The organism is Pseudomonas sp. PGPR40, from assembly GCF_022014505.1.
Lineage (GTDB): Bacteria > Pseudomonadota > Gammaproteobacteria > Pseudomonadales > Pseudomonadaceae > Aquipseudomonas.
In genome coordinates this window covers 1-57,671 of record NZ_JAKLSP010000001.1, presented here as the reverse complement: position 1 = coordinate 57,671, position 57,671 = coordinate 1, and the positions used below count along the sequence as shown (strand labels likewise).

The window sequence follows — 57,671 nt, the reverse complement described above, 5'->3', positions numbered from 1 at the left end:
ACGGCAACACATCACGCGGCAAGGCGGCGTCCACCACCACCGAGCCCGGTGCCAGGCGATACGGATCGATCACTCCACCACTGGACGTCGCGGCGACGTAGAAGCGCACCTCGTCGTAGCAGCTGTCGATGTCGGCGGTCATGCGCACCTGGCCGTGCATTTCCGTCGGCAGATACGCCAGGCTTTCGCGGCCTTGTTCGACGCTGCCGCGATGCACCAGGCGCAGACGGCAACCATCCCGGGCCAGCAGCTTGGCAATGACCAGGGCAATCGAACCGGGGTAACCGACCACGGCCACTTCGCTGTCCGCTGGCGGCACCTCCAGGCGGGCCATGGCTTCCAGCACATTCTTGTAGGCGGCATAGGCCGTGAGCGAGTTGCCGGTGGTCACCGGCACGCCGCTGCGGTCCAGGGTCTGCAAACCGCGGTTGCCGACGATCGCGGTAAAACCGCCCAGGCCGACCAGTTGCGCGCCCTGCTCTTTCAGGCTTTGCACGCCTTCGAGTACACGGCCGGCAATGGTTCGCGGCTGGCTGAGCATCTGCTCGGCGGTCAGCGGCAGGTAATGCAGGATGCCTTCACAGGTCGCGCCGGTGGCGCTGACGATGCGCCCGAAATCGGCGAACGGCACCAGGTTGCGCGGCTGCCAGAGTTGGGCCTGATAACCACGATCCTGTTCGGCGAGGGTGCGGTCCAACAGGTCGATGATCTTTACCTGACGTTGCAGGGCGATGGAGGTTGGGTGGGCGATAAAACCGAATTTCATAGGGGGCTGTCCTGGGTTCTGGCTCATTGACGGTTCCAAGCGGTTTCGGAGACCAGGCTCAAGCCATCGCCTTCCGAGTTATGGGCCAGCAACACGTCGAAAATATTCAATTGTCCGGGCCGCGTCAGAGCGCTGCGCAGGTGCGCTTCATCGAAGCTCACCAGACGTTCGCGGTGCAGGCTGATCGGCCCGACTCGCTCCAGCGGTGCCGCCAACGACGCCGCACTGGTCACCGCGACCTGTTGTGCGCCATTGTGGGCGTAGCGTTTGTCGAGGTAGGTCTGAATCAGCGATAACAGGCCATTGGTGAGGTAAAACAGGGTGACGTTACGCTTTGCCGCCCCAAGGTCCTCGGCCAGTCCCTGGACCAGCCGCGCCTCGATATCCGGCACCAGCGCCCGGGCGCCGTCGCCGATAAAGGCCAGAACATTGCCAGTCCCGGTCACGGCGATATAGGGCAAAGCCATCAGCGCATCACCCATCAAGGCGCGCCCGTACCACCCGGAAAAACCCGGATCGGTGCGCGGCACGTTACGCACCGCCGAAATGCCGCAGCGGCCGACGTCATACACGCCGATATAGCGATAGTCCTGCTGCTCGATCAGTTCGCGCACCAGGTTGCCCAAGCGGCGAAAGAAATAGTTGGAGGTCATCGGCAAGGTTTCGATGTGGTCCGCCGCCACGCTCTCGCTGGTGGAGGACAATGCGTTGAGCTTGGCGCGACGCAAGGCGAGGATCTGCGGCTCGACCTGTAAGCCTCGCTCGATGTGATCGAGGAATACATCCAGCGGCACATCCAGCGCCAGGTCGGTAAAGGGCGAAAGATGCCGCGGCTCGTGGTTGACCTGCACCACCCGCAACTGGCGCTTGAGCTTGCCTTCGGAAAACGGCGTGGCGGCCTGGTCGACCTTGCCCTTGAGGAAGAACACGCAGTGGCTCTGCGGCCCGTTCAACTCGTGGTCGGTGTGCACGAACTGATAGACCCGGCGGCTGAAGCCATATAACGACAACGGCCCCAGATAGTGCGGCACCGGCCGCCCTTCGTGGTAAGGACCGACACTGCCGGGCTGGGTGATGCTGTCGGCCAGACCGATGGCGCCGCGTTCGGCCAGGGCGTGGACTCGCTGCCGCTGTCGCTCGCTGAGCTTGCCGCACTGCCAGAGCAGGTGCAGCGGCTGATGGTTGATCAGATCCAGTGCCTGATCCAGCGCCTCGATCTGCGTGCTGTTCAGCAGCGTTGACGGGGCCGTCGGTGGCTCAGGCAAACGCACATCCAACGGCACCAGAGGCCGGGATTCGAGTACCCCTTGGGTGGCCAGGATGAACACCGGTTCGGACCGTTCGGCGAGCATCGCGAAAGCCTGCTCCAGGCAGGCGCCAATCTCCTCGACCTTGCGGATGAACACCTGGCGCAACCCTTTGGCCTCGATCACCCGACGCCCGTCGTTGTCACCGTCATGCGTCCCCTGGAAGGCATACCAGACACTTTCCGGACTGTCGGCGCAGATGATCAGCCCGGGCGCGCCGAGGCGTTTGAGGTTGGCCAGGGTGCCGCGGAATTCATCGATCATGCCCGAGGTCACGGTGATCACATAGGCCCGCTCAAACAACTGCCATCCGGCCATGGCGCTGACCGCCAGGCTGTGTTCGTTGCAACCGCTGAGACAGCGCACGCCGGTGCCGGCGACGTTTTGCTGCATGGACTGGATCAACCCCGCCACCATCGAACCGGTATAGGAATGAAAGTCCCAGCGTTCCTGCCAGCGACTGCGCATAAAACGCGTCACTTCGGTGGCCAGGCTCACCGACAACAACGGGCCGCTGATGGAGCGCGCGAGCAGACGGTTGAAGTGGGCATGTTCCAGGTGATCGAGGACGATCCGCAGCAAATCCGCGCGCCGCGCCCCACGGTCTTCTCCCTTCACTCGCAGATGACGATTGCCACCCATGCGGTTCATCCACCCTGGCAAGGCCGACAAGCTGCAATACAACAACGCCGAATGGGGTGACAGGCGCGCGTTCGGCGCGGCAGCGATCAGTTCGTCGAAGGGGTCTTCAACGCCAGCCTCTGCCTGTTCGCCCAGGTCGAAAATGAACAGCTCGCTCGACAGACGCGGGTCGAGATGGCGCAAACGCGATTGCGCCGCCTCGACCGAATCGAAGGACATCAACCACAGATCGGGCAGCGCAGCGGTATTCGCCGGGCTACCCTGCAGATAATTCCGGGCCTGGACCATCAGGGTTTCCAGTACCGCCTCGCTGCGCGGCCGTGGCCCCAGGGCACGGTGCATTTCTTCGCAGCCTCCGATCGTCAGTGGCCAGTCAGTGGCAGTGGCAGGTGGCTGCAAGCCGGCCTGCAACTGCTCAATGACAAAGGTCACATCCTCGATCAGAGGCTCGGACTGGGTAACCAGACAGATACCTAAGGTTGCCTTCATGGACTCATCCTTACTCAAGTCAGACTTACGATTGAATGGCTCGCTGCTGTGGCCCATGGCCCTCAACTCGAGCCGGACCGGGCGCCAACCGCCATGTCGGCGCCTTCTTGTATAAACCGGCCGTGGCCACGGTGATCGAACGCCGGGCAGCCAGGGCCAGCGCACAGACCACGAACATCGCCAGGGACAGACCGGCCAGCATGCCCACATGGCCGCTGTGGTCGAGGAGCACCCCGGCGGCAATCGGCACCAGCATGCGTGTCAGCACGAACAGGCTGGCTTGCAGTCCGTAGTCGGCGGCTTGCCGATCTTCGCGGGAGAAAAACATCATCAGGGCGAAGACCAGTGTCGACACCGCGCCCATCGCCGTGGCCAACAAGAAAGCCGCGGCCACCAGCCAGGTCATCCCGGCCCGCAACCCCACCGCCGCTGTCAACGCCAGCAGGGCAAACAAGGCCCAGAACATAAATAGGGGTATCGCCCGCCCCGCCCCTAGACGCTGAATCAGACGCCCACCCAGCAGGCTGGCCAGAGCCCCCACCACACCGCCGCCGACGCCAGCAATCAAGGCCACTTGTTGGGCGGCCATGCCTTGGTCCAGCAGCAAGGGTTTGAGGTACAGCCAGGCGGCGCCGACAAAGGGAAAGCTGCTCAGCAATACCCAAGTCCACAGACGCGCACCGGGTTGGCGGAAATAACCCGACCAGTCGGCCAGCGAGGGTTTGTCCGGTGCTGCAGGCTCGGCAAAGCCTTCGCGCAGCCAAGCCAGGGGCAGCAATGCCAGCAGCAGACCTGCGGCCATCAGCAGAAACGGCGCCTGCCAGCCCCAGCGGTTATGCACCAGCAACATCACTCCGGCGCCGACAATGGCGCCGAGAAACAGCGCCACCGAGCGAATGCCGCCAGCACGAATCCGCTCGGACGGCGGCAGCAACTTGATTGCCAGGGCATTGACCGGGATGTCCGCCCAGGTCGTCAGCACCCCGGCGGTGAACGCCAGGCCGAACAGGTACACGCGATTGACCGTGATCGCCTGCTGGCTGACCACCACCAGCAACAGCGCCAGCAACAGGCACAGCCCCAGGGCCCATGTTCGGTAATGCCCGCGTTCACCGCGATAACGCTGCACGGGCAAGGCCAGGAGGAATTTGAACACGGCCGGCAAGCCGGCCAACTGAAACAGACCGATGTCGGTGCCGGACCAACCGTGTTCGCGCATCACCAGAGGCAACCCGAGCAGCAGATAAATGCTCGGCACCGCCAACACGAAACTCAGCCAGCCAAAAAGCAGTTGCAGACGCCAGGCGCCGGCATTGCGCTGGCGATTCATGGAGCACTCCGACGCGCCACCAGTACCGACACCGGGGTCATGGCGAAAGCCACTTCGGGGTAACTGTCGATATTGACGAAACCGGCCTGCTGCAAGGCTTCGCTCATGCCGCCGACGTGGGTCACTTGACGCCCGAGCATCTGCATCGACAGGTAATAAGGCATGACCCGCCGAGCGAGCTCCGGGTCTGCGGGGATTTCCGCATGGGCGCTGACCAGCACGCCGCCCGGGCGTAGCGCGGCATGAATCTTGGCCAGGGCCGCGGCCATGTCCGGGACGAAATGCAGCACCGAGGAACACCAGATCAGGTCGTAGCCTTCACCGATCGGATCGCTCGCCAGATCACCACCGCGTACATCCAGGCGCTGCTCCAGACCGGCCCGACGAATGTTATCCGCGGCCACGTTCACGGTCTGGGCGAAGTCGAACACCTCGCCGGTGAGCATCGGGTTGTCCCGGGCAAGAGCAATGGCCACCAGCCCCGGGCCACCGCCCAGATCGAGCATGCGCCGCGCGGCAGGGAACTCCGGCACCTGAGCCATCAGCCGCAACGCCACCTCCACGGTGACTGCCCGTTGCTCCTGGGCAATTTGCAAGCGCGCCGCCATGGTCCAGTTGTCGATGGTGGTCGCCAGATTCGGCGCCTGGCCGCTGAGCTGACCGGTGCGCACCTGTTCGCCAAGCTGACTGCCGAAATGCCGCAAGCCGCGCAGGCGAAAGGCCCAGGCGTCACCGCAATAATCCGCGGCGTCGGCTCGCAGGTAATCGCTGGCCACTGCGGTGTTGCGGTAATGGGGCGGCTGGTGATCGTCACGCTCCAGCAGTTCCATGCTCCAAAGCACCTCCAGCCAGTAGCCGGTATTGGCTGGGTCGAGCTGTAATTGCCGGGCAATCGCCAAGGCAGAGGTCGGCACTTGCAGCAGGTTGAACAGCTTCCACTCCAGGGCGATGCGCAAGGCATCGGCGCGTACCGCCGCGAGCGTCAGGTCCCAATAAGGTTGCAGGGGATGGGGGGATGCCAGGTTAATTCCGTTCATAGTTCGCCACTCATTGTTTTCATCGTTCACAGTTCGTAGCTGACCCGCAGGCCAATCTCCCGCGGCGGGCTATAGACCCGGGCAGTGCCATTCAGATAGCCGACGGCGTCGTAACGCTTGTCGGCGGCGTTTTTCACGTAAGCGCAAATGCCGTAGTGGCTGAAGTCGTAACCGGCGCTCAGGTCGATCAGGCCGTATCCGCCACGGCTGTACCGGTTGGCCGAATCCAGGTAGGTCTTGCCGACGGCACTGATACCGCCTTGGGCGTACCAACCCGCAGGAGCGTCATAGCGCAGGCTGAAGTGGCCGGTGAAGTCCGGCGCGAAGGGGTTGCGGTTGCCCTGATAGTCGTTGCTGCCTTCCATGAAGCGCTCGAAACGGGTGCGGTTCAGGCCCACGGCACTGACCATCCGCCAGTTGTCTGCGAGCAGGTATTCGGCTTCCAGCTCGAGCCCGGTAGAGCGCGCCGAGGCGGCGTTGGTGATGTACACCACCCCAGGCTGAATGATCTGCTGCACCTGCATGTCTCGGACGTCCATCCAGTACAGCGCCGCTGAGTAACGCAGGCGTTTGTCATCGAGCCAGCCTTTGGCTCCGATCTCGTAGGTTTTGACTTTTTCCGGGTCATAAGCGGGGTAATTGGCGGCGCTGGAAAAGGCGTTGAAACCGCCGGCGCGGAAACCTTCGGCATAACTGCCATACAGAAAGGCGTCGGGCTGCCATTCGTATTGCAGCGCCGCCTTGGGGGTGAAGCGTTGCCATTTGTCGCTCTGGCGGCTACCGACCGCCGGGTCGATATGCACCTTGTCCTGCTCGGCCCGGGCACCGAGCGTCAGCGTCCAGCGATCGGCCAGGGGCATCACCCATTGGCCGAACAGTGCCGTGGTATTGCCACCCAGTTTCACGTCAGTGCGGGTCAGGCGCAGAGGCAGTTTCTGTTCATAGGACAGGTCGTGATCGTCGCGATCGGCATAGGCGCCGAGCAGCCACTGGTTGTCGCGCCACTGACCTTCCAGTCGGAACTCCTGAGACAAGGTGTTCATATGGAAGTCGCGGCCAAGGTGGAACAGGTCCGCCGGCATGAAATCCGTGTCCTGCCGGACCCGGTCGTAGAAGTCATTGCGTGCGGTGATCGAGCGCAGCTTCAGGCCGGAATCAAGTTCATGCTGCACATCCAGGGACACGCTGCGACTGCTGGAGTGATTCCAGCTTGAAGTACCGGAACTCACCTCGCGCCGTGAGGCATTCACCGCGCCCCATTGCGAACCGCCATCACGATAATCCTGGCGGCTGTAGCGCAGATTGACGTCAGTGGCCAAACCCGGGGTCCAGCGCAGAACTGTCCGCGCGCTGTGCCGTTCGCGGTCATCGGCCTGGCCGCCACGCCAGACGTTGTCGATAAAGCCGTCCTGCTCCAGCCATTGCCCGGACACCCCGGCATAGAGAGTGTCCGCCACCAGGGCGGTACTGGCATCGGCGCTCAGGGTGCGCTGGTCGCGACTGCCTCCACCGGCTTCAAAACGCGCATAAGGCTCGGCCCCGGGTTGGCGGGTATAGATGTTCAGGACCCCGGCTTCAGCATTACGGCCGTAAAGGGTCGACTGTGGCCCCCGCAGGATCTCGATGCGTTCCACCCCCAGCAGGTTGTGGTCAAAGCCCTGCCCCATCAGAGTCGGCACGCCGTCCACCAGCATCAGCATCGAAGATGAAAACGCCGTGGGGCTGGAAGTCAGGCCGCGCACCACCGGCAGGTTAGTACCCGATTGTCCGAAAGGCTGAAAGGTGAACCCGGGGGTAATCCGGGCCAGGCGCTCCAGATCATCGATGGCGCCCTTGCGCAGGTCTTCACCGTTGAGCACCGACAGGCTGGCCGGGACCTTCTCCTGTTCCTGCTCGAACTTGTTCGCCGTGACGATCACCGACGGCAGTTCCGTCTGCGCGATCGCAGTCGTCACACCACCCACCCAGCAGCCGACAAACAGCGTATAACCGCTGACGTCCAACACATGCTTGCTCATTGCTTTCCCCATCAATGAATCAGCGCACTGCCCATCTGGAGATGGCAGTTGACTTGGAAACATGCTATTCATTAATGCGAATGCTTATCATGTAAGTTTATATGGATTCTGGATCAATCCATATTCAAGCCGTAGCCCAATCAAGGAGGACAGTAAAAGTGGCGGTCTTACAGAGGATTTCCCAGTCGTATCGAGTCGCGTCAACGAACTCGCTGCAGGTCAGCAACGACACCGGCGGCTGGATGCGCCAGCAATTGCCGGAAGAGTTGGGCGAGTGCTATTCAGAGCGTTTGTGCCTGGATGACGACTTGATGGTGGTGCGCTCGCGCTACCACCCCACGCGTAACCTGATCGAGGAAACCGTCAGCCCGCACAATCGCCATATGCTGGTGATTACCTTCGGCATGCAGGGCGACTCCGGGTACAAGGGCGCCGACGGTTCGGCGGTGTCGTTTCGCGCTGGTTACACCACCATCACCTCGTTCCAGCTGAGCCTCGGCGAGCGCTGTTACGAAGCCGGGGCAACAGTGTCCCAACTGCGGTTGCTGATTGGCGAAAGCATGCTCAGAAAGTACATCGGCGAGCAGCGCACCCGTCAGTTGCTGGGCAATGGCAACGTCCGCCAACTGGCATTCCAGAAAACCTCGGCGGCCAGCGCCAGCCATGCCTGCGCCCTGACCCGCTACCTCAACCAAGGGGTGACTGGCACCCTGGACATGCACATTCACACCCTTAGCCTGCTCTCCGAACAGCTGAAACTGCTGAGCCCTGCGGCCAGCGCCGAATGCCTGCAGTTCAGCGCGGTCGACATCGAGAAACTCGACCGTGCCCGGGACATCATGATCGAGCAGATGGACCAGCCGTTGACCATTCCCTACCTGTGCGCTGCGGTCGGGCTCAATGAGTTCAAACTCAAGGAAGGCCTGCATTACCGCTTCAACTCCACCCCGCACCGCATGCTTCACGAGATTCGCATGCGCAAGGCATACACCCTGCTCGAGAGCGGTTGTCAGGTGGCCCAGGCGGCGTATCAGGTAGGTTACAAGTTCCCCAACAATTTCAGCGCGGCCTTTACCCGGTTTTTCGGCAAGCCACCCAAAACGGTATTTGGCAAGCGGCGCTGAGCAATCAACGGCGCGCTCGAGCAGCCCTGAAGTTTCTCGCTGCGCAGGGCTCTCTTTCCAGCGCCCTTATCGAACCGCGCTTCAACTCCGATCAAAAACTGTTTTAAAACAATCGGTTGAAGCGCCTCGATAGATTATTGGACAAAAGGCTAGATTTTTGACTAGTGACATTTGACAGGCTGCCGGGAGTGGTCGATACCTAACAAGGTTGACGTATAACAAAGACGAAAGTCCGTTAGTGCATATACGCCACCCCTCAGCCTGATCATGATCAAAAAATGCTTGTTTTTCAAAGGGCAGAAAGTTCGGCCCCCTGCGGTAGCTTTGGTCAACGCAAGACCATCACCCTTATAGCGTTAAGTGATGTTTACACTTTTTCATCAAGAAGCCTTGTTGCAGCACAGCACAAATGAATTGTGCGCGCCCGATTACTGACCCGACTTATTCTTATCGTTAGCTGCTGAGATGTTTCATTATTGATACACCCGTTACAACAACTTAACACCTTCGCGATTCCTCGTTCTCAAAGAGCGCCAGAATCGTAACGGTGTCCCGATGCGCGAACAGGCGTGCTTAAAACCCATGCTACGGAGCTTGCCAGTATGTTAACAAGCACCCAAAGCTCTAACTGGTATCTTTTGCAGTGCAAGCCACGTCAGGACGAACGGGCACAAATCAATTTATTGCGACAAAACTACATCATTTTTTGCCCACAAATCATTAGCCAGCGCCTGATTCATGGCAAACCCCAAAACGCCCTTGAACCCCTCTTCCCCGGGTATCTTTTCATTCAGCTAAGCCGTGACGACAGGTGGGCACCTTTGCGCTCAACCCGGGGTGTCAGCCGAGTCGTCGATTTCAATCATGGCCCGGCAGTGGTCCCTGATGACGTCATCGAGCACCTGCGTAATCGATGCTTTAAACCACCAGAAATGCAGGAATCCCAACCGTTCAAGCCCGGAGAAGCACTGCAAATAACCCGAGGGCCGCTGTCGACACTCGAAGGTATTTTCCTGACCATGTTAGGAGACGAACGAGTCATGATTCTGCTTCACTTCCTGAATAGAGAACAACAAGTTCGTGTCCCGCTGACACACATTGAACGATTACGGCCTCAAGTTTAAATCTGCTGACACACTCTCTATAGCAGCGCATTCGGCAATTATTTAATTAATAAACTTTTACCCACAAAGCCCGCCATTACGATTATTTAATTCGCCGTTCTTGAACCAAGTTAATCAACCTGACTTATAAGCCTGTCTCATGAAGCCATTATTGATTTCACCTGGCCGTTCGCCGTTCACATTCACCCCTGTTTTTTCCGGTCTATAGTCATTGGATTCATCCCCAGGAGCAATGACATGACCCTCAAGACCCGCGGCCCTTTCGCACTGCTCATGATTTATTTATATCCCGGAACGGCTTGGTGTCTCGACCCCCAGTCCATTGATATTTATGGATTCGACTTCACGCCCACACTGTTATTTTCAGAAAGTTATGATGACAATTTCCGCGAACTGGAGCGGGGACGCCAATCTTCCATGGTGACTAAAATTGCGCCCTCTTTCGAGCTGAAGGCTGAAGACCGCAACAGTGCCACCCGACTTATCTGGCAGCCTACACAGTACATTTATCATGACGAATCGGATGCCTCGAATACGGCACAACGCGTGCGACTCAACAGCATTATGGAGTTCACCGATCGCCATCGCCTGAAACTTGACGCGGAAGCACGTAAATATGAACGCACGACGTCGACCGCCGTCGATGGCATCAATGACAAGATTCGCAGTAACCGCGTCAATGGCCTCTATACCTATGGCGCCAGAAGCGCTGCCAATCAGATCGATCTGGGCGCCAGTTATGCGCAACTTCGCTACGACAATTCGGGAGGCATCAACGACGACAAAGAGCGCAATACCACCGGCCTGACCACCACCTGGTATCACCGCATCGGCAGCAATACACGTGGATTGCTGGAATACGACCATACCGACTTTGATTACCTGTCCAACAGGCGTCTCAACAGCACCTCCGATGCAGTCCTCGCCGGTGCCGAATGGGACTTCACCGCACGCACCTCCGGCAAAGTCCGCGTGGGTTACGAGCGCAAGAACTTCGATGACAGCAGCGTCGATGACCTCAGCAATCCGACCTGGCAGGTAGACCTGCGATGGAAACCACGCACCTACTCGACTTTTTCGTTTATTGCCCGCCAGGCCATGGCCGAAGGCGACGATGGGGCTGATGCCGTCAAGACCACTTCGGCCCTGGTTGGCTGGCGTCATGGCTGGACCGAACGCATCACCACGGTGGCCGAAGTCGGGCTGTCCCGCTACGAATACGAAGGGCAGGAACGCACTGATGACCTTCGTGACTACAACCTCGCCGTGGAATACGAAATGCGCCGCTGGCTGGATATCGAGCTGGGCTATCGCTACCGCAACGATGACTCCGATGCCGACAATCAGAGTTTTGAACGCAACATTTTCTTGCTCAGCTTCAACGTAAGTCTCTAGGAGGTTTTCCCATGAACTCGCGAATGCTTGGCTTGTTGTTCGTGCCGTGGCTGTTGCCCGTGGCTTTTGCAGCAGACCCCGGCGCCCAGTACAAACTGGCCGCCGGCGATGTGTTACGCATCACGGTATTCGGTGAACGGGATCTGAGCTTCGAGAAAATCCGCCTCAACGATGCCGGAATGTTTTCCTATCCATTTCTGGGTGAAATCGCCGCCAAGGGACTCACGCCCAAACAGGTGGAAAAAGTCATCGTCGACGGGCTCAAGCAAGGTTATCTGGTCGACCCCAAAGTTAGCCTCAACCTGATCGTCTATCGCTCGTTCTACATCAATGGAGAGGTCAAAAAACCCGGCAGCTATCCGTTCGAGCCCGGGCTGACACTGGAGAAAGCCATCGCCCTGGGCGGTGGCCTGACCGAGCGCGCCTCGATCAAACGGGTAACTATCGTGCGCGGCGATGGCTCCCCATCACTGACTGACAAAGTCACGCGCAGCACCGCCATCGCCCCCGGTGACACCATCTCCATTGCACAAGGCTTTTTCTGATCATGGACAACAGCCCTAGCCTCTATGTCGAGCGTCCGCTCCAGCCGCATGTGCCGCAGTATCAGCAGTACAGCGAGGAAAAGGACACCATTGACCTGCTCAAATACTGGAGGGTGATCTGGCGCGCCCATTGGAAAATCGCTTGGTTAGTCGTGCTTGGCTGTGCGCTGGCGCTGGCCACGCTGTCGTTCATTCCCCCGCAGTACATCGGCAGCACCACGCTGCTGATCAAAGAAAAAACGCCCCCGCTGCTGACCTTTCAGCAAGTCACGGATTCAAGCTCCGGTACCGTCGACTATTTGCATACGCAACTGGCACTCTTGCAATCGCGGGACCTGGCTGAACGAGCAGTTAAAAAGCTGAGCCTGACCACTCATCCGGTCACTGATCCACGCCAGCAACCGAAATCATGGTTTGCCCCACGGCGATGGTTGGCTGCGCTTGAACTGGACCAATGGCTGCCAGTACTGGGCCGTTTTATACCCGTACAGGTAATGCCCTCCGAAGCCGATATCTTCAATCAAGTCACGCAGGATCTGATGCGGCATACCCATGTCAAATTCGTCGGCAAGAGCCAACTGATCAAGATAGAAGTGCAATTGCCCGACCCTGGTTTGGCGGCCGCTACCGCCAATGCCATTGCCCAGGGCTTCATTGATAGCCAGTTCGACAACAACCTGAGGTCCTCACAGTCCAATTCCACCTGGATGAATTCACGCCTGATCGAGTTGCGTAATAACCTGCGCACCGCCGAAAACAAACTTCAAGCCTATCGGGAAGCACAAGGCCTGGTTGACGTCGGCGGTGTTGGCGGTGTCGCCACCATCAGCGCCAATGAGCTGGAAATGACCGGCAACCGCATGATCGATGCCCGTCGTAACCTGGCAGAAGCCGAGAGCCGGTTCCGCCAGGTGCAGACCTTGAGCAACGGCAACCTGAGTAAACTGTCCAGTGTGCCGGCCGTCTTGAGCAATCCTCTGGTGCAAAAATTCCAGGCACAGCAGGCCAAGGCTCAAGCCAAGGTCGAAGAACTGTCCGGGCGCTATGGTCCAAAACACCCGACTCTCGCCGCCGCGCGCGCCGAGTTGCGCACGGCCACCGACAGCTTGCGCCTGCAGGTTCGACAGGTGGTGGCCAGCATTGAACAGGATTACCAACTGGCCCGAACCAGTGAAAACTCACTGCGTCAATCATTCAACAGCAACAAGGCACAGATACAGGACATTTCGCGCAAGGAGTTCCAGCTGCGTGAGTTCCAGCGTGAAGTCGACAGCAGCCGCGCGCTGTATGAGACCTTCATCACCCGTTTGAAAGAAACCACGGCCACGGCCGACATGGACGCTACCAAGGCGCGCGTCATCGACCCTGCGATTGTTCCTCAGGAACCGAGCAAGCCTCGTAAAACACTGATTGTGTTGATTGTTGCCGTCGTGGCGGCACTGATCGGTGTCGCGCTGGCATTGCTGTCCGAGACCCTGAACAAAACCTTCAAGACCGACGAAGCGATCGAAAGCACGCTGGATGTACCCTTGCTCAGCGTGGTGCCGCTGGTTACCAAGAGAAGCCGTCGGCAACTCGCGCGACTGTTCGATGACAACGACAATCCGCGTTTTTGCGAGACCATTCGCAACCTGCGCACGTGGCTGATGTTGCACGGCGGCGACATGCCATCTCAGGTAGTACTCGTTGCCTCGACCATGGCTGAAGAGGGTAAAAGCACCATCGCCAACAACCTGGCTTACTCACTCGCCAAGCTGGAGCGTGTGCTTTTGATCGACGCCGACATGCGCAGGCCCAGTCTTTCGCTCAACTTCGACTTCCCGGCAGATAGCCCAGGCCTGGCCAATGTCCTCGCGGGCACTGCACGGCTCGAGAGCTGTATCCGCAGTGTCGGTAATCTCGACATGTTGCCGGCCGGGAAGCTGTCGCCGCCACCGCTGGACCTGCTCAGTTCGTCACGCCTGGCGCCCATGCTCGAGGCGCTGAAATCACGGTACCAACGCATCATCATCGACTCCCCGCCGGCACAGATGGTCAGCGATGCCCTGTTGCTGGCCAAGCATTCGGATGCGGTGATCTACGTGATCAAGGCCGAAAGCACACCCGTCAGCCAAGTGCAGAAATGCCTTGCGGTATTGCAGCAGAGCCACGCACCGGTGTTTGGTGTGGTGCTCAATCAGGTTGATCTGAGCAAGGCGCGTAAGCAGGGCTACAGCCATTCCGATACGTTCCAGAACTACGACTACATGTCCAGGTAGAACCTTGCGCCTCTCGGTGCAGTAGCCTCCTTTCACTATTCTCCAAAGCTGCCTCACCCAGTCGAGCTATACCAGCGTGCGGGAACGAGGGCGCGCAAAATCCGGCGCCGATGTCCAACCCATGCCCGGAGGTTGAGCCGATGACTTCGCTCTATACCGCTCAAATGAAGCACCGTCGTGGCCTGACCTTCTGGGGCCAATGGCTGTGCGCACTCAGCCTGGTCAACCTGCTGCTGGTGATGCTTGTGTACCAGCGAGTCGGCAGCCTGACCAGTGAGTACCGTGTCCTGATGATTCTCACTGTTCTCGGTTCGGTGCCGATTTACAGCGTGATGCAGGTTTACCACAAGCGTCATGAATGGCTGTCAGGGCTGGCGCGGCTGCTGGCCGCCTGGATGATCTTGCTGGCCGTTCTGATCAGTATTGCGTTCGTCACCCAGACCAGCGCGATTTTCTCGCGCCAAGTGATCATCGTCTGGGCCGTATTGGGTTATCTGATCCAGGCGATGAGCTTTTTGCCCTTGCATTACGTGGCCCGACTGCATTCGCACAAACTCTGCAACGAACGTCGTGCGGTGATCATCGGGACGTGTCCGACAGCACAAAAGCTGGCGAGAAAATTGACCCGACCTAACCGCGTACCGTTATTGGGCTTTATCACAACCCCCGACCATACCGGCCCGGCACCGAGCATTCTGCCGCTGCTGGGAAACATCGACGAGGTTCGCGAAATCATCACCCGTCTGCACATACGCCGCGTCTACATCGTTCTGCCCATGGCACAAGCCGCCATTATTGAAGCGTTGTACATCGATCTTCTGGACATGAACGTCGACGTGGTCTGGATCCCTGATTTCGGCAGCATGGTATTGCTCAATCAGTCGATCTCGGAGATAGAGCGCATGCCGGCCATCTACCTCAATGAAAGCCTGATCAGTTCGCACCCCGGTAGCCTGCTCTGCAAAGAGCTGTTCGAACGCAGCCTGGCCGCCGTGGCCATTATTGTGCTCAGCCCTTTGCTGTTGATCGTGGCGGCAGCCATCAAGCTTTCCTCGCCCGGCCCGGTGTTGTTCAAACAAAATCGCTACGGCTGTAACGCTGAAGTGATCAAGGTCTGGAAATTCCGCTCGATGCGTGTGCACGACGACAGCGAAGTCCGCCAGGCCACTCGCGAAGATGAGCGCATTACTCCGCTTGGGCGTTTTTTGCGGCGTAGTTCCATCGATGAGCTCCCGCAACTGTTCAATGTGCTCTTCGGCGAAATGGCCCTGGTCGGCCCGCGCCCCCATGCGGTCACGCACAACATTTACTACACCGGCAAGGTTCGCGCCTATATGGCCCGTCATCGCCTCAAGCCCGGAATCACCGGGTTGGCCCAGATCACCGGGCATCGAGGTGAAACCCAGACGCTGGAAAAAATGCAGCAGCGCGTCGCCCAGGACCTCAACTACATCAATCAATGGTCGCTGTGGCTCGACATCAAGATTCTGCTCAAGACCCCTTTCACGCTGTTCTCCAAAGACACCTATTAGGGTCAGTTGACCCGGGGAGTCAGGCAATGATCGACCTGGAGTTAGTCGGGCACTATGCACCGAATTTACTGGACGCCAACAAGGCCTTTTCTTTCATCAATTTTGCATCCGTCGGCAGTCTGTTCAACCGACGCCCGACTTCCATCGCCTATTTTTGCGACGGCATGCTGATGTCGACGTTCATGTCGCGCATCACCGGCCGCACGATCGGCCGGGTCAGCTTCGACTTCACGTCGATCGCCGACGCTGTGTTCAGTTGCGCCGAGAAACAAGGCAAGCGTCTCTATTTTGTCGGTGCCCGGCAAGCCGAACTGGACCTGTTCATCGATAAGATCAAGGCTCGCTACCCGGCGCTGATTATTGCCGGTCATCACAATGGCTATTTCGATGCAGCGCAGGCTGCGTGCATTCAAGCAGACATTTGCCGCAGCGAAGCGAACATCCTGATCGTAGGCCTGGGCGCCGGGCTGCAGGAGCAGTTCGAGGAGGATGCCCTGCGTGCCGGCTTCACCGGTGTGGCATTCACCTGTGGCGGTTTCATTCGCCAAGAGGCCACGGCCACTCATCATTATTACCCTGAACTGGTCAACCGCCTGCACCTGCGCGCGTTCTATCGGATGTACCGCGAACCGCACACCATCAAACGCTACCTCATCGATTACCCGACCAATTTTGTTCAACTTTTGCTGATGATCATCCGGCGAAAAGTGACCATCAATGTCACTTATCCTGAGCGCCTCGATCAATGCACATTGATCACTGAGCCATAACCATGCACATCCTGTTCATCCTCAAGGATTTCAAGCCCGATGGTGGCCTCGAGCGTGTCCAGCAACGCCTGGCCGGACAGTTTCTCAAGGATGGTCAGCGGGTCAGCTATTTCGTCATGAACGGCGACACGCCGGACGATGAAGGGGCTGCCACGCTCAATGGCGGCGGCAATGGAGTTGTCGGTCTGCTCAGGTCAATTGTGTTGCTGCGCCGGATTATTCGGCGTGAGCGGGTGACGCACCTGATCGCCGCCAAGGAACAAGCCAACCTCTGTACCTGGTTTGCTACCTTGGGTAATCCCTGCAAGGTCATCTATACCCGTCACGCGGCACTCGATTGCAGCGAACAGTGCATCCGCCCCGCTACCCTGCGCCTGCTTTATGCATTGTACCTCTGTGGCAACGGCCGCGTAGTGACGGTATCCAAAAGCCTGCGCCAGTCCCTTTCGGAACTGGTGCCCTGGGGTCGCGAGCGCATCCGTTATTGCCCCACTGCAGTGGTCACCGAACAACTGCTCAGTGCCGCACAGACGCCCATGCACACCGGTTTACCGGCCGAGTTCTGGTTAGCGGTGGGTCGGCTGGTAGAACCGAAAGGTTTCCACGTGTTGCTCGACGCCTACGCCATGGCCTTGCGCAGCGCAGCGCTGCCAGAGCTGGTGATCACCGGCGATGGCCCGCAACTCGCCGCGCTGACCGCACAGGCCAGCCGTCTGGGCATCGAGGACCGTGTGCATTTCACCGGTTTTCTGAGCAATCCCTACCCATTGATCCGACATGCACGGCTGCTGATCCTGAGTTCGTTTCATGAGGGTTTGCCGACGGTGCTGGTCGAGGCTTTGGCGCTGGGCACCCCCGTACTGGCCTGCGATTGCGAAACCGGCCCCAGGGAACTGCTTGATAACGGCCGCCTCGGCGATCTGGTCAAGGTCAATGATGTAGCGGCGCTGGCCGAAGGGATGTTACGCAGCGTGACCGCGCAAGACCCGGCTGCGCCAAGCGGCCAGATTGCCGCTGACGCCGTGCGTCAATTCACCAGTCAATCCGCCGCGCAGGCGTACTACCAGGTATGGAATCAATGAAAAGGCTGCTGATTATTCTGCAGGACCTGGGCGGGGGTGGCGCTGAAAAAATGATGGTGCGCCTCGCCAGTGCGCTGACGGATGCCGGCAACGACGTGACCTTGTTGATGCTTAGCGGCGCAGGTGTGAACTCGACGCACATCGACCCTCGGGTCAAACAGGTGGAATTGCACAGCCCGCGCAGCTCTAGGGCAGTGCCGGCGCTGGCACGCTTTCTTCGCCACAATCACTTTGATGCACAACTGGCCGCTCTCACCCATGTCAACGTGGTGGCCATCGCCGCGGCCGCGCTGTCAGGCACGCTGGCGCGCCTGCATGTCAGTGAGCGCAATGCGTTTTCCCATGACAGACACGTCAACCCCACGTTGACGGTGCGCACCGCGTATCTGTTGGCACCGCTGCTGTACCGGCTCATTCCCAATCCGGTGATCTGCGTCTCGCGCGGCGTCGCCCAGGATCTGGTCGACACCACCATCACCCGTGCACAGGATGTCACCATCGCCGACAACCCGGTGCTCGACAACGATTTTCGCGACAAGGCGCCGGCACGCCCGAGCCATCGCTGGCTGCTGGAAAAGTCCACCCCGGTGATTGTCGCCGTGGGTCGCCTGGCACAGCAGAAAGGCTTTGATGTATTACTCGATGCCTTCGCCCGATTACCCGATACCAATACCCGATTAATCATTTTCGGCGAAGGGCCACTCAGAACCCGGTTGCTCCATTTGGCCGGTACCTTCGGTGTCGCCGACCGATTCGATCTGCCGGGCTATACCCGCGATCCAATGGCGCAAGTGGCAGCGGCCGATTGTTTTGTACTGTCGTCGCGCTTCGAGGGCAGTCCCAACGCGCTGGTCGAAGCCTTGTCCACGGGCACCCCGGTGGTATCGACCCACTGCCCCTATGGCCCGCAAGAAATTCTCGACAATGGCGCAATCGCCCCGCTGGTGCCTGTCGACGACCCCGACGCACTGGCCCGGGCGATCACCCGTCAACTGGTGTTACCGCGCGAAGCAAATCGCCAGACGCGCATCGATGCCGCGGCACGTTTCATCAGTGCCCGCGCTGCAAAAACCTATCTCGATGCCTTGGCAGGACAGTCGTCATGAACAAACTGGAAGTCAGGTACACCACGTTGCGTGACGCCTTCACGTTATTCGGCTTGCTGTTCTATATCCAGGTCATCGGATTTTTTTTCGGGTTGGCTGATGTGTCAAATCTGGGCGCAGCCGAAAAAGACCTCGAAGGCAACGTGGTCAACCAGATCTGCGGCCTGATCACCCTGCTGGTTCCACTGTTCTTCTTCATCCGCAACAAGGTTTTCCTCAGCAAGAGTTTTTACCGGAACAATGCCTTCCTGCTGCTGTTCATGCTCGGTGTAGCCGTTTCGATCAGTTGGTCCCACGACCCGATGTTGAGTTTCAAACGTTTTGTGGCGATGCTCGGCGTGCTGTTCTTTGCCGGCTTCATCGCCTACAACTACAGCCTCGAGAAAATCGCCTTCATGCTTGGCTGCATCATCGGTGCCGCTGCGTTGTTCGGGTTGATACTGGGACTTCTCAGGCCTGACATCGCCTTCATTGACGGCGGTATTCGCGATGGTGCTTTCATGGGGATTTTTCCGGATAAAAATGCCGGCGCCCGGATCAACGCGATCGCGATTCTGTTACTGCTGCCGATGACTCGCCAGCGCAATCCCTGGGCCATCCTCTACTCGATATTTTCGCTGATCGCGATTGCGCTGGCCCAATCTGCCACGGCCTTGGCGCTGATTGTTGCCGGCACGGTGAGCTATTGGTATTTCCTCACATTGATCCGCTTGAACATCAATCGCACGCCATCAGCATTTCTCGGCACGACATTTATCTACTTGCTGATCTGCCTTTTTCTCTATGGCAATTACACGCTGCTGCTGGAGCTGATCGGTCGTGACGATTCACTCACCGATCGCACGCTGATCTGGGGCCTGCTCGCTCCGCTGATCGATGCCGAATTCCTCAAGGGTTACGGCTTCGGCGCCTTCTGGTCCAGCCCGGGCGCCGAGACATTCATCAACCGCTGGGGGTACATCGGCAATGCCCACAGCGGCTACATGGAAACCTTGCTTAATGGCGGCGTCATTCAGCTGACAGCGCTTATCCTCATGCTGATCGAAGCGCTGATCAAACACTACCGGGCCGTGATGGCAGATCAGTCGGCACCCTTTCACGCCAGCGCAATGCTCATCATCGGATCGTTCTTACTCACCAATTATGTGGCGTACGTCGTTCCCAACTACCGCTCCGCAGAGTTTCTGGTGTTCTGCATTCTGGCCCTCTCATTCCGGCATCACCAGGTGACATACCCCCAGTTGTCACCGGCAACCCTGCGTCAACGTCCGCCTGGCAAGGTATTACCACGCGACTCGGCCAAGGCGTAACAAGAGGAGAAATAACCGTGCCAGACCAAGCCCTCCCTTCACCCCATTCAGTGTGCGTCATAATCGCGATGTACAACGGCGCCGACAGCATTGAGCAAACACTGGCGTCCGTGGCCGGGCAAACGCAGCTGCCCGATCACGTCATCGTCATCGACGATGGTTCCACCGACGATGGCCCCCAACGGGTCAAGGACTTCGTGGCGCCGTTTCGCCTGACGCTGTTGCACCAAGCCAACGAAGGCCAGGCCAGCGCCCGCAACCACGGACTGCAGCACTCTGAAGAGACTTTTGTGGCGTTTCTCGATGCCGATGACAGATTCTATCCGCGAAAGCTGGAGCAACAAGTGGCACTGTTTGACGAACTGAGTCGTCAGGGACGGCCGGTGGGGCTGGTAGATTGCTACGTGCATAACGATTACAGCGACGGCAGGCGGATACTGGAAGACCGGCAAAAAAATGGTAGGCATTTCGATGATCTCATCCGCGCCAACGTCGTCAATGGCGTGTCCTCCGTGATGGTCAGACGCGACGTGATCATGCAACTCGGCGGCTTCAATGCCAGCCTGCGTTACTCCGAAGACCGCTTCATGTGGACCCGGATCGCCGAACACTGGGAGATCCACACGGTGCCAGAGGCGCTGCAGCAGCGCATGGTCAACAGCGCCAACATGACCGCGCAACCGACAAGGTACTACCCATACAAGATCAGGTTCATCGAAGCGTTCCTCGCCCAGTTCGGCGCGCAGCTCAGCAAGCAGCAACGGATCGATTTCGCGCTAGGCGCCCATAGCGACTTTCTCGAACTGTTTTCCCGCAGAGGCGAGCATGCCCAGGTGATCGGGGTGTACCGGCGAATGCTGGAATATTCCTGGCAAACGCTGATCTTCAGGAACGGCAAACCGACATTGCGCTTCCTCTACGCGTGCGTCCGATCATTACGCAAGGCAACTGCGTCAACCACCGCTCATTGAGCCGGTATCCGCCATGGCCAATCATCGTCTGGTTAAATTGATCTGGATTTTCACCGAGAAATTCGGCCTGATTTTCCTGTCGATGATTACCTTTGTCGTATATGCCAGGCTGATGTCGCCGGCAGAGCTGGGTGTGGGGACGGTGATCATCGTGATCGTCGAGATGTTCGCCATCCTCTACTCGTCAATGCTCGAAGATCCGCTGGTACGGTTGGAGCGTCTGGAAGAAAAACATATTTGTACGGCCTTCTGGTTCGCGGTGCTGATCAGTCTGGCCTCCATCGTCCTCATATCGTTCGCGGCCATGCTGTATACCAAATCCCTGGTGCTGCAATGGATGACAGCGGTCGCCTCGGTGAAAATTCTCTTCACCATGATGGCGCGGGTCTATGTCGTGGAAATGCGCCGCGCCGGCAACTTCAAAATGCTGGCCTCGCGCACGCTATTGGGCAAAGTGGCCGGGGGTGTGGGGGGAATCGCCATTGCGTTCTGGGGATTTGGCGCCTGGGCCGTGATCGCTCAAGCGCTGATCATGGAGTTCGTTTCCATCGTCGTATTGATGCTCGGAAACCGCCGGCGGATTGCCTTCTACATTGACGGGCCCTTTCTGCGCGAATTGTTGACGGCCGGAGCACCGGTTGCCATCAACGTGATGAGTTGGCAAACCCTGCAACGCGGCGTCAATGTGGTACTCGGCATCACCGCCGGCACCCATGCCGTCGGCATGTTCAATATGGCCATGCGCATCATCGATCTGCCTCGCTCGGCGATCTATAACGGCCTCTTGAGTTATGCACTGCCGGTGTTCGCCCGACGCGGAAGCGATAGTGCGCGGTTGATCGAGGTCATCAGTGACTCGACGGCCATCAGCGGGTTCCTGCTCACGCCACTGTTCGTCGGTATTGCGTTAACGGCCGAGGACATCATCCTGTTGATATTCGGCGCCAAATGGGCAGACGCGATTCCCTTGCTACAAGTACTTGCCTGCACGGCGGCCATCGGCAACACGGCCATGTATGCCATGACAGCCCTGGTGGCGGTCAATCGAACCCACCTGACCGTCAAGGCTGAAGTGGCAACCACCGTGCTGGCGCTGGCGTTGGTTTACAGCCTGGGTCACCTCTATGCAGGCATGGCTGCGGCGCTGGCCTTGCTGGCGCGGATTGTGATCATCACGCCCCTGCAGATCCGCGGGCTGAACACGGCAATAGGTTATGGCTGGCGAGCATTCATCGAATCCAATTATCGCAGCATGATCGCCTCGCTCATCATGGCCGCCGCCGTGGTGCTTGTTTCTCCGTACCTGGATTTTCGGGGCTATTGGCATCTGGCCGCCAACATCGGAATCGGCACGCTCACTTATGCACTGGCTTATAGCGCGTTGCATCCACGATGGCCGCAAGAATTCAAATCGGTGTTCACTGCTCGTTGAATGCGCTGGGCGAGGCATCGAGGTTTGGTGTTGGTGTACATGTCCATGTCTGCGGTTGTGCCGGCTGGCGGTTGTTGCCCTTTGTAGGAGCGAGCGGTGCGGCGATCCGACTTGCCCGCGAAGGCGGCCTGATAGCCAACCTGTTTCTTGCGAATGTACACCGATCAAATTGTGGGAGCTGGCTTGCCTGCGATGGCGGTCTGATAGCCGACCGGGATTTTGGATGGTGTACATATCCGTTTCTGCGGTAACGGCCGCTGGCGGTTATTGCCCTTGTAGGAGCGAGGCTTGCCCGCGAAGACGGTCTGATAGACGACCGGGATTTTTTGGATGGTGTACATATCCGTTATGCGGTTATGCCGGCTGGCGGTTGTTGCCCCTTTTGATAGTGTACATATCCGTTTCTGTGGTAACGGCCGCTGGCGGTTTCGCTTTTACAGCGAGTCACTTGGAAAAGCCCCAAGTAACCAAGGGCTCTTGCCCCACCATTCGGTGCCTCGCCTAGGCTCGGCATGCCCTCACTCCGGCATTGCTCCGGGGGCCCGCCGCCATCGGCCATCCATGGCCGGGGGCGGCTACCGCGGCATCCTTGCCGCGGTGCCCCCTGCGCAACGCCTGCGTTCGGCCTCTGGGAAAAGGGGCAAGCAGATCAGGATCAAAAGCCAAAGCAACGGCAACGGCAACGGCAACGGCAACGGCAAGATCTACAGCTTCGCGAGCAAGCCCGCTCCCACAGTTGACCGGGTACAGCCGGTGAAGATGGGTCGGTTGACAAGCCGCCATCGCGATACGGCGACCCGACAAGCCAGCCAAAAAAATCAGCCCACATCCGCTCTGCCTTTCACCACTCAACAGGCCGAGCGTTAGCTCGCCTGCAGCTTTTGATCTTGATGCACCGCACCCTCGAGAGGCCGAGTGGAGGTTCTGTGCAGTGGGCAACCCGGCATGGATGCCGGGTTAGCCGCGCACGGCCAGGGATGGCCGATCGCGGCGGGCCCACGGAGCAGGACCGGAGCGAGGGCATGCCGAGCCTAAGCGAGGCACCGAACGACAGGGGCAGAAGCGCTTTGGTTACTTTCGCGCTTTTCGAAAGTGACTCGCCGTAAGGGCGAAACCGCCAGCCGCCGTGACCGCAAAAACGGATATGTACACCTTCAAAAATCCCGGTCGGCTATCAGGCCGCCTTCGCGGGCAAGTCGGATCGCCGCACCGCTCGCTCCTACAAAGGGCAATCACCGCCAGCCTGCACAACCGCAGAATCGGATATGTACACCCTCTCCCGCAACCCGCAGAGACCACACCCCGCACGGACCGTACTCCCCATCTTGTCCAGTCTTCTTGCGACCGGAGCGCTCTATCATGGGAAAAACCACAATGATTACCGGTGGGACCGGATACATCGGTTCACATACCACCTTGGCCCTGATCAATACCGGCCAGCAGGTACTGGTACTCGACAATCTATGTAACAGCTGCCGCGAATCGCTCACACGGCTGGAGCAGTTGACCCATACACGGGTCGACTTCATTGAAGGCGATATACGCAATACAAAACTGCTCGACGATATTTTCAGCCGCTACGACATCGATGCCGTGGTGCATTTTGCCGGCCTCAAATCTGTCGAGGAAAGCAGTCGAAAGCCGCTGGCCTATTACGCCAACAATGTGGTCGGCACGCTCAATCTCTGCCATGCGATGGCCCGACACGAAATCTTCAAACTGGTGTTCAGCTCATCAGCCACTGTGTATGGCACCCCCCGACAAATACCGATCATTGAAGACCTGGGCACCGGTAAACCGATAAGTCCATACGGTCGCACCAAGCTCATGACCGAAGAATTGCTCACCGACCTGTGCCTGTCGGATCCGCGCTGGAACATCGCCCTGTTGCGTTACTTCAACCCGATCGGCGCACACGAGAGCGGGCAAATCGGGGAAAACCCCAATGGCCGGCCCAACAACCTGCTGCCTTGCCTGACCCAGGTCGCGATGGGACGAGTCCCCGAACTCACGGTGTTCGGCAGCGACTATCCCACCGTCGACGGAACGTGCGTGCGCGATTACGTGCATGTGGTCGATCTTGCCGAAGGCCATCTCAAAGCACTGCAAATATTGCAGAGCAGAAACGGCATCCATGCCTGGAACCTGGGTACCGGCGTTGGCTACAGCGTGCTGCAAATCATCCGTGCCTTCGAGGACGTCACCGGCATCAGCATCCCCTTCCGATTCGCGCCGCGCCGCGCCGGTGATATCGCTGAATGCTGGGCCAACCCCACCAAGGCCGGGCGTGATCTGGGCTGGTACGCACAGCGCGACCTGGTGCAGATGATCATCGACACCTGGCGATGGCAGCTGTGTAATCCGCATGGGTACCATTCCCGGTCCGATTTACCGGCATCGATTGCGTTAAAGCAACGGGTATGAGCAAAAGGCCCATCTCCAGATATGCCCTGCTGATCGTCCTGGCAGTGGTTGCAACAGCCGCGTCTGGCGCGTCCCCCCAGCCGCTCGCCAACGGTCTGGTGCTATGGCTTGACGCTGCCGACGCCTCGAAAATGACCCTCGATGACCATAGCCGTCTCGTGCGCTGGCACGACAAGTCCGGCAAGTCCAACGACGCTTCCATAGACGATGCGGCAAGCACCGCGCTGCCGTTGCGCGTGGAAAACGCCTTGAATGGCCATGCAGTGGTGCGTTTCAGTGGTGCTTCGGCATTCCTCGGCAAGACGATTCGCGCTGAAAAAGGCCCCGTTACCGTATTGGTGGTGTCACGCAGACTGAGCGAACAAAGCAGCGCAGAGACCTGGCAGCGGCTGTTCAGCTCGCGCCCGCAAATCGCCGATAACGACAACGTGGCACCGAATTTCGCGATCAGCGTGCAACAGACCACCGCCTACGATCCGACCCTGTTTTTTCTGGAACTCAACGACGTGCCCATCGGCCCCTATGCGGTGGGGCGCAACGTGGTGGGCAGCACCGAAGACCTGCGCGGCGACATCGCCGAAGTGCTGGTGTACGACCGCCGCCTGGCCTCGCTCGAAGAACGGCAGCGCGTATTTCAGTACCTGGCGAACAAGTGGTCTGTCGCCATGCCCAAGGCTGCCAATTCCTGGACCCGTGTCGGCCCGCTGGGCACAACACCGAAACAGATCAACGCCCAACTGCCGCTGTCCGATCAAGGCAATGTCGGCCAGTGGACGCTCGACCCACGATTCTGCGACGACTTCGATGGCGCGACCCTTGATGCCAGTCGCTGGCACGTCAACAATGCCAAGGGCACTGAATCGCTCGGACGTAAGCCGGCGCTGTTCAAGCCGGACAATGCCTACGTGAGCGATGGCCATCTGAACATCGTTTTCCGCAAGGACACCTTGCCGCAAAAATACGTACGACTCGGCTATGAAGGCTATAGCTCTGCGATGGTCCGTACGATCGAGCGCAGTTTTTACGGCTACTACGAAGCTCGCGCCAAGCCGATGGACTCGGCAGGTTCCAGCGCCTTCTGGTTAGCGTGGACGGGGCTTGCCGATAACGCCACGGAAATCGACATCTTCGAAATCGGTGGCAAAACCAAAAACGCCTTCTTCGACCGCATGTACAACATGAACGCCCACGTTTGGGCCACGCCGCACAGCACCGAGCATTTGAGCGATGGCAGCAACTGGATCAGCCCTTGGCGGCTGGCCAGCGATTTTCATGTCTACGGTTTTGACTGGCAGCCCGACACGTTGCGCTGGTACGTAGACGGCGTCCTGGTACGCGAGGCAAAGAACACCCACTGGTTTTTCCCGATGGAGATCGTCTTTGACAGCGAGGCCATGTGGAAGTGGTTCGGCGTTGTCGACGACGCCGACCTGCCCTCCACCTTCAGCGTGGACTACCTCAAGGTGTGGCGTCGCGGTAGATAGCTGGAATTCGATCGGTTTTTCTTGAACGGCCCCAACCGTTTTCACAGGAGCTTGCGCTATCCATGTGGGAGCGGGCTTGCTCGCGAAGACGGCGGCACAGTCAACATTGATATCGCCTGATATACCGCTTTCGCGAGCAAGCCCGCTCCCACAGGTTCCGCGCATTAACTGACTGGCATTGCGGCAAGCCTGACACCTGCACCGGCATTACCCAAGCCCTGGAACACACCTATAATAGAGGTCGCAGCAATGAACAGTACGATGACTTCCGATCAAGCGATAGCCTGTCTGAATCTGGCGCTTGAACGTAACAAACAACTGTTCAGCGAAGCCTTTCATTTGAGCCATGCCGCCCTTGATCTTCTCGATCAGCCCGACATCGATGTCGATATGTTCATGCACTATCAGAAAAAAAGACGGCAGGCCGATCGCAAGTATCTGGAAGCCATCGAGCACTTGCGCTTGATCATGGCTGAGTACCCTTTCGCGTTTTGCCCAGCAGAGAACCCGATACATCAGCCGCAGGTGTCGGCAATGACGACAAATTTACCCTCAGCGGGTCGCCGATTCACCGAGGATGAACACCATCATCACCACTAGCCACAGCAGATACAGGCAACCGAACAGCCGCACCCAGCCCTGATGGCGATAGAGGCCCAGGTAAAATATCAACAGCAGCAAAAACTGCCCGGCAGCGGCAAGCATGATCAGGCTGCTGTTGCGCGGCCAGAACAGCGCGACCAGCACTTCCAATGCCAGAAGCAGCAGCAAGCCGACATAGACTTTCAATGCGCTAGCCGTGCTCATCTCAGCGCCCCACCAGATAGAGAGTCGGAAACAACAGGATCCAGATCCCGTCCACCAGATGCCAATACAGGGTGACCATTTCCAGACGCGTGCGCGTCCCACGCGCTGACAGGTTGTCTGCTGCGAGTCGTACGTAGAGCCACAGCCCCAAACCGACCGCCACCAGTACGTGCATGGCGTGCAGCGCCGTGGCGATGAAATACAGGTTCATGAACAAACGCGCGGACGGCAGGTGCAGCGGTGAATCGACGGCGAAACCCGGCAGCAGCCCTTCGCGGTATTCAAGACCATATTCGACGCCTTTACAGGCCAGAAACAGCACGCCCAGCAGCGCCGCGCCCAGCAGGCAGCGGCGTAGACGCAGGATAAACCCCTGCTCGGCAGCGGCCAGAGCCAGCGTCATCAGCAAACTGCAGGTCAACAACATGAATGTGTTGGCCGTTGCCAGTTGCCAGTGCAAACCCGCCACGGTTTCAGCCACGCCGTCGGAGTGCTGCAGTCGGTAAAACCACGCCACCATGATCAGGCTGCCGAACATCATCGCTTCGGTGGCCAGAAACAACCACATGCCCAGCCATGCGGCCTCACGCTGTTGTGCCCAAGCCACGAACGGCTCGGCGGGTCTCTCGTCAGACCGGATCACGGCGCGCCTCGGGAGAATAATCATAGGCTTCGAAATCCACCGTCACCGGCGCCTCGAAGTTGTGCTGCGGCGGCGGTGACGGCACGCGCCACTCAAGACCGGCCGCCTCCCAGGGATTCATCGGCGCCCGCTCGCCCCAGCGCAACGAGCCGAGCAGGTAGAAGAACGGCAACACGTAGGCCAGCGCCAGAATCGAGGCGCCGGCCGAGGACAGTACGTTGAGGAACTGAAAATCCGCGTCATAGCTGTGATAACGCCGGGGCATGCCCAGATACCCGAGCAGGAATTGGGGGAAGAACGTCAGGTTGAAACCGCAAAAAATCAGCACCGCAGTGATCTTGCCCCACAGCTGCGAATACAGGCGTCCGGTGATTTTCGGCCACCAGAAATGCAGCGCGCCAAAGTACCCGGCCACCGCTGCGCCAACCATGATGTAGTGGAAGTGCGCGACCACGAAATAGGTGTCATGGGCATGCATGTCGGCGGCGAGCAGCGCCAGGAACAACCCGGTTACCCCGCCGATAATGAACAGCCCGATAAAAGTCAGGGCAAACAAAAAGGGTGCATGCAAAGTCAGGTCGCTTTTGTACAGCGTCGCGCTCCAGTTATAGGCCTTGATCGCCGACGGAATCGACACCATGAAACTCAGCAACGAGAACACCAGGCTGGCATACATCGACTGCCCGGCGACAAACATGTGATGCCCCCAGACCAGGAAACCGATGATCGCTATCGCCACGCTGGACCAGGCGACAAAACGATAGCCGAAGATGCGTTTGTGCCCCGCCGCAGTGATCAGCTCGCTGACCACCCCCATCGCGGGCAGGATCATGATGTACACCGCCGGGTGACTGTAGAACCAGAACAAGTGCTGAAATAGCAACGGATCACCGCCCAGGCGCGGGTCGAATACACCGATATTGAACAGGTGCTCGGCGGCCACCAGCAACAAGGTAATCGCCAGCACCGGCGTCGCCAGCACCAGAATGATCGAGGTGGCATAGATCGCCCAGATGAACAGCGGCAGACGCATCCAGGTCATGCCCGGCGCGCGCAGGGTGTGCACGGTGACGATGATGTTGATGCCGGTGAAGATCGAAGAAAACCCGGCGATGAACACACCGCAGATCACCGCCACCACGTGGCCGTTGCTGAACATCGTCGACAGCGGCGTGTAGAAGGTCCAGCCGGTATCGACCCCGCCGAGCAGCAGCGCCAGCAACGTGAACAATCCACCGCCGAGCAGCAGGTACCAACTGAACAGATTAAGACGTGGAAACGCCATGTCCCGGGCGCCGATCATGATCGGCACGAGGAAGTTGCCGAATACGCTGGGAATCGACGGAATCAGGAAAAACCAGACCATGATCACCCCGTGCAGGGTGAACGCGCGGTTGTAGCCGTCGGCGGTCAACAGATCGCCTTGGGGTGTGACCAATTCGATGCGGATCAGGGTCGCAGCCAACCCGCCGGCGAAAAAGAAAAAGGTCACCGTGACCATGTACAGCACAGCGATGCGCTTGTGATCGAGGGTCAAAAACCACGAGAGCAAACCTTGCTGATGCAAATAGCTGGGGGCGCTCATTTCGGATCCCCGGACGCGGTGGCAGGCAACGAGCGCAAGTAAGCCACCAGGCGCTGCACGGCTTCTTCGTCCAACAGGTTGCTATAGGTCGGCATGATCGGCAGGTAGCCCGTCACCAGGTGTTTTTGTGGCAACACAATGCTGTCGCGCAGGTAGGCGTCGTCCGCCACGACCTGGCTGCCGTCGGCCAGGCGCACCGTTCGATTGAAGACTCCAGCCAAGGGCGGCGCATTGCCGGCGTCATGGCAACTGCCGCAGCCGTATTGGCGGTACAAAGTTTCGCCCTGGCTGATCAGGTCGGCGGCGCTGCCGTTGTCCTGCAACCATTGCTGGTAGTCACCCGGGGCGAGCACCACCAGCCGGGCAAGCATCGCCGCATGATCGGTGCCGCAGTATTCGGCGCAATACACCTGATAGGTGCCGCTGTGTTCGGCCTGGAACCAAAGCATGCTGTAACGCTGCGGCAACACATCCTGCTTGATCCGCAGACTGGGGAAAAACAGGCTGTGGATCACGTCTTCGGAAATCATCGTCAGCTTCACCGGGCGCCTTGCCGGGACGTGCAAGGTGTTGATCTCGCGCTGCCCGCCCTGATGCTGAAATTTCCACATCCATTGCCGCGCCGTGACCTGGATTTCCAGGGCATCGGCCGGAGGCGTGCGGGCGAAAAAGAACAGCCGTGCCGAAAACAGAAAAATCACCAGCGAGCCAATGAACGGCAAGATGATCCAGGCCAGTTCGATCGGCAGATTGCTCTGCGCCCGATGATCCCGATTCGCCTCGCGCCCGCGTCGATAGCGCCAGATAAACATCCATAGCGCTACGAACACAGGCACTACGAACAACGCCATCATCCCGGTGAAGCCGATTACCAGCCAATCGACCGAGACGGCATAGTCCGAGGCCTGCACGGGCCACAAGCGCAGGAAGTGTTCGTTCATGGCTGCCTCTGCCGCTCACGGCGCAACGCCAGAACAATGAACAGGCCCAATACCAGCACGGTGGCCAGTCCCGCGAGTTGCAGCAAAACAATAATCCGACTGCTATAGGTGCCGCTTTGCGGGTCGTAGTGGTAACACAGCAGCAGAAGCTGTTCCTTGAATGCGCCCAACTTGCCCTGCCCCGCCTCGGTCAATGCAAGGCGCACATCGCTGGCCTGATAACCGAGACCATAGAGCCAGCGCGACAAGCGTCCATCGCCGGTCAACACCGCCACCGCCGAGCTGTGCGCATATTGTTGCTGTTGCTCATCGAAGCGATAGCCGAAGCCGAGCGAACGGGCCAGGGCCTGACCCGCAGCAGCGTCGCCGGTCAGCAAATGCAAGCCCGGCTCGGCCACCAGCGACGGCCAATGCTGACTCAGCTTGGCCAGTTCCTCGCGGGCGGCATGGCTGTCTTCCCGCGAATCAAAACTGAACGCGATCACCTGAAAATCCCGGCCCAGGCGGTAAGGCTGATTGGCCAATTGACTAAACAGGGTCGAAAGCGCCGCGCCACAAACATTCGGACAGCGGTAATACAAAGGCACCATCAGCGTTGGCTGGCCGCCAAGCAAATCGCCCAGGCGTACCGAGCGGCCGTGCTGATCGATAAATCGTGTGTCCAGCGCCAAGCGCTGGCCGACCTGGGCCGCATCGATTCCGGCGGCGGAAAACGGGTCGAAGGTTTGCGCGGCGCTGTGTTGCAACGTCATCAGACACAGCAATGCCAACACCAGCGAGATCCGCTCACGGTTCATGCGGGGCGTCCTCGGGTGTTGGCCAGCCCTGCTCCAGCAACACCTGCCGCGCCTGTTCCAACGGCAGGTGCACGACGCGGCGCTCGCGGTCGATCCAGCCGAAGCTGTCGAGGTGAATACGCTCGGCGGCGAGCTGTCGTTCGCCGTCCTGCCGAGGCTGCGATTGCAAGCGCGGGGCCGGTGGCAACAGCCGCTCGCGTTCCAGGGCACTCGAGGGTGGCTGCCGCGAGTCGGCGCGATGCTGATAACTGATCAGCCACCAGGCCACGCCCGTGAGGCACAACAGAACCGCCGCCAAAAACAGCGCCACCAGACTCCAGACTTTGCCACTGTCGACCGTGTTGGGTTCGTAGCTGAACGGTTCTTCAGACTTCATGGCGCCTCCGTTGCCATTGCCAACGCCACCATGCCCACAGGCCGAGACCGTAAAGCCCTTGGCAGAGCACGGCCATCAGGCCGGCACCGATTTCGACGTCGGGGAATATCGACGGCAAGCTCATCCAGATCGACTCGACGCTGCCCAGCAGCAGAATCGCCGTACAAGCCCAAATTAGAACCTGTGGCCGACCGCCCCAGGGAGAAGCCAACGCCAGCAGACACGCCACCTGCCCCGCCATCAGCAATCCGCCGACCGCACCCCAGACGCCGCCTTCACGCACGCGATACCACTGGGTTTCGTGCTCTAAATTCACCGACCAGATAATCAGATACTGCATGAAATGCACGTAGGCCCAGAACGCCAGGGCACTGACCAGCAATCCGCGCAGTACCTGACGCTGGGGCGCCGGCAGCGGCACAAGGTTCCAGCACAGCACGCAGAGGCCGGCAAACGCCAAGCCATCGAGCAACTGCCGGGCGATCAGCAACACACCGAACAGGCTGGACACAAAACCCGACTGCAACGACATCAACCAGTCGACCGCCGCCAGGCTGACCAGCAGCCCATACAGGATCAACCCCGGGCCGCTGCGCTCGGCGTCCGGACGTTGCGACCAGTACTGCAAGCCCAAGGCAAGCCCGGCGTAAAGCAGTGTGCGTACCACGAAAAACCACGGCGACAGCCACAGCCCGCGAAACCCTGGCGCGTCGACGTGGAACCACGGATACAGCCAGGCTATGGCGAGCAACATCGGCAATAACATCGGCACCATCAGCACCACAGCGCTGTGACCCAAGCCGCTGCCCGGCGCCAGCAACATCTGCCAGCGGCCACTGATCAACGGCGTCAGCAGCGCCAGCAGCAGGCAACCCAACACGATGTTGCTGCCGTTGATCGCGGCCGCCAACGCCCCGGCGCCCACCCAGGCCGGCTGCCAAATCCCGAGCAGCATGACGCCGACGGCGCCGATGGCGAAGGCTCCCGACAACCGCCTCATTGGTCGCCCTCCTCGAACGCCTGACGCAACTCGGCTGGCAGGCGTTCCAGAGGCGCGTGCTGGCTTAACTGCAACAGGCGCACATGGGCGACGATGGCCCAGCGTTCTGCCGGCGGGATGCGTGATTCATAGCCGTACATCAGGCCTTTGCCCTGAGCGATAACGTGCATCAGTTGAGCGTCAGATGCGCCGAGCAATCGCGGTTCGGTCAACGCCGGCGGTGCCGGAAAACCACGCCTAACCACCAGACCATCGCCCCGCCCGCTCAGGCCATGGCACGGAGTGCAGAACGTCTGATAGCTCGCTTCACCACGGGCGAGTAACGCACCGGTCAGTGGCGGGCGCTGTTGCACAATCGCTTCACGCTCCAGTTGCCCGCGGGCGACGGTACCGATGGGGGGCTGACGGCTGCTCAAGCCGTTTTCGAACACGGTGCCGGGGCGTTGTTGCTCAATCCTGGCCTGGCGTGACATGTCATCGCAGCCGCTGCACAACACGGCGATTATCAGCGCCCACGGCCACGCGTTCATGGCTGCACCTCGCGCACGCTGATCGCCCGTTCGGCCAGCCAGGCTCGCGTGGCCTGCGCGTCGAACAGCGGATCGCCGGCCTCGATAAACAGAAAGAACCCATCGTCGCTGGCCCGTTCGAAACCCTCAGCGCCAAACAACGGGTGATGCAAACGTGGCAAACGGCTGCTGACCAGTAGCGTCAGTACCGCAGCGATCGCCGATCCGACCACGGCGAACAGAAAGGTCACCACCATCAGCAACGGCACGGCAATCAACGGCCGGCCGCCGACGTTCAGCGGGTAGCTCCACACCGAGCCGATCTGCATCAGCAGCGCCAGGCCGATGCCGAGCAATCCGCCGATGCAGGCCATGCTCGACACCCTTGAAGCCTTGGGTTTCAACAACGCTTGCAGCGCCTCAAGAGGAAACGGCGCGAACGCCTCGATACGTCGATAACCGATGGCCCAGGCGTGCAGGCTGGCTTCAACCAGCGGCTGCGGCGCATCGAATTCGGCCAGCAACCCCAAGGATTCAGTCATCGCCGCGCTCCTGATGCAGCGCCTGCTTGACCTCGAACGCCGAGACCATGGGCACGTAGCGCAGAAACAGACTGTAGGGCAGCAGAAACACCCCGAAACTGCCGATGAACAGCGTCCAGTCCCAAAGCGTCGGGGTGTAGCCGCCCCAGGTCGAGACCAGAAAGCCCCGGGTTTGCGGCGGGATCACCAGCATGAAGCGCTCGGCCCACATGCCCACCAGCACCGCCAGCGCCACCGCGGCCAAAACGCCCGGGCGCTGGCGCACCGAGCGCCACCACAACGCCTGGAGCACGCCGACGTTGCAGACGATGGCCAGCCAGAAACTCCACGCGTGAGGGCCGCTCAGGCGCGTCAGCAAGACCTCGATTTCATGGGAATCGCCGCTGTAGAACGGCATGAACAGATCCATCAGATAGCCATAGGCAGTGAGCCAACCGATGGCCAGCAGCAAGCGTCCGAGCATGTCCAGATGGCGCAGGGTGATCAGTGCTTCAATGCGCAACAACCAGCGCACGCCGATGGCCAGCAATGCCACCAACGCAAACCCGGAAAACACCGCGCCGGCCACGAAGTACGGCGGAAACAGCGTCGAATGCCAACCGCTTTGCAGGCCCATGGTCAGCAGGAACGAATAGCCGCTGGACACGGCGAACACCAACGGGATCGCGAGCATCGCCAGCACGCGAGTGGTACGTCGCCACAACGCCCAGTGCCACTGGGAACCGCGCCAGCCCAGCGCCATCAAGCCATACAGCTTTTGTCTCAGCGAATCTTGGGCACGATCCCGCGCCGTGGCGAAATCAGGAATGGCCCCCACCAGCAGAAACAGCAGCGACACCGTCAAGTACGAGAGGATCGCAAACATGTCCCAGGCCGTCGGGCTCTTGAACTGTGGCCACAGGCCCATTTCATTCGGGTACGGCAAGATCCAGTAAAACAGCCAGGGCCGCCCCAGGTGCAGAATCGGGTACAGCGCGGCGCAGATTACCGCCATCAGTGTCATCAACTCCGCCAGGCGATTGAGGGTGTGCCGCCATGGCCGCTCGATCAGCAATAGCAGCGCGGAGATGAAGGTGCCGGCGTGGCCGATGCCCAGCCACCAGATGTAGTTGAGAATGCCGAAGCCCCACTGCACCGGCTGATTATTGCCCCACATGCCCACGCCGTTGGCCAGCAACACCGTGGCCGAGGCCAGGTACATCAGTAATAGCGTGATGCCGATTCCGAACAACCAGCGCCACGCCACCCGCCGGGGAAACTGCTGCAAGGGGCCAAACACCTGCCGCGACACCTGTTGGTCGCTCAGGTCCCGTGGCAGAAAATGCCCGGTATCGTGCAACAGCGGCTCAGGCTTCATCGCGGCTTTCCCCCTCCTCGATCCGCGCCAGATAGGTGGTGCGCGGGCGTGTGCCGAGGGCTTCGAGCAAGCGGTAATGACGTGGATCCTTGCGGGCGTGGCTGACCGCGCTGGCGGGGTTGGCAATGTCACCGAAACGGATTGCCTGGCTCGGACAGGTTTGCTGGCAGGCGGTGACGACTTTTGTGGTGTCGAAATCGGTGCCCTGCTGTTTATCTTCGATGCGTGCGGCGCTGATGCGCTGAACGCAATACGTGCACTTTTCCATCACCCCACGGGCGCGCACGGTCACCTCGGGGTTGCGCTGGGCCTGAATCGACGGAGCGGCGTCGGCGTTCCAGTCCAGCCAATTGAAGCGGCGTACTTTGTACGGGCAATACGAGGCGCAGGTGCGGGTGCCGATGCAGCGGTTGTAGACCATCTGGTTCAAGCCATCGCGGCTGTGCACCGTGGCATTCACCGGGCAACCGGTTTCACACGGCGCCTGTTCGCAGTGCATACACGGCAAAGGCTGGAAACGTGAGCGTGGCGCATCCAGAGTGCCCTGGTAGTAATGGTCGATGCGCAGCCAGTGCATATTGCGCCCATTGGCCACCTGTTCGGCACCGACCACGGCGATGTTGTTTTCCGCCTGACACGCCGTGACGCAGGCATTGCAGCCGGTACACAAATCGAGGTCGATGACCATGCCCCACTGCGGGCCGCCGTCAACGACAGGGCTATAGAGCGATATCGGAATTTGCTGCGCCGGCAACTGCGGCGCCCGGCGTTGCACCACTCGAATCGGCGGCGCCTCATCGTCCGGTAATTGGTGATGGGACTGGGTGACGGCCAGTGTGTGGCGCTCGCCACTGGAACGCAGCGAGGCACTCACCGACGCAGATTGAATCGGCCGTACTGCATAACCCAAACCGTTACCGACCCGCCCGGCATGGCTGCGCCCGTAACCGGTATACAGGGCAATCACCTGATCGGCCTGCCCCGGCTCGATCCACGCCGCGCCGCGCAATAATTGTCCCGGCAGCGCCACTTCGACGCCGTCGCCATTGCGCACGCCCACCTGTTCCGCCAACCGCGGCGACAGCCCGACCACGTTGCTCCAGGTCAGGGTGCTGATGGGTTTGGGCAATTCCTGCAACCAGCCAAGATTGGCGAAACGTCCGTCCCATACGCAAGGATCCGGACGCACCACGGCTTCGAAGCCATCGAGGTCGGTCAGGTTCAGTACTACTGTCGCCGCTTCAGGGACTTCCACTGCCGGCGCTGAGGTTTCGATCCAGCCATCGGCCAAGGCTTGGCGCCACTGAGTTTGCGGAACATGAGCCCAGGTGGTTCGCACCTGATCCAGGGCATCGCTGTCGGCCGAAGTCAGCAGCAGTCCAATGACTTGATGCAGGGTTCGGGTCGAGTACATCGGCTCGATCAGCGGCTGCACAATGCACGCACTGCCATCCGCCGCCCGGGTATCGCTCCAGCCGTCGAGCGCATGATTGAGTGGCAAATGCCAATGGCAGTGCGCGGCACTCTCGTCGTAGCAAAGCCCGGCATGCAGGCGCAGCGGTACTTTCTGCAGCAACCCCTCCAGCCCCAGATCCGGCGCCGAGGTGTGCAATGGGTTGCAATCGAGCAGCCACAACTGGCTGACGTTGCCGCCCGCCAATTGCTGGCTCAGTTGCTCCAGCGACGCCCAGAACTGTCCACGTTCGTAGCCCAGCAACGTCGGCACCTGCCAATCCAGCGTCTGGCCATGCGCGCCCAGCCGCTGGTTGAGCCGCATCACCTGCGCTTGCACATCGTCTGCCGCGTGCTTGCTCACGCAGATCAGGCCACGGCCGGGATGGGCCTTGAGCGCCATGGCGACTTTATCGACCCAGTCGAGCTGTCGCGCACTCAGGCGCGGCTGATCGGCCACGTTGTCGCCCAAGGCGCGGCTCAGCGCCAGCACCAGATCAGGCTGTCGCGACGGGGCAATCGCCAAGCGTCGCGTGGCCGCTGCGCCGGTCAGGGTTGGAATGCTTTCGGCGACAAACGACAACGCCGCGCCCTGCCCTTGCGCCGCCTGCCGTCGACGTTCCGCCCAGCCGCGTTGCAACAGCGTCTGGCGCGGGCCGCTGCCCAACGGATCGTCTTCAAGGCAAACCAGCACCTCGGCGTTTTCCAGATAACGTCGGGCGTCTAGCGGCTGGCCGAATACCCGCTCGCTGACGCGCAACGCCTGAGTCTCGGCGAACGGTTCTGCGTGATACAGCCGCGCCTCGGGCCAGCGCCGACGGAGCGCTTCGAGTTGCCGCCCAAGGGTCGGCGAACTGCTGGCTCCGCAAACGATATGCAGGCCTTTGCCTCGCGTGGTGTCCAGCGTCAGTCGCTGTCGAGCCAGCGCCCCACGCACTTGGTCCCAACTGGTTTCCCGGCCCTTGAAGCGCGGCGCCTGGGAACGGTCCGGGTCGTACAGTTGCAGGATTGCCGCCTGGGTAAAGGCATCGCATGCGCCACCGGACATCGGGTGCTGCGGATTGCCTTCGAGTTTGATCGGGCGCCCGGCGAGGGTCTTGCCCAGGACGGGTTGGGCGATGCCACAAAACGGGATGGCGGTTGCATACCAGCTCGCAACGCCGGGCGTCAGTTGCGTGGCTTGTCTGATCGCCGGCACGGCTTGCTCGGGGGTTTTGCCACACGCGGCCAAGCCAGCCATGGCCAGGGACGCCGCCATCAATTGCAGGAAATGTCGGCGGTCCAACAAGGGCGCGGCACCGGGAAATTCCGCCTCGATCAGCGCCTGCGCCTCGGGGGTCGCCGCCAGCGTTTCGAGGCCCCGCCAGTACGCGGAGCCTTTGAGCCCGGCGAGCTGCTCGCGCCATGCGGCGAAGTCCAGCGAGGAGGCGCTCATCGATGGCAGATCCCGCAATCGGTCAGGCCTTGGGGATCGATTCGTCGCGCCTTGATCAATTGCTCACCCGGCGTCCGACGATCCTGATCAGTGTGCCATTGCAGTTGGGTCACTTGCCCTTTGGGGCGCAGGTGCGGCGCGGGATCGCGGTGACAGGCCAGGCACTGGCCCATGCTCAGGGGTTCGGCCTTGAACATCAGCGGCATGCGCTCCACCGCGCCGTGGCATTCGCTGCAACCCACGCCCGCATTCACGTGTACGCCATGATGGAAGTACACGTAATCGGGCAGTTCGACCACCCGCTGCCAATGCAACGGCTGTGATTCGCGCAGGCTTTTGCGCAAGGGTTCAAGCAGGTCGGCGTTTTTCCAGATTTGCGAGTGGCACGTCATGCAGGTTTCGGTGGGCGGCAGACTGGCCATCGCGGAGGACTCCACGGAACTGTGGCAGTAGCGGCAATCGATTTTCAGCGCGCCGACATGGTGGGCGTGACTGAACGGCAGCGGCTGCTCGACCACCCAGTTACGGCCGGTTCGGTAGTCGGAACGGTCCAGGGCCAATGCCACGAGCAAGCCTCCCGTGAGGCCGACGAACAGCACCAGCCATCCCAGGCGCAGCCAGGTATCGGCCGAGCGGCTGAAGATCTGCGCCATCGCCGGATTCCAAAATTCACGTTCTTAAGGCTATGGCTCCGTTTGCGCTCAGGAGTTCTTTATTTCCGATGCGCGTGATCATCATGTGATCAGTTTGATCCAATTCCCGTAGGAGCCAGGCTTGCCCGCGAAGGCAGCACCGCGGTTTCACTGAATGACCGCGTTATCGTTCTTCGCGGGCAAGCCTCGCTCCTACAGATGCCGTGAACGACGCGAACCCCGTAGGAGCCGGCTTGCCGGCGAAGGGCGCACCGCGGCTTAACTGAATGACCGCGTTATCGTTCTTCGCGGGCAAGCCTCGCTCCTACAAATGCCGTGAACGACGCGAACCCCGTAGGAGCCGGCTTGCCGGCGAAGGCGTTTTCATTGGCGCTGCATGACGTGAAGCTTTCTTCGCTGGCAAGCCAGCCCCTACGCAGGTCCCTGCGCAAGTCAACCGACCCTGTCGTTGTCCTGTTCTGGCGTTTCAATGCCGGGCTCTGGCCGGGTTTTGGTAGTCGATGGCGTCTGCTCATCAGGCGCTTCATGCGGGTAGCCGGGCATCCCCCGGGCGTCACTCGGCCTTTGGCGATGGTCTTCAGCGTTCCTTTCCTTGTCCCAGTCTGTGGTGGCATTCGGGTCTTCGTCCCGGCCAGCGGTACCGAGCACGCAGCCGTCGTCATTGGGGTTGCTCAAATCTTCGGTTGGCTCATCCTTGGCGACAGGTGGATGGGGTTTCATATCCGTCTCCAATACGAGGGTAATGGGCCTTCTTTGGAGGCCCTGGTGATGCCGGAGTGCAGGGCAATTGACGAATGGTCTCGCGCAAGAACCTCGGGGCCATCGTCAATCGCGCTCTTGCAGGTGCTTCAGACTCGTGCGGGTGACACGATGATTTTCACGTTGTGCTCCTTGTTATTGACCAATTCCTCAAAGCCCTGCCCGACGATTTGTTCAAGCTGAATGCGCCCGGTTACCAGCGGTGTGATGTCCAGCCGGCCGTCGGCAATAAAGGCGATCACATCGGCGAACTCACCGTTGTAGGCGAGCGCACCCAGTACCTGTTTTTCGGTGGCGACCAGTTCGAAGAAGTTGAACTCACTGGGTTCCTCGAAAATGCCCACCAGCACACAGGTGCCGGCCTTGCGGATCAGGTCGATAGCGACCTTGGCCGTGTGTTTGTTGCCGATGCATTCGAAACTGACGTCCGCCCCAAGCCCGCCGGTCAGCCGCCGCACTTCTGCCAGAGCGTCGCATTCATTGGGGTCTAGCACATGGTTCGCCCCTACCTCCAGAGCCTTGGCCTTGCGCGCTCCTGACATTTCCAGAGCGATGACCTGCGCCGCACCAGCAGCCTTGGCACACATGATGGTGCACAGACCGATGGTTCCCGCGCCAACCACCACCACATTTTTCCCCAGCAAACTCCCGGCCTTTTTCACCGCGTGCATGCCCACTGCCAGCGGTTCGATCAGCGCCCCGGCTTCGGCGGGAAAGTTGGCCGGCAACTTGTAAAGCAGATTGGCCGGCACGTTGACCAACTCAGCGAACGCACCATTGTTCATCAGGCCGGTGAAGGCCAGGTTTTCACAAATGTTGTACAACCCATGGGTGCAGTAATAACAAGTACCACAGTGCTGACAGGCATCCGCTGCCACCGGCTCGCCAACACTGAACCCCTGAACACCGGCGCCGATTTCGACGATCTCGCCACAGAACTCATGACCGAGAATGCACTGACCTTTGATTCCGGTCAGCGGGTGCGGTGCATCCACCGGAATGAACACTGGCCCGGCCACGTATTCATGCAGGTCGGAGCCGCAAATACCGCACCATTGCACGCGAATCTGGACCCAGCCCGCGGGAGGCGACACGGGCAACGGAACGTCTTCGACACGGATATCGTGACGGCCATGCCAGACAGCGGCACGCATGCTGCGGGTCGGATCAATTGAAAAGCTCATGTAGGAATCTCCCTGAAATCGTTGGCCTTGACGCCCCGTAAAGGGTCGTCAAGGAGAGCATTAGTGTTGTTGCACAAAGTCCAGAATCAGCCGATTGACCTGCTCGGCCGCTTCCATCTGCACCATGTGCGCCTGGCCCGGCAGGATTTCGACCTGAGCAGGCAGGCCAACGCTGTGGGCCGCAGGAATGATCGCGTCGTCACTGCCCCAGATCAGCAACACCGGCTGCCGGCCTTCTTGCACCACGCCGCGCAGATCGAACTGTTGCCGTCCTTCGTTGAACAAACCCGAAACCAGCTGGCGCAGGGCCGCGTCCACCCCTTCCAGGCGCTTGTACTTGAGCATGTCTTCGAGCATCTGCCGATTGACCAGTTCGACGTCGGAGAACAGCTGCACCAGCTGTGGTTTGAGGGCATTGCGGCTGGCCGCCTCGACAAAACCTTGCAGGTAATCGCCGTTGATTTCCGCGCCCAGACCGGCGCTGCCGATCAAGCTCAGGGAGCGCACCCGATGAGGTGCCAGACGCGCGGTGTTCAGCGACACCGCCCCGCCCATGGAATGCCCTACCAGATGCGCCACGGGGACATCCAGATGATCGAGCAGGGCCAGTAGCACTTCGCTCAGTTCATCCAGATTTCCGTGCTGCAGCTGTTTGGTCGATTCGCCATGGCCCGGCAGATCCAGAGCAATCACTCGGCGCGCGGCGGCCAACGCTTCATGATTGAACATCCAATTGTTCAGGTCACCGCCAAACCCGTGCACCAGCACCAACGGCACCCCGCCTTCGCCACGCTCGAAGTAACGGATCACTCGCCCGTCCAGCTCGACCTTCTGCGGCTTCGGCCCACTGTCTTCCTCGGCTCCGTCACCCGGCACGAATGCGGCCTGGAACTGCTCGATCACCGCATCGATTTCGGCCTCACTGGCTTCGCCGTCGACCACGATGCCGAGCAACGCACCGACCGCGAGGGTTTCATCCTGGCGCGCGATCTGCCGACGCAACACACCGGAAAACGGCGCCTCGACGCTGCTGGAAATTTTGTCGGTTTCTACATCGAGCACCTCATCGCCCTTGGCGATCGCCTGGCCCTCCTCCTTGAGCCAGACATCGACCCGGCCTTCGGTCATGGACAAGCCCCACTTGGGCATGGTCAGGGTATGGATCTGGCTCATGAACGCTTGCTCCATTCGATCAACTTGAGCACGGCGTTTTCGATTTTCGCCGCGTCAGGAATATAGAGGTCTTCCAGGGCGTCGGAGAATGGCACCGGCGTGTGCGGTGCAGTCACCATCTCAATGGGCGCCTTGAGCGAGGCGAAGGCTTTTTGCGCCACCAGGGCCGAAATGTCGGTGGCCATGGAACAGCGCGGGTTGGCTTCGTCGATCACCACCAGGCGGCCGGTTTTTTCCACGCTTTCGAGAATACTGTCTTCGTCCAGCGGGCTGGTGGTGCGCAGGTCGATGACCTCGCAGTCAATGCCTCGCCCTGCCAGGCTGCGGGCTGCGTCCATCGCCGTGTTGACCGTGCGTCCATACGAGACCAGGGTCACGTCCTTGCCATCGCGCAGGAAGTTGGCTTCACCGAAAGGGATGGTATAGAGCTCTTCCGGTACCTCGCCCTGCATGCTGTAGAGCAGTTTGTGTTCGCAGAAAATCACCGGGTCGTTGTCGCGGATAGCCTGGATCAACAGGCCCTTGGCGTCATAAGGTGACGACGGGCAGACGACTTTCAGCCCGGGGATGTGCGTCCACAGCGATGTGAGCATTTGTGAGTGTTGGGCGGCTGCCCGCAGGCCCGCGCCGACCATGGTGCGAATCACCAACGGGGTGGAGGCCTTGCCACCGAACATGTAGCGAAACTTGGCCGCCTGATTGAGGATCTGGTCCAGGCAGCAACCGGCAAAGTCGACAAACATCAATTCACACACCGGGCGTACACCACAGGTCGCTGCGCCTACGGCGGCACCGACATAACCCAACTCCGACAGCGGCGTGTCCAACACGCGTCCGGGGAATTGGTGATAGAGGCCCTTGGTCACGCCCAGCACCCCGCCCCAGGCGTCGTTTTCACCGGGAGCACCGGCACCGCCGGCGACGTCTTCGCCCATGATGAACACGCTGGGGTCGCGGCGCATTTCCTGGGCCAGGGCTTCGTTGATTGCCTGCTGATAACTGATTTTTCTCGCCATGATGAAGGTCTCGATTCTTGTTATAGGGGGCGTTCAGGGATAGGAAACGTAGACATCGGTGAGCAGGTCGGCCGCGCTCGGCTTGGGGTCGGACTTGGCCTTGCGCACGGCATCTTCGATCAGCAGGTCCACTTCGCTATCGATCTGGTTCAACTGGCTGGCATCGATTAAGCCGGTCCGGGTGGTGCGTTCGCGAAACTGCATCAGGCAGTCGTTGTGCTCGCGGAAATACTTGACCTCATCCGGTGCCCGATAGGTCTGGGCATCACCCTCGAAGTGGCCGTAATAGCGGGTCAGTTTGACTTCGATCAGCGACGGACCTTCACCGGCGCGGGCCCGCTCCACTGCGGCACCGGCGGCTTCGTGGACGGCGAAAAAGTCGAAGCCGTCGACGGTGACCCCAGGCATGCCGAAGCCGGCCGCGCGGTCGGCAATGTGATCGCACGCCACAGACCAGTTGGAGGCCGTGGCCTCGGCATAACCGTTGTTCTCGGCAATGAACAGGCACGGCAGGTTCCACACCGAAGCCATGTTCATCGCTTCGAATACCGCCCCTTCATTGGAGCCGCCGTCGCCGAAGAACACCACGGCGACGCTGTCCGTACCTTTGAGCCTGGCGGCCAGTGCCGCGCCCACAACCAACGGTGCGCCGGCTCCGACGATACCGTTGGCGCCGAGCATGCCCTTCTCGAAATCGGCAATGTGCATGGAGCCGCCCTTGCCCTGGCAGACCCCGGTTTTCTTGCCGTAGATCTCGGCCATCATCCCGTACACATCAACGCCCTTGGCGATGCAATGACCGTGGCCACGGTGGTTGGAGGCGATGCAATCATCATCCCTCAAGTGAGCCATGACACCGGCGGCCGAGGCCTCTTCACCGGCATAAAGGTGGACGAAACCGGGAATCTCGCCGGTGGCGAACTCCACGTGCAAGCGCTCTTCAAAGACGCGGATGGTGCGCATCGCCCGATAGGCATGCAGCAATTGATCAGCGGTCAGCTGTGTCGACATTTTTATTCTCCAGGGTGTCTTGAGGCTCAGGTTTCAAGGTGCAAGGTTCAAAGGGTGTTGCGGATGTTCACGGCCGATGGCCAGCAGCCGCTCTTGCGCTGCATAGGCCAGCGTTGCATTGACATCGATGCTCAGCGGACCGCCGGCATCGAGGGTCACGGTGGGTAAGTCATGGGCGTTGAATTCGATTTCACGCTCGCCATCCAGAGCCAGGGTGCCGCTGGCCAGGCACAGGCGATGGGCAACGCCGGGTTCAAGGCTAGCGGCGGCGAGCACGCCGCAGCCTTGCAACAGGCCGGGCGCCAGTGGCACCAGCAAGGCTTCGCAAGATTGCGGATCAAGGCGCATCCAGGCGCCATTGGGGGCTTGGCGCGATACCGGAAACCACAAGCCACAGAGCGCCGAAATGCCAATGGACTGAGGTTCGGCAAAGGTTACAAATACCTCCGCCAGATCGATCCCACGGCTGATTGCACGGGCGCCGATAAAGGGCAACGAGGACACCGCTACGTCCACCAATGCCACCTCGCACAGCGCGCGGCTCGGAATCCGCACCAGCAGGCGTTTATTGCGGCGCAAAGCGATTTCGGGTGGAATCCGCCCGCTGGCGAATAGCCCGCCGGCCAACCCGGCGCTAGTGGCTTCACGCAATTCCGGGAAGGCATTGTTGGTCCCCGTCGACAGGGTCAGCAGTGGAATGTCGCCGACTTCTGCGGCCACCGCTTTGTGGGTGCCGTCACCGCCGAGTACGGCGATCAGCGACACACCGCGTTCAGCCATCCAGCGCGCGGCCTGGCGAGTGTCCGCCACGCTCTGGCGCAAGGTAAGGTCGAGAAACTCCAGGGTTGGCCAGTGGCTGTCACGCGCCTGGCGGCCATGACTGTTCTTCAATACCGCAGCGGCGATGCCGGTCATGTCGGTGGGCATCAGCACCCGCTCGACACCGGTGGCACCAAAAGCTGCCAGCAGCCGCTGGATCACCGAGACTTTGTCGGTACTGGAAAACAGCCCGGCATTTGCCGTCAGGCGCCGTACATCCCGGCCGGACGCCGGGTTGGCAATGATGCCGACAGTCAATGGCAAGGCATTCATGCCAGCACCACAGGTAGAACAGAGAAAAGGCCTCGGCAGGAGGACATAGGGCACCTCTTTTTATTATCGGGTTGCCAGTCGCACTGGTTGCAGGGGCTAGAGCAAGGCCAGTGCCAGATTCGCAAAAAAGCGCCAGGATGCCTGTTCCAGAGCGGCCGCGACCTAAGTCCATGAGGGTTTTGATCACGCTCGATTGAGACGTCCCATGTCAGCAAGCAAGGGTTTGTGGTGAGACCTTGAGACGTTGCGTCTCACCTTCGCCGTGAGTGAACCGATGCTTGTCGACCGTCCATGAACAGCGCTTAATAGCCGCACAACTAAAAAAGATCGAACCGGAGACCTTAAATGCTTTCCGCACACTCGAAGGCGCACGTGGATTGCGTCAGCCGTGTTTTGAAGAACGCAGCGCACCTGCCGCAATTGCCAGTGCCAGACTTGATATTGGACTCCTGGCGCCGTTCCATGGAGCAACACCACCTGGACCCCGGCTCACTGCAAGGGCCACGGATCCTTTCGCAGAACGTGCTGCAGGAGTGTCAAGAACGCTCCGAACTGTTCCTGCGCATCGCCAGCGAAGAAGTCGCCCGCCTCCACGGTCGCGTGCGCGATGCCGACTACTGCGTGTTGCTCACCGATGCCCAGGGCCAGACCATCGACTACCGCGTGGAAACCTCGATCCGTAATGACTGCCGCAAAGCCGGCCTGTACCTGGGCACCTGCTGGTCAGAAGGCGAGGAAGGCACCTGTGGCGTGGCCGCGGTGCTGACCGCACGGACACCGGTCACGGTGCATAAGCGAGATCACTTCCGCGCCGCTTTTATCGGACTCACCTGCTCTGCTGCTCCAGTCTTCGACCCTCGGGGCGAACTGCTCGGGGTGCTCGATGTGTCCGCGGTGCGCTCTCCAGACGACCGCCGTTCGCAACACCTGATCCGGCAGATGGTGGTGCAGAGCGCACGGGAAATCGAACAGGCGTTTTTCATGAGCAGTGCCCAGGGCTACTGGGTGCTGCGGGCCCACAACAGCCCGGGCTACGTCGACAGCCAACCCGATTACCTGCTCGCCTGGGACGATGACGGACGACTGCAGGCGCTGAATCCCGCGGCGCGGCAGTGGCTGTTGCAAAGCTTTGGTCAGCTGCCGGAACACATCGGCCAAGTGTTCGATCAGCAGTTATTACATCGGGCCAGGGACGAATCGCTTTGCCTGCTTCACAGCCAGGGTGCCCGCCATGCCTTGCATGGACGACTCAACGCGCCACGGCGGGTAAAACCCAACCCTGCGCGCCGGGTACTGTCATCCGCCGAACTCGACCCGCGACTGGAAGAAAGCCTGCGCCTTGCGGTGCGCGTCAAAGACCGCCATTTACCGGTGCTGATCCAGGGCGAAACCGGTTCTGGCAAGGAAGTCTTCGCCCGCCAGTTGCATCAGGCCAGTCTGCGCCGTGAGCGGCCTTTTATCGCGGTGAACTGCGCAGCGATTCCCGAAAACCTGATCGAAAGCGAGTTGTTTGGTTATGTACCCGGCGCCTTCACCGGTGCTTCGAATAAAGGTCTGCGAGGTCTGCTGGAACAGGCCGATGGCGGCACGCTGTTTCTCGATGAAATCGGCGATATGCCTCTGCCTCTGCAAACCCGTCTGTTGCGGGTTTTAGCCGAGGGCGAAGTGGCGCCCCTGGGGGCGTCACGCAGCAAAGCGATAGACATTCAGGTCATCTGCGCGAGCCACCGCGATCTGGAAGCACTGGTGGCCTCTGGCGAGTTTCGCGAGGACCTGTACTTTCGCCTCACAGGAGCGCGATTCCAGTTGCCGCCGTTGCGCGAGCGCAGCGATCGACTGGCCTTGATCAACCGGATACTCGAAGAAGAATCGTCGGCCTGTGCGATAGCGGTGCAACTGGGAAGCGCCGCACTGGAATGCCTGCTCGGCTATCGCTGGCCGGGCAATGTGCGCGAACTGCGGCACGTGCTGCGTTACGCCTGCGCGGTGTGCGAGACCCATTTGATTCTGTTGAGTGACTTGCCTGAGCAACTGCTCGGCCATCGACTCAGTGATCCGGCTTCAGCCGACACCGTGGAACGCTGCGCCAGTCCGGAACGCCAGGCACTCATCGATGCCCTTGTGCGTCATCGCTGGAAGCCCACCGCCGCGGCCAAGGCTTTGGGCATCTCCCGGGCAACGCTGTATCGACGGGTGCATCAACATGACATCGACATGCCTGGCAGAGGCTAACCACAGCATCATCCGGCGGCACCACTCAGCAAGCGGTCGCCACCGGGCAGCATTCGGGTGCCGGTCAAGCGTTTCGCCGCTACAATGCGCGCCTCGACCGTGACAAGCCCGATAAAAAAATATGTCCTTGCCCAAACATCATCTGGAACTGCTCAGCCCCGCCCGCGACGTAGCCATCGCCCGCGAGGCCATCCTGCATGGCGCCGACGCCGTCTACATCGGGGGCCCGAGCTTCGGCGCCCGCCACAACGCCTGTAACGAAGTGAGCGATATCGCCCAATTGGTCGAATTCGCCCGTCGCTACCACGCCCGGGTGTTCACCACCATCAACACGATCCTGCACGACAACGAGCTGGAGCCAGCCCGCAAGCTGATCCACCAACTGTACGATGCCGGCGTCGACGCGCTGATCGTCCAGGATCTGGGCGTGATGGAGCTGGACATTCCGCCGATCGAGCTGCATGCCAGCACCCAGACCGACATCCGCACCCTGGCGCGGGCGAAGTTTCTCGACCAGGCAGGCTTCTCCCAACTGGTACTGGCCCGCGAGCTGAACCTCCAGGAGATCCGCGCGATCGCCGACGAAACCGATGCGGCGATCGAGTTCTTCATCCACGGCGCGCTGTGCGTGGCGTTCTCCGGCCAGTGCAATATTTCCCACGCGCAGACCGGCCGTAGCGCCAACCGTGGCGACTGCTCCCAGGCTTGCCGCTTGCCTTACACCCTCAAGGACGAAAAAGGCGGTGTGATCGCTTACGAAAAACACTTGCTGTCGATGAAGGACAACAACCAGAGCGCCAACATCCGCGACCTGGTTGAAGCCGGCGTGCGCTCGTTCAAGATCGAGGGTCGCTACAAAGATATGGGCTATGTGAAGAACATCACCGCCTGGTATCGCCAGCGCCTGGACGATGTCCTCGAAGACCGCCCGGACCTGGCCCGCGCATCCAGCGGCCGCACCGCGCACTTCTTCCTGCCCGACCCGGAAAAGACCTTCCACCGCGGCAGCACCGACTACTTCGTCAGCGACCGCAAGATCGACATCGGCGCCTTCGACACACCCACCTTCACCGGCCTGCCGGTAGGCGTGGTGGAGAAAGTCGGCAAGCGCGATCTGTTGGTGGTCACCCACGAACCGCTGTCCAATGGCGACGGCCTCAATGTGCTGGTCAAGCGTGAAGTGGTGGGCTGGCGCACCAACATCGCCGAGCCGAAGGGCGAGTTCGAAGAGGACGGGGAAAAGCGCTACCGCTATCGCGTGGAGCCCAATGAGATGCCGAAGGGGTTGCACCAGCTGCGACCGAATCACCCATTGAACCGCAACCTCGACCACAACTGGCAGCAGGCCCTGCTCAAGAGCTCCGCCGAGCGCCGGGTGGGTCTTGCCTGGGTCGCTCGCCTGCGTGAGGATCGTCTGGAACTGACCGCCACCAGCGAGGAAGGTGTCAGTGTCAGTGTCGCCCTGGACGGTCCATTCGGCCTGGCCAACAAACCGGAACAGGCCCTGGAGCAACTGCATGACCTGCTCGGCCAACTGGGCACCACTCAGTACCACGCCACGGCTATCGAGCTGGATGCACCGCAGGCGTATTTCATCCCGAACTCGCAACTCAAGGCCTTGCGCCGCGAAGTCATCGAAGCGCTGACCGCGGCCCGCATCAAAGCCCACCCACGTGGTGGTCGCAAGGCCGAGACCGAGCCGCCACCGGTGTACCCGGAGTCGCACCTGTCGTTTTTGGCCAACGTCTACAACGAGAAAGCCCGCGACTTCTATCACCGTCACGGCGTCAAGCTGATCGACGCGGCCTATGAGGCTCACGAGGAGACCGGCGAGGTGCCGGTGATGATCACCAAGCATTGCCTGCGTTTCTCTTTTAACCTCTGCCCCAAGCAGGCCAAGGGCGTCACCGGCGTGCGCACCAAGGTCGCGCCGATGCAACTGGTGCATGGCGACGAAGTGCTGACGCTGAAGTTCGACTGCAAGCCTTGCGAGATGCATGTGATCGGCAAGATGAAGGGACACATCCTTGATCTGCCGCAACCGGGCAGCGTGCAGCCGGTCGTCGGCCACATCAGCCCTGAAGACCTGCTCAAGACCATCCCTCGCGCGCCCCACTGAGTGACTGGCGAGCGCGGCGCTACGGCGCTGCGCTCGCAAGACGGCTGAATGTTAAAAGTGTGACCTAGAGGGATTTGCAGGCATAAAAAAACGCCGGATCGGCGTTGGCGTTTGCGTTGGCGTTTTCTGTAAAGACAATCATCCGGGACTTCCGCACTACCTGCCGGCGGAGGCCATACTTGGATGAGTAAAAGAAAATGGCAGGGGCGGCTGGATTCGAACCAACGCATGGCAGGATCAAAACCTGCTGCCTTACCGCTTGGCGACGCCCCTGTATCTGTTACGGCGAGTGCTCGGCACTCTCTTTCTGATTTGTCCTTGCGGACAAGCCCTGTAAGAGCCTCTGCAAGAACGGGCGGCAATTTATCAACTTTCGCTTCGCCTGGGAAGGCCAACACAAAAATATATTTGTTTTAAAACAGATGCTTACTCCTGATCCTGGAGGGTGCCATGGCAGCTGTTACCGATACTCTGAAGCTGTTTCTCGCCGGCGATGTCATGACCGCACGCGGCATCGACTCCGTATTGCCGCATCCTGGCGATCCGCGGCTTTACGAAGACTACGTCAAGAATGCCAGCGTCTACGTCCGGCTGGCAGAAAGACTCAACGGCCCGATTCCCCTTCCCGTCGATTTCACCTATGTCTGGGGCGCTGCGCTGGATGAGCTTGAACTTCGCCAGCCACACGCACGCATCATCAATCTGGAAACGGCGGTGTCCCGCCGCGGACGACCGGAGCCAAAGGGCATCAATTACCGCATGAGTCCGGAGAACTTCCCGGCCATCAGCGCCGCCGGCATCGACTGCTGCGTGCTGGCCAACAACCATGTGCTGGATTGGGGGGCAGCCGGCCTGGCCGACACGCTGGATACCTTGTCGAGCAACGGTATGTGCAGCGCCGGCGCCGGGCGCAACCGGCAATCCGCCGAAGCGCCCGCCGTGCTGCCGCAGCTAGACGGGCGGCGTTTGCTGGTGTTCGGCCTCGGCACACCCGACAGCGGCATTGCATCGGACTGGGCCGCCACAGACAGGCGCGCAGGTGTCGCGCGGCTGGAAGATCTGTCGATGCAAAGCCTGCACCCTGTGGCCAAACGGATTCTTGAGAGCAAAAAACCGGGGGATCGGGTGGTTGCCTCCATTCATTGGGGCGGCAACTGGGGGTTCGACATCCCGCGAGAGCAAGTCCGGTTCGCCCATGCCTTGATCGACGAGGCCGGAGTTGACGTGGTGCACGGACATTCCTCGCACCACGTCAAAGGCATCGAGGTGTACCGCGAACGCCTGATTCTTTATGGCTGCGGTGATCTGCTGAACGATTATGAAGGTATCGAGGGCCACACAGATTTTCGTGGCGACCTGGGGCTTCTGTACTTTGCCTCGTTGGACTCGGGCGGGCACCTGCAATCGCTGGACCTGATACCCACCCGCCTCTGTCGCTTTCGCCTCTGTCGCGCCGAAGGGGATGACCGTCAATGGCTGCACGACACCCTTTCTCGCGAGTGCGCCTGCTTGGGCACCCACATCCAGCCGGGTGCGGAAAATGGCTTCGAGTTACGTTGGTAAGAACCTCTGGACATGTAAAAGCATTCCCAATGCTTTTCGTAGGAGCCAGGCTTGCCTCAATGCCAGTCAGTTAAGCGAAATTCCTGTAGGAGCGAGCTTGCTCGCGAAAGCGGTGGGTCAGGCAACATCAATGTTTGCTGTGCCGCCGTCTTCGCGAGCAAGCTCGCTCCTACAGGGTTTCGCGGCTTAACTGACTGGCATTGAGGCTCGCCTGGCTCCTACAAAAAGCGCTTTGCTCGCTTCCCGGTTTTTTCATTTCTGCGTCGCTTTTGCATTTTTGTGCGACAAATTCCACTTCCGGGACTCCCGTACCACTCCCTCGTGGTGTTAGTTTGGAAAAGTTTCTGACTCATCGATCAGACATTTCCCACAAAACTGCCTGCAAAGGAATGCCTCAAAAATGGATTTATCACTCAAGCACCTGGCCGCGACAACCCTGATGCTGGCCAGCCTTTCGTCGTTTACCACGTCAGCGCACGCCAACATCACCCCGCAACAGAGTGCGACCATTCTCAAGTCCTTCAGTGACGCATCGGTAACGGATTTCAGACAGTTCCTGGGACGCCTGGCCAAAAGCGATCTTGCCAACACCAACGACCTCGGCCCGGCAATCAGTGCCTTCCAGGGCAACAAGACCCTTTCCCCTGAACAGCAGAACGAGATCCATCGCCTGCTTGGCCTCTATGCACGGGTGAAATACGGCAGTGCTGCCACCGAGACTCTGCGCGAATTGGTGGCAATCCCGACTTTCCGCGTGGACGGCGTTGCCCAGCACGACAATCCCGAATTCATCAAAATCGCCGACAAGCTCAAGGACCTTGCCCAGGCCTTCAATCTGAACTTTCGCAACATCGACAACCGCGTTTATGAAATATCCCTCGCAGGCAACGGCGACGAGGTCGTAGGCATTCACGCGCATGCCGATGTGGTGCCCGTGACGCCGGAAAACTGGGTTCTGAAAGACGGCACCCGACTCGATCCATTCAAGGTCACCCTGGTCGGCGATCGCATGTATGGCCGGGGCACCGAGGATGACAAGAACGGCATCGTGGTGGCGCTCTACGCCATGAAGATCATCAAGGAAGAGAAGTTGCCGCTGGCGAGGAATTTCAAGCTGCTGGTAGATACCACCGAAGAAACCACGGGCGACGCCATCCCCTATTACTTCGAACACAACCCGACACCCAACTACAACCTGGCGCTGGATGGCGGCTACCCGGTGGTGATTGCCGAGAAGGGCTACGGCACCGTCATGGCCAGTTTTCCTCGCCGCACTGCAGTGGGCAAAGGCGCCGAAATCACTGCAATGACCGGCGGCCTGGCAACCAACCAGATTCCATCGACTTCCGTCGCCACCCTGGTGACTGACAAGCCCGCCGAATTGGCTGCCAGCCTGCAGAAGGCAGGTAGCGATTATGCCAAGCGCAATGGCGGCAACTTCGAGGTGAGCGCCAAGGTCGTCGGCAAGGACGTCATGCTGACGGTCACCGGCGTTTCCGCCCACTCCTCCGAGCCCGAATCAGGCGTAAACCCGGTGGCCAGGATGCTGGACTTCATCAACAGCCTCGACGGGAAGGTCGCGCTCAAGCACAACCACATTACCGACGCCGCCCGCTACGCCGCCGACAACTGGGGGTTGGATTACCTGGGTGGCAAATTGGGGGTCGGTTTTTCCGATGCCTTCATGGGACCGCTGACCGCATCCCTGACCTATGTCGGGATGGATGAAAAAGCCTTCAAGCTTGCGGTCAACCTGCGCGTACCGAAGGGCAAATCCCCGGAAGTGCTCAAGACCGAAATCGCCGACAAGCTGGGTGCCTGGAGCAACAAGACTCATATCGCGCCAGCCTTCGACTACTCGATCGCCGAGCCAATGCACCGTAACCCCGAGGGTGAATGGGTCAAGGCCCTGCTGGCCGTGGCCAGCGAAAACCTTGGCATGGAACACAAATTTGGCACCTCTGCCGGCGCGACTTCGGTCCATGAGCTGCCCAATGGCGTGCAGTTCGGCTTGGCCAGGCCAGAGCTCAAGTACACAGGCCACAACGACAACGAGTTCAAGACCGTCGACCAGTTTCTGCTGGACTTGCAGATCGTGACCGAAATGTTCGGGCGCATCGGGCAGTTGCCGAAACTCTGACTCTCCCTTTCGGACCCGCTATTCTGGCGGGTCCATTTCTATGCGAATGGGTTGGGTGGCCTTTAAACCTCAACTCGTTCGTTACCAGGATCTATTGATGCCACTGAGCTTTCATAAAATGCACGCCAATGGCGATGATTTCGTCATTGTGGACTCGCGAAACTCGGCCAATCCCATCACCAGTGCCATGGCTCGGCAATTGGGTGATCGGCACCGAGGAATCGGCTTCAATCAACTCGCGGTGATGCTCGATTGCGATGATACCGCTGCGCGCTTGATGTTTTGGAATGCGGATGGCTCCACACTGGATGTTTGTGGCAGCGCAACGCGGGGTGCCGCGGACAGGCTGATGCGCGAATCAAATACCACGTCGATAGTGTTGCGAACCAACCGTGGCCTACTCACGTGTGAACGAACCTCGACCGGCGCGATTTCGGTCAGCATGGGGAAGCCGCTTTTTGGCTGGTCGCAAATCCCCCTGGCTCTGGAACTGGATACCGCTGTTTTGCCACTGGCGGGTGGTCCAGCCGCGACCAGCATGGGCAATCCGCACTGCACTTATTTTGTCGATGACCTGACAGCCATTGATATAGCGACCATCGGACCGACCATTGAAATCAACCCTCTATTCCCCCTCAAGACGAACGTGCATTTTGTCCAGATCATTAACCGCAAGCACATTCGATTGCGCATTTGGGAGCGCGGCGGTGGCATACCCCTCGGTTCCGGTTCCTGCTCTTGTGGCGCCGCTGTTAACGGAATTCGTCGTGGCTTGTTAGACCATCGCGTTGAGGTTGAATGTGATGGCGGAACCGTAACGGTTCAATGGGATGGCATGGGACCTGTCTTTCTCATCGGGCCGGTAGAGACAACTTTTTCGGGAACAATCCCTTCAAAGCAATGAATCGGCGGCCATCGCATAACTGACCTATTCTGAATCGACCGATAAAAGATCATCCTTTTGCGGTACCTGAATTCGTTACAGCAATGGAGGCTGGATGATGAAGGAGCATTCGATTGAGTTTCGCGCTGGAGAAGTGCGTACGCCGCACTCTTCGCCCCTCGCCAAGACCCGTTCCACCCCCTCTCCCACGCTCAATAGCCGCATCGAGCTTTACACCCAGGAGCCGATGGTCAATTGGCTAGGCCCGTTTCAGCTAATGCGCACGGGCTTGCAAACGGCTGTCGCCACCACCATGGGTGCTTTTGCCGACCCGCGGGAAATGCTGGCCGTGCTCAACCCTCGGGGCTCGAACCCGCCCATCCAGGTGGCTGGCGACGGTGACGTGTGGATCGATTACCTGGCTGATACCGGCGATGGCTGGGACTCCACCTATTCGATGGCCCTGTGCGTCAGCCATGATGCCGAGTTGCCCGAGCACCAACTCAAGTTGCCCCGCGGCCACGTGCTGTTGCTCGGCGGCGATCAGGTCTATCCCACACCGGCCCAATCCGGCTACCGCACCCGCTTCCTGGATCCTTTCCGCGCCGCCTTTCCCGCACCGGTGCCCAAGGTGCGCCCTGATGACCAGGAACAGCCCGTGCGGCAGCCGGGTGCACCGTGGATATTGGCGACGCCCGGCAACCACGATTGGTATGACGGTCTGCGCGGTTTCTCCCAACTGTTTTGCGAGCAGAAACCCATCGGAGGCTGGGAAACCCGCCAGCGCACCAGTTACTACGTGCTACAGCTGCCCAATGGCTGGTGGGTCTGGGGTCTGGATTTGCAGTTGGAGTCCATGATCGACCGGCAGCAGAAGCAATACTTCGAAGAGATGCGCACCAAACTGCAGCCAGGCGACCGCGTGATCCTCTGCACGCCCGAACCAAGTTGGGTGGACGAAGCCGAACGGCTGGCACGCGAGGAGAGCAAGGCCTTGCCCTCGATCGAAACCCAGACGCCGCGCTTTCGCAGCCTGCGCGAGATCGAGGAACTTTTGGGTGATCACCTGGCGGTGGTCTTGGCCGGAGACTCGCACCATTACGCGCGCTACCAGCCACAAGCTGGCACCCAGGCGCCGCAACGCATCACCTGCGGAGGCGGTGGCGCCTTCTTGAATGCCACCCATCAGCTTCCCGATCCGCCCAAGCCGTTCAACGTTGGCGGAACCCGGCAGCACTATGAACTGGCGGCGGTCTACCCGGACAAAAAGACCTCCGAGCAATTGCGTAATCGGGCATGGCGGCTACCCACCCGCAATCTCTCGTTCTGCGGCATGCTGGCCCTCCTGTACCTGCTGTTCGACTGGATGGTACAAAGCGCCAGCACCGTGCCCCACCCGGCACGAGGCAACCGCAGCCTGATGGACGTGTTGTCTGACCTCCAAGCGTCCATTTCCAACATTAGCGAAGTTTGGCGACACCTGCTCCTGGTCATGTCACACAGTCCCTCGTCGGTGATGTTCGCTGTGCTCATTGTGCTGGGTTGCGCAGTGTTCTCAGCCGCCGGGGTCAAGCGCACCCGAAAGCTCGCCTATGCCATTGGCGCTATTCACGGGGTACTTCATCTGGGACTGGCGATCGGACTGCTGTGGCTGATGGGCCGTGTCAACATCCACTACTTGCAGCTCGAGGTAGAAAACCTGCACCAGGTTTTGTTGTTTCTGGCGGAGACGCTGGTGCTTGGCGGCAGTCTGGGAGGCCTGTTGTTCGGTGCCTGGATGGTGATGGGCAACACCTTTTGGGGGCTACACAGCGAAGCGGTTTTTTCCTCGCAGTGCATCGCCGACCACAAATGCTTCCTGCGTATGCACTTCAAAGGCGACCAACTCACCCTTTACCCGCTCAAGTTGGAGAAGGTCTGCCGGCGCTGGTCCGTGGCATCAGGCGTCGCCAAACTGGCGCAAGTGCAGCGCACCTGGAGGCTTCGGGCAACACCTGAAAGCACGGGCCCGCGCTTCGTGCCAGCCTCGGGTGCGCTCAAGCTACAACTGATCGAGCCGCCCATCGAGATTCTGCGGAAGTAAACCGCTTTTCGTAGGAGCCAGCGGTGCGGCAAGCCTCAATGCCAGTCAGTTAAGCGAAATTCCTGTAGGAGCGAGCTTGCTCGCGAAGACGGCAGTACAGTCAACATTGATGTCGCGATATATATCGCTTTCGCGAGCAAGCTCGCTCCTACAGGGTTCCGTGTTTTAACTGAGTGGCATTGCGGCAATGCCTGGCTCCTGCAGGTTCTCCGAAGGTCCTTTTTTGCGGGTAAAGGGCTGAGTGATTGTGTCGCGGCGCGGCCGCACCTGTCGTACCTCTTAAAATCAAGTAGGCCACGCGGCGAGCGTTTTTTGGATTTATCTCAGGCCTGAATAATTCACAATCGAAATATGCGCGCCACTCCTTCGCTTCCTCCTCCTCCCAAGTAGTCTGAAACTCCCAGCCCGCTCAGGAGTATCGGGCAATGTGCAATCCCTGGCGCTTCGCCATAGTTGCGACCAATGGTCCACGGTCAGGCCTCGATGACCGAATTTTGGGAGCAAATCATGGCTATCACCATCACCGGAACATTGATCATCGACGAAACGTCAGGTAAGCAGAACGCGACGGCCGGCGGCAGCGACATCACAGGCAACGACGTTAACGATGGTTCGGGCTTCATCAGCACCGGCGTAGCGGCATTCGACACGCTCCTGACTGCCGTGGTGGTGCAGGATCTCACGGGGGTCAACGTCACTGTAGCCGTGAGCAATGGCACCTCCGCCGACCTTGATGGCAGCTCCATGCTCAGTGGTTTCGGGGCCGATGTCACAGATCTGGCCTTCACCAACTCCACAGGAGGGCCGCTGCTTGGGGAAGAGGCTCTGTCTGCGCCTGGCGTCCCCCTTCTGACCGTCGATGGCACGAAAATTTACCTCTACAGCTATACAGGCATCGACTTGGGCATTGATGAGAACAACGTCGTGTTTGGTCGCAAAGGCGTTTGGAATGGCAGTGAGTATGTGGCAGACCCATCGGGCGACGTCGTCTTCGCCGCGTACCTGCAACCCACGGACGCTACCGGCGCCGTCCAGACCTCCGATCTGAACGCCGTGGGCTCCAAGGTCTGGCTGGTGCAGTACGAAGAAATCCAGCACCCGATTACCACCGACCCTGACGACGCCTTGAGCCTGTACAACCTCAATGTCACGGTCAGCAATCGTAGCGACTTCTCGCTGGAAGGCGCTCCTTCAGGCCAGAACCTGTTCCTGATGTACGGCGATGGAACCCCCAGCCCGACCGACGCTGTGATCATCGTCACCGGCAAGAGCCCGATCAACCAGTCCAGCGATCCTTCCGCCATCACCAGCGGCGACACCGTCAACACCGGCCAGGGCGGCGGCCCCACCACCTTGGGCACCAACAGCCAGCAAATCGTGGAAGGCACCGGCTTGTACTTCACCTTCGCGAAGGGCGCGAACCCGGATTACACGGTGAACCTTGACCATTCGGCGACCTCAGTTGGATTCCTGGACCAAAACGAAGCGGACGTGGAGGCCAACATTGACTTCGCCTCGCTCTACGAGAGCAATGGGGCCAGTTTTTCCGTTGTCCAATCGTCCTCGGGCGATAAATCCACGCTGGAAATCAGCGCCTTCACAACGGCTTATAATCCACGTACTGCTTTCATCGAAAACCTGGACGTAAACACGGCAGTTGAAGTCAACAAGGTCGTCATTACCACCCAGCCCACCGGGCATGGCAAGAATGCGGTGCCGGGTGAAACCCTGGTGTTTGACAAGATCAGTATTGAAATGACCCCCACCACGCTGAGCGGTATCACGGTCACGTTCTCCGACCACACCGTGGTGATCAAAGGCCTGGAAGCCAACGACCTGATCACCTACAACACCGCCGTCCCACACAACCGAGCGCTGATCGACAACATCGGTTCAATCGACACCAACTTCGACGCTCCGTTCGACATTGGTGGCTTCAGCCTGGTCAATTCCAATGCCACACCGAATCCGTTCTCGGCGCTGACGTTCCACGATGACGGCCCCAGCGTGACGGTCAGCGCCACCACCGAAAGTGCAATCTTGCTGACCACCCAGGACGCAGAAACCGATGGCGACCCCACGGCCCAGGACAGCGCCGCCACCACGGTGGACTTCAGCGGCGTCTTCGGCAACCTGCCGGTCTATGGCGCCGACGGCGCTGGCACTACCGTCA

Annotated in this window: 45 protein-coding genes, 1 tRNA gene and 1 pseudogene (1 of these 47 running past the window's edge); 23 read left to right on the top strand and 24 right to left on the bottom strand. The window is 60.0% G+C overall.

All coding sequences use genetic code 11. The features are described 5' to 3' along the window. The 5 genes in view from MEB48_RS00235 to MEB48_RS00215 are tightly spaced (at most 26 nt apart) and all read right to left on the bottom strand, a layout consistent with a single transcriptional unit that may run on beyond the window. Positions 1–766, bottom strand: the start of a protein-coding gene (locus MEB48_RS00235; protein WP_237880780.1) for an aminotransferase class III-fold pyridoxal phosphate-dependent enzyme. It extends 1,745 nt beyond the left edge of the window; 766 of the gene's 2,511 nt are visible here — the first part of the coding sequence; it begins with the start codon at positions 764–766; the stop codon falls past the left edge of the window. Between the two features lie 23 nt (positions 767–789). Beyond that, entirely contained in the window at positions 790–3,204 is a 2,415-nt protein-coding gene (locus tag MEB48_RS00230) for a decarboxylase (RefSeq protein WP_237880778.1), read from the bottom strand. 25 nt (positions 3,205–3,229) lie between these two features. Further along, positions 3,230–4,534, bottom strand: a complete 1,305-nt coding sequence (locus MEB48_RS00225; protein WP_237880776.1) for an MFS transporter — start codon at positions 4,532–4,534, stop codon at positions 3,230–3,232. Next, positions 4,531–5,571 carry an acetylserotonin O-methyltransferase gene (locus MEB48_RS00220; protein WP_237880774.1) on the bottom strand — a complete coding sequence of 347 codons (1,041 nt, stop codon included), beginning with the start codon at positions 5,569–5,571 and terminating at the stop codon, positions 4,531–4,533. Before MEB48_RS00220 ends, MEB48_RS00225 begins: the two co-directional genes overlap by 4 nt. A 26-nt stretch (positions 5,572–5,597) precedes the next feature. Beyond that, positions 5,598–7,589 carry a TonB-dependent receptor gene (locus tag MEB48_RS00215; RefSeq protein ID WP_237880772.1) on the bottom strand — a complete coding sequence of 664 codons (1,992 nt, stop codon included), beginning with the start codon at positions 7,587–7,589 and terminating at the stop codon, positions 5,598–5,600. Positions 7,590–7,747: 158 nt separating this feature from the next. Here MEB48_RS00215 and MEB48_RS00210 point away from each other — a divergent pair, with 158 nt between their 5' ends. The 16 genes from MEB48_RS00210 to MEB48_RS00135 all read left to right on the top strand — a co-directional run bounded on the left by MEB48_RS00210 (position 7,748) and on the right by MEB48_RS00135 (position 26,746). After that, the gene (locus tag MEB48_RS00210) at positions 7,748–8,713 is read left to right on the top strand and encodes a helix-turn-helix domain-containing protein (protein WP_237880770.1); all 966 of its coding nucleotides are present in this window, start codon (positions 7,748–7,750) and stop codon (positions 8,711–8,713) included. A 602-nt stretch (positions 8,714–9,315) separates the two neighbouring features. Next, complete coding sequence (gene rfaH / locus MEB48_RS00205; protein WP_237880768.1) at positions 9,316–9,837, top strand: transcription/translation regulatory transformer protein RfaH; 522 nt, start codon at positions 9,316–9,318, stop codon at positions 9,835–9,837. Between the two features lie 237 nt (positions 9,838–10,074). Then, positions 10,075–11,232 carry an outer membrane beta-barrel protein gene (locus MEB48_RS00200; protein ID WP_237880766.1) on the top strand — a complete coding sequence of 386 codons (1,158 nt, stop codon included), beginning with the start codon at positions 10,075–10,077 and terminating at the stop codon, positions 11,230–11,232. 11 nt (positions 11,233–11,243) lie between these two features. Next, positions 11,244–11,777, top strand: coding sequence for a polysaccharide biosynthesis/export family protein (locus MEB48_RS00195; protein ID WP_237880764.1), 534 nt, complete (start codon positions 11,244–11,246; stop codon positions 11,775–11,777). Positions 11,778–11,779: 2 nt separating this feature from the next. Further along, positions 11,780–14,035, top strand: coding sequence for a GumC family protein (locus MEB48_RS00190; protein ID WP_237880762.1), 2,256 nt, complete (start codon positions 11,780–11,782; stop codon positions 14,033–14,035). Between the two features lie 140 nt (positions 14,036–14,175). After that, positions 14,176–15,567: an undecaprenyl-phosphate glucose phosphotransferase gene (locus tag MEB48_RS00185; RefSeq protein WP_237880760.1), complete on the top strand. Its 1,392-nt coding sequence runs from the start codon at positions 14,176–14,178 to the stop codon at positions 15,565–15,567. A 26-nt stretch (positions 15,568–15,593) separates the two neighbouring features. Further along, on the top strand, positions 15,594–16,337 hold the full coding sequence (locus MEB48_RS00180) for a WecB/TagA/CpsF family glycosyltransferase (RefSeq protein ID WP_237880758.1): 744 nt from the start codon (positions 15,594–15,596) through the stop codon (positions 16,335–16,337). Between the two features lie 2 nt (positions 16,338–16,339). Further along, positions 16,340–17,419, top strand: coding sequence for a glycosyltransferase (locus tag MEB48_RS00175; RefSeq protein ID WP_237880757.1), 1,080 nt, complete (start codon positions 16,340–16,342; stop codon positions 17,417–17,419). Next, a complete protein-coding gene (locus tag MEB48_RS00170; RefSeq protein WP_237880755.1) occupies positions 17,416–18,525 on the top strand; it encodes a glycosyltransferase in 1,110 nt (369 codons plus the stop codon). The genes MEB48_RS00175 and MEB48_RS00170 overlap by 4 nt, the downstream gene beginning before the upstream one ends. Further along, a complete protein-coding gene (locus MEB48_RS00165; protein ID WP_237880753.1) occupies positions 18,522–19,835 on the top strand; it encodes an O-antigen ligase family protein in 1,314 nt (437 codons plus the stop codon). Before MEB48_RS00170 ends, MEB48_RS00165 begins: the two co-directional genes overlap by 4 nt. A 17-nt stretch (positions 19,836–19,852) precedes the next feature. Beyond that, positions 19,853–20,806 carry a glycosyltransferase family 2 protein gene (locus MEB48_RS00160; RefSeq protein ID WP_237880751.1) on the top strand — a complete coding sequence of 318 codons (954 nt, stop codon included), beginning with the start codon at positions 19,853–19,855 and terminating at the stop codon, positions 20,804–20,806. Positions 20,807–20,819: 13 nt separating this feature from the next. Beyond that, positions 20,820–22,238, top strand: a complete 1,419-nt coding sequence (locus MEB48_RS00155) for an oligosaccharide flippase family protein (protein WP_237880749.1) — start codon at positions 20,820–20,822, stop codon at positions 22,236–22,238. A gap of 561 nt (positions 22,239–22,799) precedes the next feature. Next, a complete protein-coding gene (locus MEB48_RS00150; protein ID WP_237880748.1) occupies positions 22,800–23,105 on the top strand; it encodes a hypothetical protein in 306 nt (101 codons plus the stop codon). Positions 23,106–23,597: 492 nt separating this feature from the next. Then, positions 23,598–24,662 (top strand): UDP-glucose 4-epimerase GalE, encoded by a 1,065-nt coding sequence (galE, locus tag MEB48_RS00145; RefSeq protein WP_237880745.1) that lies wholly within the window; start codon positions 23,598–23,600, stop codon positions 24,660–24,662. Beyond that, entirely contained in the window at positions 24,659–26,146 is a 1,488-nt protein-coding gene (locus tag MEB48_RS00140) for a family 16 glycosylhydrolase (protein ID WP_237880742.1), read from the top strand. Before galE ends, MEB48_RS00140 begins: the two co-directional genes overlap by 4 nt. Before the next feature lie 261 nt (positions 26,147–26,407). Continuing rightward, positions 26,408–26,746: a hypothetical protein gene (locus MEB48_RS00135; RefSeq protein ID WP_237880740.1), complete on the top strand. Its 339-nt coding sequence runs from the start codon at positions 26,408–26,410 to the stop codon at positions 26,744–26,746. Here the strand turns inward: MEB48_RS00135 and MEB48_RS00130 are convergent. The 18 genes from MEB48_RS00130 to MEB48_RS00045 form a co-directional block, all read right to left on the bottom strand. Further along, the gene (locus tag MEB48_RS00130) at positions 26,699–26,953 is read right to left on the bottom strand and encodes a hypothetical protein (RefSeq protein ID WP_237880738.1); all 255 of its coding nucleotides are present in this window, start codon (positions 26,951–26,953) and stop codon (positions 26,699–26,701) included. The genes MEB48_RS00135 and MEB48_RS00130 overlap by 48 nt on opposite strands. Before the next feature lies 1 nt (position 26,954). After that, positions 26,955–27,596 carry a cytochrome c oxidase subunit 3 gene (locus MEB48_RS00125; protein WP_237880736.1) on the bottom strand — a complete coding sequence of 214 codons (642 nt, stop codon included), beginning with the start codon at positions 27,594–27,596 and terminating at the stop codon, positions 26,955–26,957. Further along, the gene (locus MEB48_RS00120; RefSeq protein WP_237880734.1) at positions 27,583–29,181 is read right to left on the bottom strand and encodes a cytochrome c oxidase subunit I; all 1,599 of its coding nucleotides are present in this window, start codon (positions 29,179–29,181) and stop codon (positions 27,583–27,585) included. Before MEB48_RS00120 ends, MEB48_RS00125 begins: the two co-directional genes overlap by 14 nt. After that, positions 29,178–30,122, bottom strand: a complete 945-nt coding sequence (coxB, locus tag MEB48_RS00115; RefSeq protein ID WP_237880732.1) for a cytochrome c oxidase subunit II — start codon at positions 30,120–30,122, stop codon at positions 29,178–29,180. Before coxB ends, MEB48_RS00120 begins: the two co-directional genes overlap by 4 nt. Further along, positions 30,119–30,919 (bottom strand): SCO family protein, encoded by an 801-nt coding sequence (locus MEB48_RS00110; protein ID WP_237880730.1) that lies wholly within the window; start codon positions 30,917–30,919, stop codon positions 30,119–30,121. The genes coxB and MEB48_RS00110 overlap by 4 nt, the downstream gene beginning before the upstream one ends. Further along, the gene (locus MEB48_RS00105) at positions 30,909–31,295 is read right to left on the bottom strand and encodes a hypothetical protein (RefSeq protein ID WP_237880728.1); all 387 of its coding nucleotides are present in this window, start codon (positions 31,293–31,295) and stop codon (positions 30,909–30,911) included. The genes MEB48_RS00110 and MEB48_RS00105 overlap by 11 nt, the downstream gene beginning before the upstream one ends. Beyond that, complete coding sequence (locus MEB48_RS00100; RefSeq protein ID WP_237880726.1) at positions 31,285–32,295, bottom strand: hypothetical protein; 1,011 nt, start codon at positions 32,293–32,295, stop codon at positions 31,285–31,287. Before MEB48_RS00100 ends, MEB48_RS00105 begins: the two co-directional genes overlap by 11 nt. Beyond that, positions 32,292–32,825, bottom strand: coding sequence for a c-type cytochrome (locus MEB48_RS00095; RefSeq protein WP_237880724.1), 534 nt, complete (start codon positions 32,823–32,825; stop codon positions 32,292–32,294). The genes MEB48_RS00100 and MEB48_RS00095 overlap by 4 nt, the downstream gene beginning before the upstream one ends. Further along, positions 32,822–33,346 (bottom strand): DUF3341 domain-containing protein, encoded by a 525-nt coding sequence (locus tag MEB48_RS00090; protein WP_237880722.1) that lies wholly within the window; start codon positions 33,344–33,346, stop codon positions 32,822–32,824. The genes MEB48_RS00095 and MEB48_RS00090 overlap by 4 nt, the downstream gene beginning before the upstream one ends. After that, complete coding sequence (nrfD, locus tag MEB48_RS00085; RefSeq protein ID WP_237880720.1) at positions 33,339–34,703, bottom strand: NrfD/PsrC family molybdoenzyme membrane anchor subunit; 1,365 nt, start codon at positions 34,701–34,703, stop codon at positions 33,339–33,341. The genes MEB48_RS00090 and nrfD overlap by 8 nt, the downstream gene beginning before the upstream one ends. Beyond that, positions 34,693–37,590 carry a TAT-variant-translocated molybdopterin oxidoreductase gene (locus MEB48_RS00080; RefSeq protein WP_237880718.1) on the bottom strand — a complete coding sequence of 966 codons (2,898 nt, stop codon included), beginning with the start codon at positions 37,588–37,590 and terminating at the stop codon, positions 34,693–34,695. Before MEB48_RS00080 ends, nrfD begins: the two co-directional genes overlap by 11 nt. Then, complete coding sequence (locus tag MEB48_RS00075; RefSeq protein WP_237880716.1) at positions 37,587–38,243, bottom strand: cytochrome c3 family protein; 657 nt, start codon at positions 38,241–38,243, stop codon at positions 37,587–37,589. The genes MEB48_RS00080 and MEB48_RS00075 overlap by 4 nt, the downstream gene beginning before the upstream one ends. Before the next feature lie 432 nt (positions 38,244–38,675). Then, positions 38,676–38,963 carry a hypothetical protein gene (locus MEB48_RS00070; RefSeq protein WP_237880714.1) on the bottom strand — a complete coding sequence of 96 codons (288 nt, stop codon included), beginning with the start codon at positions 38,961–38,963 and terminating at the stop codon, positions 38,676–38,678. Between the two features lie 128 nt (positions 38,964–39,091). After that, the gene (locus MEB48_RS00065; protein ID WP_237881305.1) at positions 39,092–40,156 is read right to left on the bottom strand and encodes a 2,3-butanediol dehydrogenase; all 1,065 of its coding nucleotides are present in this window, start codon (positions 40,154–40,156) and stop codon (positions 39,092–39,094) included. A gap of 90 nt (positions 40,157–40,246) precedes the next feature. Further along, on the bottom strand, positions 40,247–41,359 hold the full coding sequence (locus MEB48_RS00060) for an acetoin dehydrogenase dihydrolipoyllysine-residue acetyltransferase subunit (protein ID WP_237880712.1): 1,113 nt from the start codon (positions 41,357–41,359) through the stop codon (positions 40,247–40,249). After that, positions 41,356–42,375: an alpha-ketoacid dehydrogenase subunit beta gene (locus MEB48_RS00055; protein WP_030128853.1), complete on the bottom strand. Its 1,020-nt coding sequence runs from the start codon at positions 42,373–42,375 to the stop codon at positions 41,356–41,358. Before MEB48_RS00055 ends, MEB48_RS00060 begins: the two co-directional genes overlap by 4 nt. Before the next feature lie 33 nt (positions 42,376–42,408). Then, on the bottom strand, positions 42,409–43,386 hold the full coding sequence (locus tag MEB48_RS00050) for a thiamine pyrophosphate-dependent dehydrogenase E1 component subunit alpha (RefSeq protein WP_237880710.1): 978 nt from the start codon (positions 43,384–43,386) through the stop codon (positions 42,409–42,411). A gap of 33 nt (positions 43,387–43,419) precedes the next feature. Then, entirely contained in the window at positions 43,420–44,478 is a 1,059-nt protein-coding gene (locus MEB48_RS00045) for an ATP-NAD kinase family protein (protein WP_237880707.1), read from the bottom strand. A gap of 345 nt (positions 44,479–44,823) precedes the next feature. Here MEB48_RS00045 and MEB48_RS00040 point away from each other — a divergent pair, with 345 nt between their 5' ends. Both MEB48_RS00040 and MEB48_RS00035 read left to right on the top strand, forming a co-directional pair. Continuing rightward, a complete protein-coding gene (locus tag MEB48_RS00040) occupies positions 44,824–46,710 on the top strand; it encodes a sigma-54-dependent Fis family transcriptional regulator (protein ID WP_237880705.1) in 1,887 nt (628 codons plus the stop codon). A 121-nt stretch (positions 46,711–46,831) separates the two neighbouring features. Beyond that, positions 46,832–48,829 (top strand): peptidase U32 family protein, encoded by a 1,998-nt coding sequence (locus MEB48_RS00035; RefSeq protein ID WP_237880703.1) that lies wholly within the window; start codon positions 46,832–46,834, stop codon positions 48,827–48,829. 198 nt (positions 48,830–49,027) lie between these two features. Here the strand turns inward: MEB48_RS00035 and MEB48_RS00030 are convergent. After that, a tRNA-Gln gene (locus MEB48_RS00030) sits at positions 49,028–49,102 on the bottom strand. A 177-nt stretch (positions 49,103–49,279) separates the two neighbouring features. Between MEB48_RS00030 and MEB48_RS00025 the strand changes: the two genes are divergently transcribed. The 5 genes and pseudogenes from MEB48_RS00025 to MEB48_RS00005 form a co-directional block, all read left to right on the top strand. Beyond that, positions 49,280–50,392 (top strand): CapA family protein, encoded by a 1,113-nt coding sequence (locus MEB48_RS00025; protein WP_237880701.1) that lies wholly within the window; start codon positions 49,280–49,282, stop codon positions 50,390–50,392. Positions 50,393–50,792: 400 nt separating this feature from the next. Next, positions 50,793–52,532, top strand: a complete 1,740-nt coding sequence (locus MEB48_RS00020; protein WP_237880699.1) for a dipeptidase — start codon at positions 50,793–50,795, stop codon at positions 52,530–52,532. A 97-nt stretch (positions 52,533–52,629) separates the two neighbouring features. After that, positions 52,630–53,436 carry a diaminopimelate epimerase gene (dapF, locus tag MEB48_RS00015; protein WP_237880697.1) on the top strand — a complete coding sequence of 269 codons (807 nt, stop codon included), beginning with the start codon at positions 52,630–52,632 and terminating at the stop codon, positions 53,434–53,436. 97 nt (positions 53,437–53,533) lie between these two features. Next, positions 53,534–55,498 carry a preprotein translocase subunit YajC gene (locus MEB48_RS00010; RefSeq protein WP_237881303.1) on the top strand — a complete coding sequence of 655 codons (1,965 nt, stop codon included), beginning with the start codon at positions 53,534–53,536 and terminating at the stop codon, positions 55,496–55,498. Positions 55,499–56,005: 507 nt separating this feature from the next. Continuing rightward, positions 56,006–57,671, top strand: a pseudogene (locus MEB48_RS00005) (hypothetical protein); the annotation flags it as partial.

Excerpts from the sequence above, each read along its gene's own strand:
- MEB48_RS00200 (WP_237880766.1), top strand. The coding sequence starts at position 10,075 with ATGACCCTCAAGACCCGCGGCCCTTTCGCACTGCTCATGATTTATTTA.
- MEB48_RS00040 (WP_237880705.1), top strand. The coding sequence starts at position 44,824 with ATGCTTTCCGCACACTCGAAGGCGCACGTGGATTGCGTCAGCCGTGTT.
- MEB48_RS00185 (WP_237880760.1), top strand. The coding sequence starts at position 14,176 with ATGACTTCGCTCTATACCGCTCAAATGAAGCACCGTCGTGGCCTGACC.
- MEB48_RS00045 (WP_237880707.1), bottom strand. The coding sequence starts at position 44,478 with ATGAATGCCTTGCCATTGACTGTCGGCATCATTGCCAACCCGGCGTCC.
- MEB48_RS00120 (WP_237880734.1), bottom strand. The coding sequence starts at position 29,181 with ATGAGCGCCCCCAGCTATTTGCATCAGCAAGGTTTGCTCTCGTGGTTT.
- MEB48_RS00155 (WP_237880749.1), top strand. The coding sequence starts at position 20,820 with ATGGCCAATCATCGTCTGGTTAAATTGATCTGGATTTTCACCGAGAAA.
- MEB48_RS00090 (WP_237880722.1), bottom strand. The coding sequence starts at position 33,346 with ATGACTGAATCCTTGGGGTTGCTGGCCGAATTCGATGCGCCGCAGCCG.
- MEB48_RS00170 (WP_237880755.1), top strand. The coding sequence starts at position 17,416 with ATGAAAAGGCTGCTGATTATTCTGCAGGACCTGGGCGGGGGTGGCGCT.
- nrfD (WP_237880720.1), bottom strand. The coding sequence starts at position 34,703 with ATGAAGCCTGAGCCGCTGTTGCACGATACCGGGCATTTTCTGCCACGG.
- MEB48_RS00165 (WP_237880753.1), top strand. The coding sequence starts at position 18,522 with ATGAACAAACTGGAAGTCAGGTACACCACGTTGCGTGACGCCTTCACG.
- MEB48_RS00055 (WP_030128853.1), bottom strand. The coding sequence starts at position 42,375 with ATGGCGAGAAAAATCAGTTATCAGCAGGCAATCAACGAAGCCCTGGCC.
- MEB48_RS00150 (WP_237880748.1), top strand. The coding sequence starts at position 22,800 with ATGGCCGGGGGCGGCTACCGCGGCATCCTTGCCGCGGTGCCCCCTGCG.
- MEB48_RS00050 (WP_237880710.1), bottom strand. The coding sequence starts at position 43,386 with ATGTCGACACAGCTGACCGCTGATCAATTGCTGCATGCCTATCGGGCG.
- MEB48_RS00100 (WP_237880726.1), bottom strand. The coding sequence starts at position 32,295 with ATGAGGCGGTTGTCGGGAGCCTTCGCCATCGGCGCCGTCGGCGTCATG.
- MEB48_RS00230 (WP_237880778.1), bottom strand. The coding sequence starts at position 3,204 with ATGAAGGCAACCTTAGGTATCTGTCTGGTTACCCAGTCCGAGCCTCTG.
- MEB48_RS00140 (WP_237880742.1), top strand. The coding sequence starts at position 24,659 with ATGAGCAAAAGGCCCATCTCCAGATATGCCCTGCTGATCGTCCTGGCA.
- MEB48_RS00065 (WP_237881305.1), bottom strand. The coding sequence starts at position 40,156 with ATGCGTGCCGCTGTCTGGCATGGCCGTCACGATATCCGTGTCGAAGAC.
- MEB48_RS00020 (WP_237880699.1), top strand. The coding sequence starts at position 50,793 with ATGGATTTATCACTCAAGCACCTGGCCGCGACAACCCTGATGCTGGCC.
- MEB48_RS00070 (WP_237880714.1), bottom strand. The coding sequence starts at position 38,963 with ATGAAACCCCATCCACCTGTCGCCAAGGATGAGCCAACCGAAGATTTG.
- MEB48_RS00035 (WP_237880703.1), top strand. The coding sequence starts at position 46,832 with ATGTCCTTGCCCAAACATCATCTGGAACTGCTCAGCCCCGCCCGCGAC.
- MEB48_RS00190 (WP_237880762.1), top strand. The coding sequence starts at position 11,780 with ATGGACAACAGCCCTAGCCTCTATGTCGAGCGTCCGCTCCAGCCGCAT.
- MEB48_RS00225 (WP_237880776.1), bottom strand. The coding sequence starts at position 4,534 with ATGAATCGCCAGCGCAATGCCGGCGCCTGGCGTCTGCAACTGCTTTTT.
- MEB48_RS00080 (WP_237880718.1), bottom strand. The coding sequence starts at position 37,590 with ATGAGCGCCTCCTCGCTGGACTTCGCCGCATGGCGCGAGCAGCTCGCC.
- MEB48_RS00025 (WP_237880701.1), top strand. The coding sequence starts at position 49,280 with ATGGCAGCTGTTACCGATACTCTGAAGCTGTTTCTCGCCGGCGATGTC.
- MEB48_RS00215 (WP_237880772.1), bottom strand. The coding sequence starts at position 7,589 with ATGAGCAAGCATGTGTTGGACGTCAGCGGTTATACGCTGTTTGTCGGC.
- galE (WP_237880745.1), top strand. The coding sequence starts at position 23,598 with ATGGGAAAAACCACAATGATTACCGGTGGGACCGGATACATCGGTTCA.
- rfaH (WP_237880768.1), top strand. The coding sequence starts at position 9,316 with ATGTTAACAAGCACCCAAAGCTCTAACTGGTATCTTTTGCAGTGCAAG.
- coxB (WP_237880732.1), bottom strand. The coding sequence starts at position 30,122 with ATGAACGAACACTTCCTGCGCTTGTGGCCCGTGCAGGCCTCGGACTAT.
- MEB48_RS00130 (WP_237880738.1), bottom strand. The coding sequence starts at position 26,953 with ATGAGCACGGCTAGCGCATTGAAAGTCTATGTCGGCTTGCTGCTGCTT.
- MEB48_RS00175 (WP_237880757.1), top strand. The coding sequence starts at position 16,340 with ATGCACATCCTGTTCATCCTCAAGGATTTCAAGCCCGATGGTGGCCTC.
- MEB48_RS00095 (WP_237880724.1), bottom strand. The coding sequence starts at position 32,825 with ATGAACGCGTGGCCGTGGGCGCTGATAATCGCCGTGTTGTGCAGCGGC.
- MEB48_RS00220 (WP_237880774.1), bottom strand. The coding sequence starts at position 5,571 with ATGAACGGAATTAACCTGGCATCCCCCCATCCCCTGCAACCTTATTGG.
- MEB48_RS00010 (WP_237881303.1), top strand. The coding sequence starts at position 53,534 with ATGAAGGAGCATTCGATTGAGTTTCGCGCTGGAGAAGTGCGTACGCCG.
- MEB48_RS00105 (WP_237880728.1), bottom strand. The coding sequence starts at position 31,295 with ATGAAGTCTGAAGAACCGTTCAGCTACGAACCCAACACGGTCGACAGT.
- MEB48_RS00060 (WP_237880712.1), bottom strand. The coding sequence starts at position 41,359 with ATGAGCCAGATCCATACCCTGACCATGCCCAAGTGGGGCTTGTCCATG.
- MEB48_RS00075 (WP_237880716.1), bottom strand. The coding sequence starts at position 38,243 with ATGGCGCAGATCTTCAGCCGCTCGGCCGATACCTGGCTGCGCCTGGGA.
- MEB48_RS00135 (WP_237880740.1), top strand. The coding sequence starts at position 26,408 with ATGACTTCCGATCAAGCGATAGCCTGTCTGAATCTGGCGCTTGAACGT.
- dapF (WP_237880697.1), top strand. The coding sequence starts at position 52,630 with ATGCCACTGAGCTTTCATAAAATGCACGCCAATGGCGATGATTTCGTC.
- MEB48_RS00195 (WP_237880764.1), top strand. The coding sequence starts at position 11,244 with ATGAACTCGCGAATGCTTGGCTTGTTGTTCGTGCCGTGGCTGTTGCCC.
- MEB48_RS00110 (WP_237880730.1), bottom strand. The coding sequence starts at position 30,919 with ATGAACCGTGAGCGGATCTCGCTGGTGTTGGCATTGCTGTGTCTGATG.
- MEB48_RS00180 (WP_237880758.1), top strand. The coding sequence starts at position 15,594 with ATGATCGACCTGGAGTTAGTCGGGCACTATGCACCGAATTTACTGGAC.